Annotated in this window: 53 protein-coding genes and 1 rRNA gene; 27 read left to right on the top strand and 27 right to left on the bottom strand. The window is 62.8% G+C overall.

The features are described 5' to 3' along the window. Positions 1 to 119: 119 nt before the first annotated feature. The 3 genes from C442_RS19025 to C442_RS19035 form a co-directional block, all read right to left on the bottom strand. Positions 120 to 1,343 carry an iron-containing alcohol dehydrogenase family protein gene (locus C442_RS19025; RefSeq protein ID WP_008313295.1) on the bottom strand — a complete coding sequence of 408 codons (1,224 nt, stop codon included), beginning with the start codon at positions 1,341 to 1,343 and terminating at the stop codon, positions 120 to 122. Between the two features lie 167 nt (positions 1,344 to 1,510). Beyond that, on the bottom strand, positions 1,511 to 3,391 hold the full coding sequence (locus C442_RS19030; protein ID WP_008313297.1) for a molybdopterin biosynthesis protein: 1,881 nt from the start codon (positions 3,389 to 3,391) through the stop codon (positions 1,511 to 1,513). Next, positions 3,388 to 4,611 carry a molybdopterin molybdotransferase MoeA gene (locus C442_RS19035; RefSeq protein ID WP_008313299.1) on the bottom strand — a complete coding sequence of 408 codons (1,224 nt, stop codon included), beginning with the start codon at positions 4,609 to 4,611 and terminating at the stop codon, positions 3,388 to 3,390. Before C442_RS19035 ends, C442_RS19030 begins: the two co-directional genes overlap by 4 nt. Before the next feature lie 110 nt (positions 4,612 to 4,721). On the opposite strand from C442_RS19035, the gene C442_RS19040 reads away from it, so the two are divergent. Continuing rightward, entirely contained in the window at positions 4,722 to 5,948 is a 1,227-nt protein-coding gene (locus C442_RS19040) for a tripartite tricarboxylate transporter permease (protein ID WP_008313300.1), read from the top strand. Here the strand turns inward: C442_RS19040 and corA are convergent. The 5 genes from corA to C442_RS19060 all read right to left on the bottom strand — a co-directional run bounded on the left by corA (position 5,943) and on the right by C442_RS19060 (position 9,893). After that, positions 5,943 to 6,920 (bottom strand): magnesium/cobalt transporter CorA, encoded by a 978-nt coding sequence (corA, locus tag C442_RS19045; RefSeq protein ID WP_008313302.1) that lies wholly within the window; start codon positions 6,918 to 6,920, stop codon positions 5,943 to 5,945. The genes C442_RS19040 and corA overlap by 6 nt on opposite strands. Continuing rightward, complete coding sequence (locus tag C442_RS22330) at positions 6,917 to 7,087, bottom strand: hypothetical protein (RefSeq protein ID WP_008313304.1); 171 nt, start codon at positions 7,085 to 7,087, stop codon at positions 6,917 to 6,919. Before C442_RS22330 ends, corA begins: the two co-directional genes overlap by 4 nt. A gap of 43 nt (positions 7,088 to 7,130) precedes the next feature. Beyond that, positions 7,131 to 7,772, bottom strand: a complete 642-nt coding sequence (locus C442_RS19050) for a DUF6517 family protein (protein ID WP_008313306.1) — start codon at positions 7,770 to 7,772, stop codon at positions 7,131 to 7,133. 109 nt (positions 7,773 to 7,881) lie between these two features. Continuing rightward, positions 7,882 to 9,360 (bottom strand): cysteine--tRNA ligase, encoded by a 1,479-nt coding sequence (cysS, locus tag C442_RS19055; RefSeq protein WP_008313308.1) that lies wholly within the window; start codon positions 9,358 to 9,360, stop codon positions 7,882 to 7,884. 47 nt (positions 9,361 to 9,407) lie between these two features. Then, on the bottom strand, positions 9,408 to 9,893 hold the full coding sequence (locus C442_RS19060; protein ID WP_008313310.1) for a DUF7523 family protein: 486 nt from the start codon (positions 9,891 to 9,893) through the stop codon (positions 9,408 to 9,410). A 214-nt stretch (positions 9,894 to 10,107) separates the two neighbouring features. Between C442_RS19060 and C442_RS22335 the strand changes: the two genes are divergently transcribed. From C442_RS22335 to C442_RS19070, 3 genes are all read left to right on the top strand, one after another. After that, the gene (locus C442_RS22335) at positions 10,108 to 10,266 is read left to right on the top strand and encodes a hypothetical protein (RefSeq protein ID WP_004956734.1); all 159 of its coding nucleotides are present in this window, start codon (positions 10,108 to 10,110) and stop codon (positions 10,264 to 10,266) included. 114 nt (positions 10,267 to 10,380) lie between these two features. After that, positions 10,381 to 11,262 carry a CbiX/SirB N-terminal domain-containing protein gene (locus C442_RS19065; protein ID WP_008313315.1) on the top strand — a complete coding sequence of 294 codons (882 nt, stop codon included), beginning with the start codon at positions 10,381 to 10,383 and terminating at the stop codon, positions 11,260 to 11,262. 101 nt (positions 11,263 to 11,363) lie between these two features. Further along, on the top strand, positions 11,364 to 12,440 hold the full coding sequence (locus tag C442_RS19070; protein WP_008313318.1) for a DR2241 family protein: 1,077 nt from the start codon (positions 11,364 to 11,366) through the stop codon (positions 12,438 to 12,440). Positions 12,441 to 12,446: 6 nt separating this feature from the next. Here the strand turns inward: C442_RS19070 and C442_RS19075 are convergent, their stop codons facing one another. From C442_RS19075 to C442_RS19085, 3 genes are all read right to left on the bottom strand, one after another. Continuing rightward, positions 12,447 to 13,010 carry a DUF7524 family protein gene (locus C442_RS19075; protein WP_225306764.1) on the bottom strand — a complete coding sequence of 188 codons (564 nt, stop codon included), beginning with the start codon at positions 13,008 to 13,010 and terminating at the stop codon, positions 12,447 to 12,449. A 33-nt stretch (positions 13,011 to 13,043) separates the two neighbouring features. Further along, a complete protein-coding gene (locus C442_RS19080) occupies positions 13,044 to 13,238 on the bottom strand; it encodes a methytransferase partner Trm112 (protein ID WP_004956717.1) in 195 nt (64 codons plus the stop codon). A 114-nt stretch (positions 13,239 to 13,352) separates the two neighbouring features. Further along, complete coding sequence (locus tag C442_RS19085) at positions 13,353 to 14,729, bottom strand: adenylosuccinate synthase (protein WP_008313325.1); 1,377 nt, start codon at positions 14,727 to 14,729, stop codon at positions 13,353 to 13,355. A 178-nt stretch (positions 14,730 to 14,907) separates the two neighbouring features. Between C442_RS19085 and C442_RS19090 the strand changes: the two genes are divergently transcribed. After that, positions 14,908 to 15,213 carry a hypothetical protein gene (locus C442_RS19090; RefSeq protein WP_004516266.1) on the top strand — a complete coding sequence of 102 codons (306 nt, stop codon included), beginning with the start codon at positions 14,908 to 14,910 and terminating at the stop codon, positions 15,211 to 15,213. A gap of 9 nt (positions 15,214 to 15,222) precedes the next feature. Here the strand turns inward: C442_RS19090 and C442_RS19095 are convergent, their stop codons facing one another. Then, positions 15,223 to 17,790 carry a DUF7527 domain-containing protein gene (locus tag C442_RS19095; protein ID WP_008313328.1) on the bottom strand — a complete coding sequence of 856 codons (2,568 nt, stop codon included), beginning with the start codon at positions 17,788 to 17,790 and terminating at the stop codon, positions 15,223 to 15,225. Between the two features lie 89 nt (positions 17,791 to 17,879). Between C442_RS19095 and C442_RS19100 the strand changes: the two genes are divergently transcribed. The 5 genes from C442_RS19100 to C442_RS19120 all read left to right on the top strand — a co-directional run bounded on the left by C442_RS19100 (position 17,880) and on the right by C442_RS19120 (position 22,603). Further along, the gene (locus tag C442_RS19100) at positions 17,880 to 18,275 is read left to right on the top strand and encodes a DUF7541 family protein (protein ID WP_008313330.1); all 396 of its coding nucleotides are present in this window, start codon (positions 17,880 to 17,882) and stop codon (positions 18,273 to 18,275) included. Between the two features lie 63 nt (positions 18,276 to 18,338). Then, positions 18,339 to 18,590, top strand: a complete 252-nt coding sequence (locus C442_RS19105; protein ID WP_008313331.1) for a DUF6684 family protein — start codon at positions 18,339 to 18,341, stop codon at positions 18,588 to 18,590. A 169-nt stretch (positions 18,591 to 18,759) separates the two neighbouring features. Continuing rightward, on the top strand, positions 18,760 to 20,544 hold the full coding sequence (ctaD, locus tag C442_RS19110) for a cytochrome c oxidase subunit I (RefSeq protein ID WP_008313332.1): 1,785 nt from the start codon (positions 18,760 to 18,762) through the stop codon (positions 20,542 to 20,544). Positions 20,545 to 20,759: 215 nt separating this feature from the next. Then, positions 20,760 to 21,029 carry a DUF7520 family protein gene (locus C442_RS19115; RefSeq protein ID WP_008313333.1) on the top strand — a complete coding sequence of 90 codons (270 nt, stop codon included), beginning with the start codon at positions 20,760 to 20,762 and terminating at the stop codon, positions 21,027 to 21,029. 197 nt (positions 21,030 to 21,226) lie between these two features. Further along, the gene (locus C442_RS19120; protein ID WP_008313334.1) at positions 21,227 to 22,603 is read left to right on the top strand and encodes an HTTM domain-containing protein; all 1,377 of its coding nucleotides are present in this window, start codon (positions 21,227 to 21,229) and stop codon (positions 22,601 to 22,603) included. Positions 22,604 to 22,677: 74 nt separating this feature from the next. Here C442_RS19120 and C442_RS19125 read toward each other — a convergent pair whose 3' ends face one another. From C442_RS19125 to C442_RS19150, 6 genes are all read right to left on the bottom strand, one after another. Continuing rightward, positions 22,678 to 24,381 carry a methylmalonyl-CoA mutase family protein gene (locus tag C442_RS19125; RefSeq protein WP_008313335.1) on the bottom strand — a complete coding sequence of 568 codons (1,704 nt, stop codon included), beginning with the start codon at positions 24,379 to 24,381 and terminating at the stop codon, positions 22,678 to 22,680. 74 nt (positions 24,382 to 24,455) lie between these two features. Then, the gene (locus tag C442_RS19130) at positions 24,456 to 25,247 is read right to left on the bottom strand and encodes a CBS domain-containing protein (RefSeq protein ID WP_008313337.1); all 792 of its coding nucleotides are present in this window, start codon (positions 25,245 to 25,247) and stop codon (positions 24,456 to 24,458) included. A gap of 38 nt (positions 25,248 to 25,285) precedes the next feature. Next, positions 25,286 to 27,001, bottom strand: coding sequence for a DHH family phosphoesterase (locus C442_RS19135; RefSeq protein ID WP_008313339.1), 1,716 nt, complete (start codon positions 26,999 to 27,001; stop codon positions 25,286 to 25,288). 35 nt (positions 27,002 to 27,036) lie between these two features. Next, positions 27,037 to 27,465, bottom strand: a complete 429-nt coding sequence (lrpA1, locus tag C442_RS19140) for an HTH-type transcriptional regulator LrpA1 (protein WP_004591923.1) — start codon at positions 27,463 to 27,465, stop codon at positions 27,037 to 27,039. Positions 27,466 to 27,550: 85 nt separating this feature from the next. After that, on the bottom strand, positions 27,551 to 28,489 hold the full coding sequence (locus C442_RS19145; protein WP_008313341.1) for a thiamine pyrophosphate-dependent enzyme: 939 nt from the start codon (positions 28,487 to 28,489) through the stop codon (positions 27,551 to 27,553). Positions 28,490 to 28,492: 3 nt separating this feature from the next. After that, positions 28,493 to 30,391 carry a 2-oxoacid:acceptor oxidoreductase subunit alpha gene (locus tag C442_RS19150; RefSeq protein ID WP_008313343.1) on the bottom strand — a complete coding sequence of 633 codons (1,899 nt, stop codon included), beginning with the start codon at positions 30,389 to 30,391 and terminating at the stop codon, positions 28,493 to 28,495. A gap of 267 nt (positions 30,392 to 30,658) precedes the next feature. Between C442_RS19150 and C442_RS19155 the strand changes: the two genes are divergently transcribed. Both C442_RS19155 and C442_RS19160 read left to right on the top strand, forming a co-directional pair. Then, positions 30,659 to 31,378, top strand: coding sequence for a DICT sensory domain-containing protein (locus C442_RS19155; protein ID WP_008313345.1), 720 nt, complete (start codon positions 30,659 to 30,661; stop codon positions 31,376 to 31,378). A gap of 66 nt (positions 31,379 to 31,444) precedes the next feature. Beyond that, positions 31,445 to 31,627 (top strand): hypothetical protein, encoded by a 183-nt coding sequence (locus C442_RS19160; RefSeq protein ID WP_008313347.1) that lies wholly within the window; start codon positions 31,445 to 31,447, stop codon positions 31,625 to 31,627. An 18-nt stretch (positions 31,628 to 31,645) separates the two neighbouring features. Here C442_RS19160 and C442_RS19165 read toward each other — a convergent pair whose 3' ends face one another. Continuing rightward, entirely contained in the window at positions 31,646 to 32,443 is a 798-nt protein-coding gene (locus C442_RS19165) for an N-acyl homoserine lactonase family protein (protein WP_008313350.1), read from the bottom strand. Positions 32,444 to 33,060: 617 nt separating this feature from the next. Between C442_RS19165 and C442_RS19170 the strand changes: the two genes are divergently transcribed. Beyond that, complete coding sequence (locus C442_RS19170; RefSeq protein ID WP_008313351.1) at positions 33,061 to 34,389, top strand: Cdc6/Cdc18 family protein; 1,329 nt, start codon at positions 33,061 to 33,063, stop codon at positions 34,387 to 34,389. A 742-nt stretch (positions 34,390 to 35,131) separates the two neighbouring features. On the opposite strand, the gene C442_RS19175 is transcribed toward C442_RS19170, so the two are convergent. Continuing rightward, the gene (locus C442_RS19175; protein WP_008313353.1) at positions 35,132 to 36,286 is read right to left on the bottom strand and encodes an acyl-CoA dehydrogenase family protein; all 1,155 of its coding nucleotides are present in this window, start codon (positions 36,284 to 36,286) and stop codon (positions 35,132 to 35,134) included. A gap of 126 nt (positions 36,287 to 36,412) precedes the next feature. Between C442_RS19175 and C442_RS19180 the strand changes: the two genes are divergently transcribed. Next, entirely contained in the window at positions 36,413 to 37,186 is a 774-nt protein-coding gene (locus C442_RS19180) for a DUF6517 family protein (protein WP_008313355.1), read from the top strand. 31 nt (positions 37,187 to 37,217) lie between these two features. Here the strand turns inward: C442_RS19180 and C442_RS19185 are convergent, their stop codons facing one another. The 4 genes from C442_RS19185 to C442_RS19200 form a co-directional block, all read right to left on the bottom strand. Continuing rightward, entirely contained in the window at positions 37,218 to 38,870 is a 1,653-nt protein-coding gene (locus tag C442_RS19185) for a long-chain fatty acid--CoA ligase (RefSeq protein WP_008313357.1), read from the bottom strand. A gap of 102 nt (positions 38,871 to 38,972) precedes the next feature. After that, complete coding sequence (locus tag C442_RS19190; protein WP_023843310.1) at positions 38,973 to 39,575, bottom strand: chemotaxis protein CheC; 603 nt, start codon at positions 39,573 to 39,575, stop codon at positions 38,973 to 38,975. 101 nt (positions 39,576 to 39,676) lie between these two features. Beyond that, positions 39,677 to 40,345, bottom strand: coding sequence for an O-methyltransferase (locus C442_RS19195; protein ID WP_008313361.1), 669 nt, complete (start codon positions 40,343 to 40,345; stop codon positions 39,677 to 39,679). 50 nt (positions 40,346 to 40,395) lie between these two features. Then, positions 40,396 to 41,433: a DUF7504 family protein gene (locus C442_RS19200; protein WP_008313362.1), complete on the bottom strand. Its 1,038-nt coding sequence runs from the start codon at positions 41,431 to 41,433 to the stop codon at positions 40,396 to 40,398. A gap of 198 nt (positions 41,434 to 41,631) precedes the next feature. Between C442_RS19200 and C442_RS22340 the strand changes: the two genes are divergently transcribed. Continuing rightward, positions 41,632 to 41,790: a hypothetical protein gene (locus tag C442_RS22340; protein WP_014040640.1), complete on the top strand. Its 159-nt coding sequence runs from the start codon at positions 41,632 to 41,634 to the stop codon at positions 41,788 to 41,790. Between the two features lie 245 nt (positions 41,791 to 42,035). Here C442_RS22340 and C442_RS19205 read toward each other — a convergent pair whose 3' ends face one another. Beyond that, positions 42,036 to 42,626, bottom strand: coding sequence for a thioredoxin family protein (locus tag C442_RS19205; RefSeq protein WP_008313369.1), 591 nt, complete (start codon positions 42,624 to 42,626; stop codon positions 42,036 to 42,038). Between the two features lie 75 nt (positions 42,627 to 42,701). Further along, complete coding sequence (locus C442_RS19210; RefSeq protein WP_008313371.1) at positions 42,702 to 43,034, bottom strand: hypothetical protein; 333 nt, start codon at positions 43,032 to 43,034, stop codon at positions 42,702 to 42,704. A 117-nt stretch (positions 43,035 to 43,151) separates the two neighbouring features. On the opposite strand from C442_RS19210, the gene C442_RS19215 reads away from it, so the two are divergent. The 9 genes from C442_RS19215 to C442_RS19255 all read left to right on the top strand — a co-directional run bounded on the left by C442_RS19215 (position 43,152) and on the right by C442_RS19255 (position 52,702). Then, entirely contained in the window at positions 43,152 to 43,646 is a 495-nt protein-coding gene (locus C442_RS19215; RefSeq protein ID WP_008313373.1) for an Lrp/AsnC family transcriptional regulator, read from the top strand. Next, complete coding sequence (locus C442_RS19220; protein ID WP_008313375.1) at positions 43,643 to 44,788, top strand: pyridoxal phosphate-dependent aminotransferase; 1,146 nt, start codon at positions 43,643 to 43,645, stop codon at positions 44,786 to 44,788. Before C442_RS19215 ends, C442_RS19220 begins: the two co-directional genes overlap by 4 nt. 137 nt (positions 44,789 to 44,925) lie before the next feature. Next, positions 44,926 to 47,418: a type II/IV secretion system ATPase subunit gene (locus C442_RS19225; protein ID WP_008313377.1), complete on the top strand. Its 2,493-nt coding sequence runs from the start codon at positions 44,926 to 44,928 to the stop codon at positions 47,416 to 47,418. Further along, positions 47,415 to 49,451, top strand: a complete 2,037-nt coding sequence (locus C442_RS19230) for a type II secretion system F family protein (RefSeq protein ID WP_008313379.1) — start codon at positions 47,415 to 47,417, stop codon at positions 49,449 to 49,451. The genes C442_RS19225 and C442_RS19230 overlap by 4 nt, the downstream gene beginning before the upstream one ends. 57 nt (positions 49,452 to 49,508) lie before the next feature. After that, positions 49,509 to 50,030, top strand: coding sequence for a DUF7287 family protein (locus C442_RS19235; RefSeq protein WP_008313381.1), 522 nt, complete (start codon positions 49,509 to 49,511; stop codon positions 50,028 to 50,030). Positions 50,031 to 50,032: 2 nt separating this feature from the next. Continuing rightward, positions 50,033 to 50,605 carry a DUF7288 family protein gene (locus tag C442_RS19240; protein WP_008313384.1) on the top strand — a complete coding sequence of 191 codons (573 nt, stop codon included), beginning with the start codon at positions 50,033 to 50,035 and terminating at the stop codon, positions 50,603 to 50,605. Beyond that, complete coding sequence (locus C442_RS19245) at positions 50,599 to 51,489, top strand: hypothetical protein (RefSeq protein ID WP_008313386.1); 891 nt, start codon at positions 50,599 to 50,601, stop codon at positions 51,487 to 51,489. The genes C442_RS19240 and C442_RS19245 overlap by 7 nt, the downstream gene beginning before the upstream one ends. After that, complete coding sequence (locus C442_RS19250) at positions 51,486 to 51,950, top strand: DUF7266 family protein (protein WP_008313388.1); 465 nt, start codon at positions 51,486 to 51,488, stop codon at positions 51,948 to 51,950. The genes C442_RS19245 and C442_RS19250 overlap by 4 nt, the downstream gene beginning before the upstream one ends. After that, complete coding sequence (locus C442_RS19255) at positions 51,947 to 52,702, top strand: DUF7289 family protein (protein ID WP_049943110.1); 756 nt, start codon at positions 51,947 to 51,949, stop codon at positions 52,700 to 52,702. The genes C442_RS19250 and C442_RS19255 overlap by 4 nt, the downstream gene beginning before the upstream one ends. Before the next feature lie 64 nt (positions 52,703 to 52,766). Here the strand turns inward: C442_RS19255 and C442_RS22345 are convergent, their stop codons facing one another. Beyond that, a complete protein-coding gene (locus tag C442_RS22345) occupies positions 52,767 to 52,943 on the bottom strand; it encodes a hypothetical protein (protein WP_008313392.1) in 177 nt (58 codons plus the stop codon). Positions 52,944 to 53,220: 277 nt separating this feature from the next. Between C442_RS22345 and C442_RS19260 the strand changes: the two genes are divergently transcribed. From C442_RS19260 to C442_RS19270, 3 genes are all read left to right on the top strand, one after another. Then, positions 53,221 to 53,457: a UPF0058 family protein gene (locus C442_RS19260; protein WP_008313394.1), complete on the top strand. Its 237-nt coding sequence runs from the start codon at positions 53,221 to 53,223 to the stop codon at positions 53,455 to 53,457. 152 nt (positions 53,458 to 53,609) lie between these two features. Next, a complete protein-coding gene (locus C442_RS19265; RefSeq protein ID WP_044951882.1) occupies positions 53,610 to 53,906 on the top strand; it encodes a translation initiation factor eIF-1A in 297 nt (98 codons plus the stop codon). A 633-nt stretch (positions 53,907 to 54,539) separates the two neighbouring features. Next, positions 54,540 to 54,803, top strand: a 16S ribosomal RNA gene (locus C442_RS19270); the annotation flags it as partial.

A 54,803-nucleotide genomic window follows, 5' to 3' on the forward strand; every position in this document is an offset into this window, starting at 1 on the left:
TCGCAAAAATCTACGCTAAAAACGACCGTCTCGCTCCCGCTGGTCGCGAGAAGTGAAACCGCGCGCCGATGGCGCGCGGTATGCTATTTTGCCTGTTTTGCCCGTCTCCGAGCAAGGCACTACCAGGCCGACTCTAACACGCTGACGATGTCTTTTCGTGTGGGTTCCAGTTCTGACGGGACGTTCGCCATGAAGGCGTCTTCGAGGACGGCGTCGGCAACTTCGGGGAACGCCTCACGGTCGGGGCCGTCGACATCCCGGAGTCGCGTCGGCAGTCCCAGCGTCGTCACCACCTCACTGACTCGGTCGACGACGGCAGCGGCGGGGTCGGCAGCACTGCCGACGCCGAGCGCATCGGCCAAGAGTGACTGCCGGCCGTCAGTCTGCTCGAACAGATACGAGAGGGCGTGCGGGGCGATGACTCCGTGGGCCGCGCCCTGCTGGACCTCGTAGGTCCGAGTCAGTCCATGGCCAAAAGCGTGGAGGAGCGACAGCGTCGTCCCGTCAGCCCTTGAGATGCCGTACTGGACGAGCATGATACCTTGCGTGAGCGCCTGATACACCCACGGGTCGTCGTCGCCGCCGCCAACCGCGAGCAGGCCCTCGGTGAGAAGCTCAAGGCCGCGCGCCGCTGTCGCGTCGGTGATTGGCGTCGCGTTGGCGGCGTACAGCGTCTCGATGCCCTTGTTGAAGCCGTTCATCGCCGAGGCCGCGAGTATCGACCAAGGTGTCGTCGCGACCATTTGGGGGTCGTAGCAGATAGCCGCCGGCATCAGCTTCGGGTCGCTGACGCCACCGCTTGCTGGCTCGTCGACGGGACAGGTGTCGGGGTCTGCTGTGACGCCGGCCACAATAGAGAGGTCAGCGCCGGCCAGCGTGGTCGGAACGGCGATGATGGGCAGCAGGTCTCCGTCGGGAATGGCAACCGTTCCGGTGTCGACGAACTCGCGGCCAACAGCGGCCGGGTCGCGGTCAGTCGCCGCGAGGATACTGATGATTTTCGCCACGTCGAGGCTGCTCCCGCCGCCGACGGCCACGAGACAGTCGGCATCGACCTCGCGGAAGCGTTCAAGCCCGTCGTAAGCGGTACCGAGCCGCTTGGCGGGTGTCGTTTCCGCGAAGACGCCGGCCAGCCGGTCACTGAGCCCCTCTCGAACGGAGTCCATCACAGCCGGCGTCTCACCGACGGTAGCGCCACAGACGACCAGCGCGCGGTCGTCGCCCTGTGCGTCTAGCTCCGTGTCCAGCGACCGAGCGGCGTCGGGGCCGTACCGTAGCGTCGCGGGGTCGTACTCGAACCGGAACGGGGCGTCGAGGTCGGCGGCAAGCGGTGTGTCGGGCATCGCTGTGACTCACTCGGCCTTGCTCGTCTTTAGCCCTTCAGGTCGTCAACGCCGTCGGTCACCACAGATCGAGCGTTCGGGTCGTCTGCAAGCGTGGTCACGTCGTCTGCCCGTGGTAAAACCGTACGTATTCTCGGCAGGATTCCCCGTGCTCAGACCGGCTCCACCTACTCCGGCTCCATGCCGGCCATCCCGTCGGTCAGTGCGCCGAGGTCGGCAAGCACCTCGGCGAGCGAACCGACACTGTCTTTCTCCCGTCGGTCCGGGTTCGCGAGCACCCGAACCGGTTGCGTTCCCAGCGAGACGAATCCGAGGTCGAGTTTCGCCGCCGTCGCACGGAGGCCGAGGCCCGCGTCCGCGTCGCCTGCAAGTACCTTCCGAGCAGGGCTTTCGTGTGCCTTCGTCGTGAGTTCGTAGCCGTCGATAGCATCGATGAGTTCGGCGCGGCCGACACCCCGTTCCTCGCCAAGTGCGTCGAGCGCGTCGTCAAAGCTCCGCCGCAGTCCAGAAGCGCTGTCGCGGTTGACAAAGCGGTAGTCGCCGTCGACGAGGTCGCCCAAGTCGGCCACACCGGCCTCAGGACTGACGACCAGTCCCCACTCACGCTGCCATCCCCCGATGTCCGTCGCGTCGTGGTCGTCCGCGGCCGGGCCCGCGACCACAGCGATATCGGGCACGCCGTTGTCGAAGCGGCGGACCCCCTCGGTGGAGCCGAGCGGGAGGTAGCGCGGGCGGGACACGGTGTCGAGCAACCGCGAGAGCAGCGGGTCGTCCTCGCCCATTCCAAGCAACGTCGGCGGTCTGACTGCCGGGGAGAACAGCGTCACATCGACCGCCTCGCCTTCGGCCAGATAATCCGTTCCGGGCGGCACATCCACGAACCCGTCGGCGTCGACGAGGCTCGTTGTCGCGCCGCTGCCCTTGTCGACGGGGTAGACCAGCAGGGAGCCCGATTCGTCTTCGACCAGTCCGGCCGGCATGAGACGCCTGCGCCCCTCGCCGTAGCGTTCCTGAACCGCCATCGTTCCGGACACCGTCGCTGTCTGTGGCGGGTCCCGTCCGGCAGCGTCCCGGACCGCCGGCGCGACGAACGTCTGGAAGATGGTCAGCGCCGACACCGGGTACCCGGGCAAGCCGACGTACGCCGAGTCGCCGATAGTGCCGACGAGCATCGGCTTGCCGGGTTTGACGGCGACGCCGTGAAGCCTGAGTTCGCCGCGCTCCTCGATGACGCGGTAGATGACGTCGACCGCGCTCGCGCTGGTCGACCCCGACGAGAGGACGAGGTCGCACTCGTCGGCCGCCTCGTGGAGCAGCCGCTCCATCTCTTCGTAGTCGTCGCCGGCGTGGGGGTACATCACCGGGTCGCCGCCGGCCTCCGCGACCGCGCCGGCCAGCGTGTAGCTGTTTACGTCGTATATCTGGCCGGCGGCGCTGTCGAGTGGGTTCCCGGGCCGGACGAGTTCGTCGCCGGTCGAGAGAATGCCGACCTGGGGCCGGCCACGCACCGGAACCTCGTCGACGCCCAGTGCCGACAGGAGGCCGATTTCCCTGGGCGTGATGCGCGTGCCGGGACCGAGCGCGCGCGCCCCGGCCGCGATGTCCGCGCCGGCGAGCATCACGTTGTCACCGGGCGCGACGGACGTGCGTATCTCGACGCCGTCGTCTGTCTCGGTCGTCCGCTCGACCATCACGACGGCGTCGGCACCTGGCGGCATCACCGCGCCAGTGGAGATTTCGGCGACAGCGCCCGGTTCGACGGTCACGTCGGGCTCCTCGCCCGCGTGAACTTCGCCGGCGACCGACAGCGTCACCGGGTCGGCTTCGTCAGCGCCGAAGGTGTCCCTGGCGTGTACGGCGTAGCCGTCCATGCTCGCGCGGTCGAACCCCGGTACGTCGATGTCGGCGTCGACTCGCTCGGCGAGAACACGGTCCCGGGCCTCAGCCAGCGGGACCGTCTCCGGGGCGGGGTCGATATCGAGGCTAGCCACGACTTCGTGGGCCTCCTCGGGCGACGCCAGGTCGCGGAACTCGCGGCGGTCGCTCACTGTGACCACTCCCAGTCCTCGACGGTCACGGTGTCGCCGGCGTCGTATCCCTCGACGGACTCCGGCACGACGACCCAGCCGTCGGCGAGCGCAACGCTTGAGAGGACGCCCGACCCGCTGGCCCGCGTCGGCGTCGCGGTCGTTTGCTCGTCCGCGCCTTCATCGTGCAGTTCCACCCGCGCGTAGGTTCGGGTCCCCGGCTCGCTGGCGATCTTCCGCGTGAGTTCGGCCTCGGTCGTCGGCGGGTCAGCCGTCGGGAGGTGGCCAGCCCGACGGAGCGCCGGCCGGAGGAACTGGACGGCGTTGACGATGCAGGCGACCGGATAGCCCGGAAGCATGAGAATCGGCGTCTCCTCGACCACGCCCAGCGCGACCGGGTGGCCCGGCTTCAGCGCGACGCCGTGGATCAGCACCTCGCCGATTCCACTGACGACCTCCGGGAGCAGGTCCCGCTCACCGACGGAAGACCCGCCGGTCGTCACCACGATGTCGTGGTCGAGGTCGTCGCTGATGGCCGCCCGGAGCGCGTCCACGTCGTCGGTGACGATATCGCGGTAAGTCGCTGTGCCGCCCCAGCGTTCGACGTACTGGGTGACGGTCTGGCCGTTCGTCTCGATGACCTGTCCTGGCTCCGGATCGTCCTGCACCAGTTCTTCCCCGGTCGGAATCACGCTGACGGTTGGCTGCTCGTACACCTCGACAGCGTCGTTCCCGACGGATTTCAGCAGTCCGAGGTCCGACGGGCGGAGCCTGTGGCCGTCCTCGTACAGCGTCTGCCCTTCCGCCACGTCCTCGCCGATGGGGGCGACGTTCTCCCCGCCCGCGACCGCATCGAACACCGTGACGCTGTCGCCGGCCACCTCGGTCTCCTCGACCATCACGACGGCGTCTGCGCCATCGGGGAGTTCGCTCCCCGTGTGTACGCGGGCCGCTGTCTCTGTGGTCACCGTCTCACCGACCCGGAGCGATGCGGGCGACCGCTGGCTCGCGCCAAAGGTGTCCTCCGCCCGCACGGCGAAACCGTCCATCGCTGCGCGCCGGTAGTGGGGCACCGCTCGCTCGGCAGTGATTTCGCCCGCGACGACGCGCTCGTCGGCGTCGCGCAGCGGAACGCGCTCCGTCCGCTCGTGTGGGGACACTGCGTCCAACAGCGTCTCCCTGGCCGTCGTCACTGGCGTTCGGTCCTTGAACCCAGCCGACTTTCGGGACTCGTTGCTCATGCCGGTACGAATGGCCGGCACACCAAAAAGCTCGCCAGGTTCAGGGGGATTCGGCCGGAAAGGCCGAGCGTCGCGGAGATTCAAGTACGGGAACGGGGCCACGCCCCGGTATGCTACCGGGGACGCCCGCCGTCGACCCGACGACGACGCTCGCGCTACTCGCCGCGGTCGGCGCGGGTGTCGGGCTGGGAACGCTCAGCGGGCTCGTTCCGGGGTTGCACGCCAACACGTTCGCGCTCCTGCTCGCCGCGGCGGCGAGCAGCCTGCCCGGGCCGCGGCTCTACGTCGGCGTCGCGATGCTTGCGGCCGGGGTGACACACACCTTTCTCGACGTGATTCCGGCGCTGGCGCTGGGCGTCCCGGACCCGGCGATGGCGGCCAGTGCGCTACCGAGCCACCAGCTGGTCATCGAGGGCCGCGGTCGGGAGGCGCTTCGCCTGTCTGCGCTCGGGAGCGGGCTGGCCGTGGTGTTTGCCGTCCCGCTCGCGGTTCCGCTCACCCTCGGAATGGAGCGTGCGTATCCGCTGGTCCGGCCCTGGCTCCCGGTGCTCCTTGCAGGGGTCGCCGCCCTGCTCGTGGTCACCGAACGCGGCCGCCGTCGGCAGGTCGGCGCGGCGTGTTCCCTGGCCGCCAGTGGACTGCTCGGAATCGGGCTGCTCGATGCGCCGGTAACCGGAGCGTTGCCTGTGTCGGACGTGCTGGTCCCACTGTTTTCGGGACTGTTCGGCGCGCCGGTGCTCCTGGCCGCTATCGAGGGGGACGGCGTCCCGCCACAGGCCGACACGACGGTGACGACGCCGCGACGAACGGTCGGCGTTCTCGCCGGTATCGGCACACTCTGTGGGGGCGTAGTCGGCTACATTCCGGGCGTCTCCAGCGCTATCGCAGCGACGCTGGCGCTGGGCCTGATCTCCGACCAGGGACCGCGAGCGTTCATCGTCACGACGAGCGGCGTCAACACGGCGACAGCGGTATTTGCGCTGTTCGCGCTCATTTCGCTCGGGACGCCCCGAACCGGCGTTCTCGTCGCGCTCGACCGGGCCGAAGTCCCGTTGGTGCTCCCGGCACTGCTCGCCGCGGTCGCCATCGCTGCCGTCGCCGGCGCGATACTCGTCCCGACCGTCGGCGACCGCTACCTCCGGATTGTCGGCCGACTGGACCCGGCGTACCTTTCGCTGTCGGTGATTGCGGTCCTGATCTGTCTCTCCGCGCTCTTCGCGGGGCTGGTCGGCGTAGGTGCGTTCGGGGCCGCGACCGCAGTCGGCCACTTGCCCCCGAAGTTCGGGGCTCGGCGGGCGACTCTGATGGGGGTGTTGCTCGTCCCGCTGGCGTTATAGGTAGCCCCGCTGGCGGAAATGGGCGAGCAAGACGGCGACGACGATCACCATCCCGATCATCACCGCGGGGTAGCCGAACGCCCAGCCCAGTTCCGGCATGTTGTACGGGCTGTCGGCGAAGTTCATCCCGTAGATGCCGACCACGAAGGTCAGCGGAATGAAGATGGTCGCGACGACGGTGAGCATCTTCATTACCTCGTTGGTCGACTGGGACACCGTGTTCAGGTAGATATCTCGCGCCCCCGCCACCAGGTCGCGGTACGTCTCGGTCAGGTCGACAATCTGGACCAGGTGGTCGTACACGTCCCGGAAGTACTTCTCCGTCTGTGGCTGGATCTGGTTGGGGTCGCCACGGGCGAGCACGCCGATCGCTTCCCGCGCCGGCCAGACCTGTTTGCGGAAGGACAGCAGGTCGCGCCGAACGTCGTTGATCCGTTCGAGCGTCTCGATATCGGTGGAGATGGTCACTTCCTCCTCGATCTGTTCGATATCGGTCTCGATCTCGTCCAGTAGGTCGAAGTACGCGTCGACGATGACGTCGATGACCCGGTAGGCCGTGAAATCCGGGCCGCGGTGGAGGAGTCGCTCGTCCCCGCGGACGACGGCGTCCATCACGCGCTGGACGGACGGGACGGCTCCCGTCGACAGCGTGACGACCCAGTCGGGGCCGATGAACAGGCCAAGCGGCGTCGTTTTCACCTCCTTGTCGAACGTCGTATCGCCGGGCGTGAGCGACGCGGACTTGACGAGCGCGAACGTGTAGGCGTTGAACTCCTGGACGTTCGCCCGGACGTCGGTCTTGATGTCCTCGATAGCCAGCGAGTGGAGATCGAAGGCGGAACTGACGGCGTCGATTTCTTCGGGTGTCGCGTCGGTGACGTGAACCCACGTCGTCCCGACGGCCGTTCGGGCTGCCGCCAGGTCCTCGTACTCCACTGCCTGTCCGTCGGCGTACACCACTGCGGAAATCACGGTGTGTCCTCCGTCGGCGTGGCGTGGCCGACGGCCGCCACCGTCAGCCCGACCATGACCGCCGTCACCGACGCAGACCGGCCGGGGTAGGCGACGCTCGTCCCGACAGCATAGCCAGCAATGCCGACGAGCGTGAGCACCGCACCGGCGACAAACAGCCGATTCATGCCTCCGTCATCACTGGCCCGAAAGAAAACAGTGTCCCCGCAGTCAGTTGCCCGAGTGCGAGAGGCCGCCGAGCAGCGTATCGACACGCGGCCCTTCGCGGTCGTCGATCCGTTCCGGGTAGACGGCGACAGCGACGACCACGTCGCCCTCGTGTTCGAAGCTCGTGAGATGAATCAGGACATCCACTTCCTGGCCCTCGATGGCCGTCGTTCCGGAGAACACGGCCACCTCACGGGACTCGCCCAGTGCCTCAACCGAGCGGTTGCGTTCGAACTGGACATCGTTTATCTGGTCGTTCCGGCTGGCGACTTCCTCGACGAGGCGTTCGTTGGACCAGCTGGCGGCCGGGTTCAGCGACTTCCCCGCGACGCTGGCGCTGGGCGTCGAGAAGACGATGAATCGGCCGGCGTTGACCTCACCGAGCGGTCCGAGGTCGATGCCACGCTCGTACTGTCGGACGTGGTTCGTGACGCGAATGGTTCGCTCCTGCCCGGCGACGGTGACCGTCCGCTCGATAGTCTGTTCGTCAGCCATCGACTGCTCGTAGCCGGTCTCTTCGAGCGCACTGTCGCCGACTGACGCCGGTGCGGAGTCGAACTCGACTGTCTCCCCGGTTATCAGGCCGACACAGCCCGACGAGGCGACGAGTAACCCGACGAGAAGCGTGAGGATGCCCTTTCGCATTGTTGTTTCTACACTGTGTCCAGTATATAAAGTGCTTGGCCGCCCAAGCTGTTAACTAAGGTACAAAACACCGTCGATAAACGTCCTAGAACCGGTCTATCGTCCCCTTTCAGAGCCGGTAGGTCGGCCCGTCGTCAGTGTCCTGCACCTCGACGCCGAGCGCTTCCAGTTCGTCCCGGAGTTCGTCGGCGCGTTCGTAGTTACCGGCCTCTCGTTCCTGCTCGCGGATATTCAGAACCAGGTCGACGACGTCACCGGCCAGCGACACGTCGCCGCTGTCGTCGTCGCCGAACGCCAGCCCGAGGATGCCGCCGCCGAGTTCCTCGAAGGCTTCGATGGCGCGGCGGAGCCCCTGGTAGTCCCGTTGCTCGTGGGCATCCAGGTGGGAGTTCACAGCGGCCGTCAGGTCGAGCAGCGCGGTCATCGCTTCCCGCGTGTTGAAGTCGTCGTTCATCGCGGCCTCGAACGCCGAGCGGGCGTCTGCGACAGCGTCACGAAGCGTCTCGTCGGTTACTTTCGCGTATGCGTCCACGTCGTCGCAGGCCTCAACTGCCCGCTCGTAGCCACGGGACAGGCGGTCCCAGCGCTCCTCGGCCTCCGCGATGGTCTCGTCGCTGTAGGTCGCCCGCGAGGTGTAGGCCGTCGACAGGAGGAAGGTCCGGAGCACGTCGGGGCCGAACTCCTCGACGGCGTCGGCGACGGTGAAGTAGTTACCCAGCGAGGAGGACATCTTCTCCTCCTCGGTTTCCAGCAGTCGGACGTGGAGCCAGTACTTCGCGAACTGCGTTCCGGTCGCGGCCTCGCTCTGGGCCACCTCGTTCTCGTGGTGGGGAAAGACGAGGTCCTGCCCGCCGACGTGGATGTCGATGGACTCGTCGAGGTGGGTCATCGACATCGCCGAGCACTCGATGTGCCAGCCCGGTCGGCCCTCGCCCCACGGGGAGTCCCAGGTCTGGGCCGTCTGGCAGGCCTCCGCGGCCGGCGCGGCCTCGGGGTGCTGGTGGTCGGCGATGTCGTCGGGGTCGACGCCGCCGGCCTTCCAGAGCGCGAAGTCGGCCGGATGGCGCTTTTCGCCTTCGGTCTCCTCGCCCTGGGACTCGATGTCGTCGACGGACTGGTTCGAGAGTTTCCCGTAGTCCTCGAAGCTTGTCACGTCGAAGTAGACGGAGCCGTTCTGTTCGTAGGCGTGGCCCCCCTCGACGAGTCGCTCGACGAGGTCGATGATCTCCGGGACGTGCTCGGAGACGCGGGGATACACCTCCGCGCGGCCGAGGTTGAGCGACCGCATGTCGTCGATGACCTGCTGGACGTAGTGGCGGGCCACGCTCTCCTCGCTGTCGCCGTCCTCGCCGACGCGGGCGACGATCTTCTCGTTGACGTCGGTGAAGTTCTCGACGTGGTGGACGTCGTAGCCCAGGTGGTCGAGCCAGCGGGCCATCACGTCGACGTGGACCCAGCCGCGCGCGTGCCCGAGGTGGGGTGGGTCGGAGGTCGTCAGCCCACAGTAGTACAGCAGCACGGAGTCGGGGTCGCGCGGCTCGAAGGGCTCTTTCTCACCGGTCAACGTGTTCGTCACGCGAAGCGTCATTACCGGGGGAAACTGGGGCCGCCCGCTTTAAGCCGTCGGAAGGCGACTCACCCCTGTACAGTCGCTTCGACCACCCGGAGCGTGTCCGGTCCCGCGCGGCGGCTCACCACCACGACGAGCGCGTCGTCGGTGACGCCGGCGGCCTCGGTCGAGATATCGGTCGCTCGCAGGCGTCCGAGCACCTCGGCCAGCGCCGCCGCCGAGAGGTCACCGGTGGCGACGATGCCAGTCAGCGAACCGGCGCCCTCGGCGAAGGCGGCGTCGCCGACTGTGAGGACGGCGGTCGACTCAGCACCGGGGGACTCGACCCGGCCAAGCCCGCTCTGCATCGAGACCCTGGCGTCGCTGTCGTGTGGCGGGTCGGTGGGCAGTTCCTCGGCGAACCGACGGAGCGCAGTCGCGACGGCTTCCTCCTCGCCGTCGATGTCGAGCGTGCGAGCGGCGGCCGTGTAGTTAACCACGCCCGCCCGAAGTGCGTCGTAGAGGAACGGGCGCTCGCGGACGGCGTCCCTGGTCGCGGCTGCGAGTGACATTGGCGTCGGGCACGAACGGCGCAGACAAAAGCGGTTCTATCGATGCGAGCGAGCGCGCTTCGACCGGAGAGAGCCAGCGGTGCCCGTTCTATCCCGTCATGACCACGGTACGGACGCGCTAAACCCGCAGAACTGCGGGTCCGCTCCCAGCAAGTGAGAACAGTCATAGGGGATTGTGCCACAGGAGGCTGTCTCTCTACATGAGGGAAGGACAATGGCTATTGCACAACGCGAACGGCAAGTGTTCGGACAGCCCCTGGAACCGGCGGAACGAGTCATCGGTGGCATTGTTGTCGCTGCTGGCGCGCTGGGACACGCCGCACTGCTGGCAGCAGCCGGACTGCTGTTCTACGTCCTCCTGTTCGGGCTGTGATCGGGCGGAATCGATCGGTAACCACTCACTTTCCGAGTTGAACACCGAACAGCCCGCCGGCTACCCGGACAGGCCAACGAAGGCCCTAAGGACGGCTCGCCCCAACCGGTGAGTATGGACGAAGCACTCGTTATCGCGGCCCACGGCTCCCATCTGAACGCCGAGTCGAGTACGCCCACGTACGACCACGCCGACACGATTCGGGCGACCGGCGCGTTCGGCGAGGTCCGCGAGTCCTTCTGGAAGGAGGAACCGTCGTTCCGGGAGGCGCTGCGGACCGTCGACGCCGAGGAGGTGTATCTGGTCCCGCTGTTCATCTCTGAGGGCTACTTCACCGAGCAGGTCATTCCACGGGAGTTCCGCCTGGAAGACTGGGACCCCGAGCTGTGGGACTCCGACGGGACGAGCGCGACCAACGCGACGCTGGCCGCCGAGGACACGGACCAGACAGTCCACTACTGCGGCCCGGTCGGGACGCACGACTCGATGAGCGACGTCATCGTCCAGCGGGCCGAGTCCGTCACCGGTGACCCCGACGTCGGCGACGGGTTCGGACTCGCAGTCGTCGGCCACGGCACGGAGCGCAACGAGAACTCCGCGAAGGCCATCCAGTACCACGCCGACCGCATCCGCGAGCGGGACCGCTTTGATGAGGTGCAATCGCTGTTCATGGACGAGGACCCCGAGGTCGACGACGTCGCGGACTACTTCGAGAGCGACGACATCGTCGTCGTGCCGCTGTTCATCGCCGACGGCTTCCACACCCAGGAGGACATCCCCGAAGACATGGGCCTGACCGACGACTACCGGACGGGCTACGACGTACCGACCACTGTCGAGGGCCACGACATCTGGTACGCCGGTGCGGTCGGAACGGAGCCGCTGATGGCCGACGTGGTGCTTGAGCGAGCGGCTGACGCGGGAGCCGACGTGAGCAGCGCCATCGAGCAGGTGCGCGAGGAGACCGGCGGCGCGAAGCCCGCGACCGGCGACTGACCGCTCAGCGCCTGCCGCTGTCGTACCGGAACACAGACCGACTGACACTGCTGGCTGGCCGGAACCAGCCGACTTTTGCCGACTGAGTTCCGTTTTCCCGTATGGACGGCGAGTACGTGGACGCGCTGGTGGCAACTGCCCCCGATGGCATCGCCTTCGACGACCTCCATGTGGCCCACGAGAGCGACGGGTACACGTTCCAGACGCCGGACGTGGACCACAGTGGTATCGACGAAGAGACGCTCCGGACGGTGGCGGCGGAGTCACCGTACGTCCGAAACTGGTATTTCTGGCACGCCACAGCGCCCCAGAAGGCGGACCGCTGGGCGTTCCTCCGCTGGCTCGAAGGGGCAGAGCAACGGGACGTGGCCGAGCGCTACGACGCGCTCGCCGACGGGGTGTCCGCGACCTGGGGCGAACTCCATCTGACCGTCACGCTCTCCGACGGGGAACGGGCCTACAGTGTTCGCCACCGCGCCGACGCCGACGTCGGGACGAGCGCACTCGACACGCATGACGACCCGCTCGATGCACGCGAGATAGCGAAACACGACGACGACGGCGGCTACCGTCCGCTCAAGACCGCGCCGTCGCTCCAGACGGGCTGGGCGTTCCCGGCCCTCTCGGCGGGCGAGTTCGTCACGACTGTCGACGCGTTCTACCCGGCGACCATTGCGAACTGGCACCGCGAGCGGGAGGGCGAACTCGACGTGAACCACTGGCGGGACACCGTCGACCGCCAGACGGGAATCTACGGCGTCGTCAAGACCTGGGATCGCGGCGACGGCTACGAACACGTCAACTGGGTAGCCGAGGCCTGCTGTGACGACTCCCAGTGTCTCAAGCGCCGGGAGTGGCAGTACGACGAGGAGACGGACCTCGGCGTCGACGGCGGGTCGGGTGAGTTCCCCTGCCGCGAACCCTGTTCGCTCGTCATCGCCGGCGCACGCCAGTGGACGAAACTCGAAGGCGAGACGAGCCAGACCTACGAGTTCGAACTCACGCCCAGCGAAAAAGAGCAGGTCGAGGCCATCATCGATGCCGTCGCCGACGGCGAGGCCGAGGACATCCGCGAGGCGGACATCTACGAGGGAGCCAACCGGTACCGGGCGCGGTTCCTGCGCGCGAAGCTGTTCGACGACGAGGGGAACCTCGGCGGCGTCGAGACGGAACAGTAACGGGGTTCAGGACGAGCGAACGGCGACGGACAGAAGTCCCAGCACGATTGTGACTGCGAGGACTGCGACAGCGGTCAACAGCAGGCTCTCGGTGAGAACCAGCGTGATGAGGCCCGCAATCAGGACCGTGAAACCGCCAGCCGCCAGTATCGGTCCCGCGGACAGGTCTTCGAGCCCGGGTTCCGATTCCGTCGCCGATTTCGGCTGTGGCTTCGACAGCTCGTCGTCGACGATGACCGGTTCGTTCTCGGTCCCGCCTTCCGGGATGTAGATGTCGATGTACCGGGTCTCGGCGCCGTACCCCGTCACGACCTTTAGCTTGCCGCGGACCGGGCCGTCACCGTCGACAGTTATCCTGACCAGTCGGTCGGTTTCGGCCCGTACGTGGTGGTTCGTGGCGTCGAGCGATGCGACGGAGGAGAGCGAGTCGTCGAGGTGAAGATGGACGTGCAGGGCCTCGCCGTGATTGACTAATCGTACGTCGAAACTCCCTGTCGCGTCGAACTCGTTTGGAACCTCCAGGCTGTGGATGTCCGTCCGATTGAGGTGCACGGGCAGGGAGTCAGGCACGGACGTGACTCCGCGGGGCGAGGAAAAAAAGGTTCAGGCCGGTGCCTCGTCGCGCATATCCGGCGGGAGCAGGTTCGGAATGCCGTCCTCGATGGGGAACGTCTCGCTACACTCGGTACAGGTGAGTTCGCCCGACAGAATCTCGCCGTCGTCGCGCTCCGTCACTTCGAGGTCGAGGTCGTGCTTGTCCAGAGGGCAGCAAATAATTTCCATCAGGTCCTCTTTCATACAGTCGACCAAGACCGGCGGTCGCAAAAGTCTGCCGCTCTCCCAGTGAGTGTCGCCACGTCACTGGGTAATCGCGTCTGCCCCCTCAAACGTCGAAGTAGGGAGAACAGCCCGCTAGAACGGGTGCTCGCGAACGATAGTTTCGCCGCGGCCGGGGCCGACGCCGATGGCGTAGGCCGGCGTGTCGAGTTCGGACTCGATGTATTCGACGTAGGCTTTCGCGTTCTCCGGCAGCGCGTCGTACCCCTCGTCGGCGGCGTTCGCCCAGTCGACCTCGGGCCAGCCGTCGAAGGACTTGAAGTTGGCTTCACAGCGCTTCCACTGCTCGGTCGTCGCGGGCATCGACGCCAGTTCCTCGCCGTCGAGCGTGTACGTGTGACCGACTTTCACTTCGTCGAGGCCGGCGAGCACGTCGAGGTGGTTGATGGCGATGCCGGTAAAGCCGGACACGCGCGTGGAGTGGCGCAGCATCGGCAGGTCGAGCCAGCCGACACGTCGCGGGCGGCCGGTGACGGTCCCGTACTCGCCGCCTTCCTCGCGGATGTAGTTCGCCAGTTCCTCGTTCTCGCCTTCGCCCTGCTCGTCGTAGCCGGGCGTGTCGCCGACGACGCCGCCGAGTTCGGTCGGCAGCGGGCCGCTCCCGACGCGGGTGAGGTACGCCTTCACGATACCGATGACTTCGCCGTCGCCGACGACGCCGGGGCTGAGTCCGGTCCCGGTCGCCGCGCCGCCGGCCGTCGGGTTCGAGGAGGTGACGTAGGGGTAGTTCCCGTGGTCGATGTCGATGATGGTCCCCTGTGCGCCCTCCAGCATGACGTTCTGGCCCTCGTCGATGGTCGCGCTGAGGAAGGCTCCGGCGTTGACGGTCATGTCCTCGGCCTCGAAGCGGCGGCCGAACTCGCGGAACTCCTCGAAGATGGCGTCCACGTCCAAGGCATCCGGATCGTCAAGCTCGTCGACGTCGAGGCCGTACACGTCCTCGACGACGGCCCGCTTCTGCGGGACGACGTATTCGAGGCGCTCTCGGAGCACGTCCGGGTCGAGCAGGTCGCCGACGCGAACGCCGCGCCGGCCGGCCTTGTCCTCGTAGGTCGGGCCGATACCCCGGCCCGTCGTTCCGACTTCTTGGTCTGTTTCACTCTTTACCTTCTCTTCGATGCCGTCGAGCACCCGGTGGAATGGGAGAATGACATGTGCTCGTTCGGCGATGCGAACGTCCGGGTCGAGGCCGCGTTCCTGGAGCGTGTCTATCTCGTCGAACAGCGTTCGCGGATTGACGACGCACCCGTTGCCGAGGACGCCGACCTTGCCGCGGATGGCTCCGCTCGGAACCAGCGAGAGCTTGTACTCCTCGCCCTCGTGGACGACGGTGTGGCCGGCGTTGTCGCCGCCCTGATAGCGCGCGACGACGTCCACGTCGTCGCCGTACAGGTCGACGATGCCGCCCTTCCCTTCGTCGCCGAGCTGTGAGCCGACGATGGTTACGGTCATCGCACGCACCTTCCATCCACCGTGATAAACAGATTACGGTCCGGAAATCACGCTCGTGAGCAGTACCCATGTGAACCGTTACGACGGTTTTAAGATACCCCTGTTCGAACGTATCAACGTTGTAGCGATTGGCCGAGGGAGAACCTTTAAATACCGCAAACACAAGTTAACAATTGCCATGATAGACAGGCTTGAAAAGGAAGTTGACATGCTGGAGCGCCACTTGCAGGTGCTTCGCATGGTTATCGAGAACGAGCCTATCGGTATCGTGAAGATGTCCAACGAAACCGGCTACCCGCACCACAAGGTGCGGTACTCCCTGCGCGTTCTCGAAGAGGAGAACCTCATCGAGCCCTCCAGCCAGGGTGCGATCACGACCGAACAGACCGGTGAGTTCGTCGACGACTTAGACGAGAAGGTCGACGAAATCATCGACAAGCTCGAAGGTATGAAGATCGAAGACGCGGCCGAAATCGAAGGCTAAGCTTCTTTCTCAGAGTTCCGGGACCGCCAGGTGGAACTCCTGGTTTCTCGCTTCTAACAGACAGAGGTGAAAGCCCTCCTTGCGCGAGAGGTTCACGAAGCTCTTCCGCTTATCGCGGTTAAACAGCCCACTGGAAGTGGCTTCTTCGGCGGTTTCGAGCGCCCCCGGCTCGAAGAAGCTGCTCGTGACGAGAAACGCCGACGCAAGCGATCCGGAGGCGTTGCCGACCCGCTCGGCGTTCCGGATGAGGTCCGACATCTGGCCCTCGGAGGCCGGTTCGCGCGAGTCGTTGATGTTGGCGACGACCAGCGGGTTCCCCATCCGGTCGCGGACGACGACGTCGAACCGCTCCTGCGAGCGGTTCTCCTGGCCGTCCTCCGTGTAGGTCACCGTGACGTTGCCGTTCAGTTCGGCGCGGTCGATAGCCGGAAGGCCCTCGTAGAGGTCCTTCATCGCTCCCGCGTGGCCGGTGTCCCGAATCTCGTAGAGGAGGTTCCGGATGAGCCAGTTGACGAAGCGGTACTGGATGCTGTCCTCGAGGAACTCCTCGAAGGGCGTCCCGTTGACCGTGGCGCCCTCGGCCTCGAACTGCGTGTGGTACTCCAGCCTGAGGTTCGCCTCGACTTCATCACGGCTCGCCTCGCCGTCCCTGGCCTCCTCCAGCGTCGCCTTGCCTTTCGAGTCGTACCTGACGAAGAGGTTCGTCCCGTTTATCGCCTCGCCGACGCTGAGCCGGGTGCCACACGCAGCGGTGTCGTCCTGCTCGTCGAGTTGCTCCTCCAGCCGGTCGATCTCGGCCCGTGCGTCGGCTAGCTCCGACTCCAGGCGGTCGCGCTCGTCCCGGAGTTCCTGGTTCGTGGCTTCCAGATCTGTGAGTTCGGATTCGAGTTCCGACACCGTCTCGGCCCGCTGTTCCAGTTCGGACTCCAGTTCCGCGACGCGCTCCTGCTCGCGCGGTGTCGGCTCTTCGTCGGCAGGCGACTGTCGCTGGTCCTCTGTCGAAGGCTGGGTCTTGGGCGTCTCGGCCGGCTGTGGGTCTTTCGCAGGTGTGCGACGGCTCTCCTGTGCCGGTGCTGGTCCCTGCACACTGGATTCGGTCGACGGTGCCGAGTCGTCCTGTGCTGGCTGGTCACGTCGCGGCGTCGAGGCCTGTTGCCCACCTGTCGGTGGCGTCTGGGTGGGGGACACGCTGGTTGTCATGCTTTCACGAGCACCACCGGACTTGTTCGGGTCCAGCGACGGGACCGAGCGCGTCTCCAGGTCCGTCGTTGACCCGCCAGAACCGGCGTCCGGCGTCGGCGTTGCCGCTCCAGTCCCGGACTGTGCCTGGGACGGCCGTGACTCGGTGCTCTGGTTCGGTTTCGAGTCGGTCGGTTCGGCGCGACGGTCCGTCGAAGCCGTCTGGTCGCTCTGTGACTGGGAACTCCGAGCACTCGCCTGCTGGGCTTCCTGCGTTTGTGACGGGTCCGTCGCCGGGCGTTTCGGTTCGGTCTCCCCGGCAGTCTCACCCACTCTGGTCTCCCGTTCGGCGGCGTCGTTGTCCGGTTCCGTCTGGGTCGCGGCGTCGTTGTTCGGTTTTGTCTGGGTCGCGGTGTCAGTATCTGTCGCCGCCCGGTCGGTCGCTCCGCTGTCTGGCTGGCTGTCCGTATTCGGCTTCTCGGCCACGCTCGATTGCTCGTCCGACTCGGAACTGCGGCGGGACCGGCCCGGAGTCGCACCGGCGGCTTTCGACCCCGGCGGGCCGCTGCTTGCAGGGCCGCGGTCCGGTGTCGACTCTGCTGCGGTCTGGGCCTGTTCAGCCTCGTCGGTTCCATCGGCTTCGGTATCTCCGACGGGGTCCGGGGATGGGTCCGCCAGTTCATCGCTGGCGTCGCCCTGTGGTGTCGGTTCGTCTGGTGCTGCCGTCTCTGTCGGCGTGCTATCTACCGCACCCTCGTCAGTGGGTACGTCGGCGACAGCCGTCTCGTCGCCAGCGTCGAGCGGATCGACGCCGGCGGCCGCCGGGTCCGCTGACTGCTCGTCCGCCTCGTCGTCCGGCGGTTCCGGAATCTCGATCGGCTCGATGTCGACCGGCATGACCTCGTAGATGCCGACCTCGTCGTTGGCCGTTTCGAAGGCCTCGTCGTCGGTGATGAGGTTGTCAGAGTTCCCGACCCACGCGACGCTCATCGAGCGGCCCTGGTGGTAGACGGTGTAGTAGTCGCCCGAGAGGACGTTCTCCGAGAGTTCGATAAAGCCCGTAAAGTTGCCGCTCGACAGGGTTTGATCGACGTCTGCAAGCGCGGTGTCTTCGGTGTAGTACTGCGCTTTCACCTCGTCGGCCCGCTCCTGCATCACTGCAAGCAGGGGTAAGGCCTCGTGGGGTGACCGCTTGGCTGTTCCCGACGCGTCCTCGAAGTCCTCGATAGTGCCGTCGAGGACGCCGACGACGGTCCCGTTCAACATGAACAGGCGCGTCGGACCCGTGATGACCGCGCCGGAGAACTCCTGCCCGGCGAGGTCTTGCAGGCCCGCGAACCCGCCGTCGAACGGAACCGACTCCCAGCCGTCGACCCGTTCGACCGTGCGTGTACTCATTACTCCCACCAAGCCGGATGGCAGACAAATAGTTTGTGCCCACGGGCGCGGTCCGATGGACATATGCCGATTCGAGTGTAAGTACGTGTATGGCAGAGGAGCCGGGACTAAGCGACCAGTATCCGACTGCGAGCCCGTGGCCGCTGTTCGTCGCACTGGGATTAGCACTGTCAGAGATCGGCGTGTTCGTCGGACTCTTTCCGGTAGCCGTCTTCGGACTGATACTGTTCGGCGGCAGTATCGCCGGTATCCTCACGGAGTCCGGGTACGTGGAACGGCCGTGGCCGACCCTGCTGGGCGTGGGAGTGGTTCTTATCGTCCTCGCCGCCGCGTTTGCGGTCTGGCAGGTCCCGGTCGCCGATATCGCGCTCTCGAACGTCGGGACCGGGCCACTCCTCACTCGGCTGGTGGCCGTCGCCGCGGCGGGCACCGTGATGATCGCGATGGGTGGCGTCGCCTCGATAATGGAACAGACCGCGGCCTGAGACGGGTACCCGCCCGGTTCGGAAACCAACACTCTATTTACCGACCTGTGCTAACGGACAGGCATGGCACTGTTCGGGTTCGAAAAAGACACCCTGCTCGACCTCACTGTGAACGTTATCCCGCTCGGGATCCTCCTCTTCTTCATCGTCGCGTTCGCCGCGTTCCCGGCATTCGGAACGGATCCCGTCTTCTCCGGAATGCAGTTCGCACTGATCATCTCGATGTTCCTGTTGCTCGCTGTCCTGACCTACTACGCGGGGAAGGCCGTCGAGAACGCCGAGAAGGAGAGCGGCGAACTCGGCCACGAAGACTGAGCGGACGGGTTCAGACAAACCGTTTCGAAGACCGACCGCGGTCGCTACCGGATGACAGTGCGAGGTGATCCCTCCTTTCTGCGGTTTCACCGCCGGATGGAAGCCGTGTTTTATGATCGTTGCTGCAGGAATCGACCCTTTGATAATGTCCCAGTCCTGAAGGACGACTATGGTAGCAGGAGATATTGTGCTGACGGGGCTGATGGCCGTCCTCCTCGTCGGCGTCGCCGCGCTTCTCACCCGTGTCGAGAACTGGCGTTCGTATACGCCGCTCGCGGGTGGCGGGGCCGTCACGGGTGACGAGGCAGCGGTCATCAACCGTGAGAAACCCGCAGGTATCATTCGCTGGCTAACAACCGTCGACCACAAGGACATCGGTCTGTTGTACGGGGTGTACGCGGTCATCGCATTCGCCGTGGGCGGCATCATGGCGATGCTCATCCGCCTCCAGCTCGTCACGCCCGCCGGGGCCATCCTCGGCAACAACGCCTACAACTCCATCCTGACGAGTCACGGCATCACGATGCTGTTCCTGTTCGGGACGCCCATCATCGCGGCGTTCGCGAACTACTTCATCCCCCTGCTCATCGGGGCTGACGACATGGCGTTCCCGCGTATCAACGCCATCGCGTTCTGGCTGCTTCCGCCGGCGGCCCTGCTTATCTGGGCCGGATTCTTCCTCGCGCCGGTGACCGAGAACATGATCGAGCCGGCTCGTACGGCCTGGACGATGTACACGCCGCTGTCGGTCGAGCAGGCGAACCCCGGCGTCGACCTGATGCTGCTGGGACTGCACCTCTCGGGCGTTGCGGCGACGATGGGCGCGATCAACTTCATCGCGACCATCTTCACGGAGCGCAACGAGGAGGTCAACTGGGCGAACCTCGACATCTTCTCGTGGACGATCCTCACCCAGTCCGCGCTCATCCTGTTCGCGTTCCCGCTGCTGGGGAGCGCCATCGTCATGCTCCTCCTGGACCGGAACCTCTCGACGACGTTCTTCGCCGTCGAGGGTGGCGGCCCGCTGCTGTGGCAGCACCTGTTCTGGTTCTTCGGCCACCCCGAGGTGTACATCCTCGTCCTGCCGCCGATGGGACTGGTCAGCCTCATCCTGCCGAAGTTCTCGGGCCGGAAGCTGTTCGGCTTCAAGTTCGTCGTCTACTCGACGCTTGCCATCGGGGTCCTCTCCTTTGGCGTCTGGGCCCACCACATGTTCTCGACGGGCATGGACCCGCGGCTCCGGGCGTCGTTCATGGCTGTCTCGTTGGCTATCGCGATACCGAGCGCAGTCAAGACGTTCAACTGGATCACGACGATGTGGAACGGCCGCCTGCGCCTGACGACGCCGATGCTGTTCTGTATCGGCTTCGTCTCGAACTTCATCATCGGCGGTGTTACGGGCGTGTTCCTCGCTTCCATCCCCGTCGACCTGATTCTGCACGACACCTACTACGTCGTCGGGCACTTCCACTACATCGTGATGGGTGCCATCGGCTTCGCGGCCTTCGCCGGCATCTACTACTGGTTCCCGATATTCACCGGGCGGATGTACCAGCGCACGCTCGGGAAGGCGCACTTCTGGTTCTCGATGGTCGGGACCAACATCACGTTCTTCGCGATGCTCGCGCTCGGCTACCTGGGGATGCCGCGCCGGTACGCCACCTACGAATTCGACGGCGCTATCGCACCGCTGACGCAGGTCAGCACCTTCCACCAAGCGGCGACGGTGGGTGCGGTCATCCTGTTCATCGGCCAGCTGTTCTTCGTCTGGAACATCGTCCAGTCCTGGCTCGAAGGCCCGAAAGTCGAGGACGGCGACCCGTGGAACCTCGAACGCGACGGCATGCTGGACCGCGAGTTCCAGTGGTTCGACGAGCAGCTCGAAGCCGAAGCGCCGGAGAAGGACCCCTCGCTGCTCGCTGACGGCGGCGAAGAAGAACAAGACGACTCGTAAGCGGCCGAATTCTGTTTTCGTCTACTTCTGTCGTTCGCGGCTACGTCCGAACGGACAGTGCCTGTTAGCTCGCGCCGGAGACGAGTACCATGGCCGTCACGAACATCATGAGCGCGATTCCGGTCAGGACGAGAAACAACAGTTCCTTCTGTGACATAGGATAGCTACGGCGTGGAAGTGAAAAAGGCTAATCGTCTCCGAGCCGTTGTTCCCACATGAGCGAGTCAGCCGAGGCCAGGTCCGGACAGCAAATCGTCCTTCGCCTGTACGTTGCTATTGTTGTTCTTGCCGGCGTGATGGGGTTCGTGCTCGGCAGCATCCGACCGGAAGACCTCGAACCGGAACTGTTCGGTGTGATCGCGCTGCCACCGACGCCGTTTGGCGTCGCCATCTACGGGTTCGTCACTATCGGCATCGTCCTCGGCGTGTTGCTTGGCCTCGTCGTGTACGTCTCCGAGCGAATCGACGACGCGGCCAGTTCCTGAGTGTCCGTTGCTGCAGTATATCTTGCCGTGTGAACCAGTTCCTCGTACCGCTGTGGACCCCTCAGCTATCTGATGCCCGATTCCGTTAGTTTATTTTAATCCGACAGAAAATCGGCTGCTAGTCGCCTGCGTGACAGCAAGCCGGTGTCTCACCGCCCTCCCTACAAATGCGCCCCGAATTTCCCCTCCGTCAGTGGTTGGTCCACCGAATCGCTATCGACCGACGTGCGCTCGCAGCGTTCAGAGCGGGGCTCGGGCTGTGTCTCATCGTCGATATTGTCCTACGGTGGTCGGACATCGTCGCCTTTTACACCGATAGCGGCGCGCTCCCGCGCTCGACACTGGCTGAACTGTATCCGGTTCTGGGAGACGTGTCGCCGCTCGCTTTCTCGGGGACCGTCTGGCTCCCGCTGGTGGCCCTCGGACTGACGGCGCTCGCAGGACTGGCGCTGGTAGTGGGCTACCGGCCCCGCCTGAGCGCGGGCGTCGCGTTCGTCCTGCTCGTATCGATACAGCTCCGGAACCCTGTCGTCCTCAACGCCGGCGATACGCTGTTTCGCCGGCTGCTGTTCTGGAGCCTCCTCCTCCCGCTTGGCTGTGGCTGGGAAAATGGGTCGCCGGAGTCTGCGCCGACACGGGTCGCCATCGCCGGCACTGCGGGCATCCTCCTGCAAGTACTGGCCGTGTATGTGACGAACGGCCTCATGAAGTTTCGCGGTACGTACTGGCACCGGGGGACCGCGGTGCGGTACGTGTTCCAGCTCGACCACCTCACTGTCCGTGTTGGTGACGTGGTTGCGGGCTGGGACCCGGTGCTGGTCCTGGGGAACTGGCTCTGGCTCGCCTTGCTCGTCGGGTCCCCGTTGTTGCTCATCTGGACCGGACGGTACCGGACGGGACTGGTCGCGGCGTTCGTCACCGCACACGTCTGTATGGCGTTCTCGTTTCTCCTGGGTGTGTTTCCGCTCGTCTCGATTCTCGGGCTGGTCTTGTTTCTCCCGACGCCGTTCTGGGACGCGCTCGCGGACCGCTGGCCCGCCGCCATCGAAGCGTTGCGCCCGCGGGGGCCGGATTCAGCGACAGGTCCTTCGCAACTCTGGTTCCCCACGACGACGTCTTCGCTGGCGTCGCTCGGGATCGTCGCCATTGTCGTTCTCAACGCTATCGCGGTCGGTTTCGTCGCCGCACCGACAGGTACGCCGGACAGAATCGAGGACCGGAGCTGGAACATGTTCGCGCCAGACCCGCCACAGGAAACGTGGTGGTACGCGGCCCCGGCAACTCTGGAGTCCGGGAACCGGGTCGACGCGCTTACCGGGGAGCCGGTCACTCTCTCTCGGCCGCCGGAGGTGTCAGACCGGTTTCCGAACCAGCGCTGGAAGAAGTTCCTCGGGACAGCCCGTCACGAACCCAGTCTTCGACGGTCGCTCGCAACGTATCTGTGTTCCCGGTGGAATCAACGCCACGACGACGCGATGGAACGCGTGGAGTTGATTGTCCTGACCGAGTCGACCAACCTGAACGGGTCCGAATCCGTCAGCCAGGAACGGCTCGGGTCGTATCAGTGTGCCTGATCGGGTGATGATGGAGATTGGTTACACCTCGAAAGCAGTCCTTCAAGCGACGATTGAGCGTACGCTCTGTCCAGTCAGGCGACGCTGGCCGTTTCCTGATAGCTCCCGTACTCTGCCTCGAAGACGGCCATGATCTCGCCCATCGTCGCGTAGGCTTTCACCGCGTCGATGATGACGGGCATGACGTTCCCGCCGTCCGTGATCACCTGCTGCAGTTCGTCGAGCGCCGCTTCCACGGCCGCGTCGTCGCGCTCTGCCTTGGCCGTCGCAAGCTTGTCCCGCTGGCGTTCCTGCACGTCCTCGTCAACGGTGAGAATTTCGGGCTCGGTGTCTTCCTCGACGGTGTACTTGTTGACGCCGACCATGACCTCTTCCTCGCTCTCGACGCGCTGCTGGTACTCGTAGGCGGCGTCCTGAATCTCGCGCTGGAAGTAGCCGTCCTGAATCCCCTGAATAACGCCGTCGCGGACCGACCCGTCACCGAGTTCGTCCCTGATGTGGTTGATGTAGGCCATCGCCTTCTCCTCGACCTCGTCGGTCAGCGACTCGATGGCGAAACTGCCGCCCATCGGGTCGACGATGTCGGCGGCGCCCGACTCCTCCGCGATGATCTGCTGTGTGCGGAGGGCGACCCGCACCGCCTGCTCGGACGGGAGCGCCAGCGCCTCGTCGAAGCTGTTGGTGTGCAGGCTCTGGGTCCCGCCCAGCACACCTGCGAGGGCCTGAATCGTCACGCGGACGATGTTGTTCAGCGGTTGCTGGGCCGTCAGTGACTGGCCGGCGGTCTGGGTGTGGAACTTCAGTTGCTTGCTGGCGTCGGCCTCCGCGTCGTACCAGTCGTCCATCACCCGGGCGTAGATGCGCCGGGCCGCGCGGAACTTCGCGATCTCCTCGAACATGGAGTTGTGCGAATTGAAGAAAAAGGAGAGCTGTGGGGCGAACTCGTCGACCTCAAGCCCCCGGTTCAGACAGTCTTCGACGTAGGCGAAGCCGTCCGCGAGGGTGAACGCGAGTTCCTGTACGGCTGTCGAGCCGGCCTCCCGGATGTGATACCCCGACACCGATATGGGCTTGAACTTCGGGGTCTCCTGACTGGCGAACTCGATAGTGTCGGTGACGAGCTTCAGCGACGGCTCCGGTGGGATGACCCACTCCTTCTGTGCGATGAACTCCTTGAACATGTCGTTCTGGAGGGTCCCCCGGATCTCCTCGCGCGGGACGCCCTGCTGGTCGGCCAGCGCGATGTACATCGCGTAGATGACGGGGGCGCTGGGGTTGATCGTGAAGGAGGTCGAGACCTCACCGAGGTCGATGCCGTCGAACAACCGCTCCATGTCCGCCAGCGTGTCGACGGCGACACCCTCCTTGCCCACCTCGCCGTCGGCCATCACGTCGTCGGAGTCGATTCCCATCAGCGTCGGCATGTCAAAAGCCGTCGAGAGCCCGGTCTGGCCCTCGTCGATGAGATAGTGGAACCGCTCGTTGGTCTCGTCGGCGGTGCCAAAGCCCGCGAACTGCCGCATGGTCCACTGCCGGCCGCGGTACATCGTCGGATAGACGCCGCGTGTGAACGGCTCCTCACCGGGGAAGCCGATGTCTTCCTCGTAATCGACGTCGTCCACGTCGAGAGGTGTGTACAGCCGGTCTACGTCGAGGTTTGAGACCGTCGCGAACTGCTCCTTGCGTTCGCCGTAGGCGTCCAGTACGGGGTCCAGTGTCTCGGCTTCCCACTCGCCTTTCTGCTCGCGGATGCGCTGGAGGTCCGACTCGTCGAACATACTCCGGTGTATGTCATGATTTAGTAAGAAGGTTCGGGCAAGCTTGATGTTACCGTCAGACACACCGGCGGGGACTAATCCTGGAGTCGTTCCGTCGTCTGGACGAGCGGGTGGTGCGCGTAGTCGACGACCTCGATATCGTCGATCGACTCCAGGTCGGAGTCTGCGGCCGTCTCGGCCATCCCCAGTTCGACCGTCTCGTCGAGAACGATGACGTAGGCGTCCATTTCGTCGATATCGAGCCGCGCGGCGGCTTTCACGCGGTGGTGGCCGTCAGCCAGCAGGAGGTCCCCGCCGTTGTCGATGACGACGAGCGGTTCCGCCAGCCCGCGTTCCAGTTCGTACACCCGGCCTTCGAGTTCGTCGGCGTACACCGTCGTCTGTGTCGGCGTCAGGTCGTCGAGCTCCACCTCCCGTCGGCCTTCGTGTGTCGTGATGCCGTGGATGTTCTCCAGCGTCCGGCCGAGCTTGTCCACTTTGCCCGGTGTCGCCCGTTCGATCTGTGAGCGGATCACGTCGGCGTTCGAGATGATGCCGACGAGGTGGCCGGCGTCGTCGACGACCGGGAGTTTCTGGATGCCCGACCGGAGGATGACGCGCGCCGCGTCCTGAACGGCCATGTCCGGGTGCGCCACGAGGATGTCGTCGGTCATCACGCGGAACATCGGCTCGTGGTCCTCGGCGAGCAGCAGGTCGCGCGCGCTGACGAACCCTTCGACGCGGCGGCCGTCCGTTACCGGAAACCCGCTGAAGTGGTCGTTGTCGGCGATACGTCGGGCGACCTCCCCGACAGTGTCGTCGAGTTCGACGGTGGCAACCTCGCGTGTCATGTAGTCTCCGACCGTCGGTCGACTCGATTCCTCCATCGGCGCGACGTTCTCGACCGACGGCAAAAAAGGCTCGCCTACGACGGCTCGCTGTCGTCGGGTTCGACGAGCGTCTCCGGGGTGTCGTCCGCCTGTTCTGACTCGTCGTCCGGCGGCTCAGCCGCGTCGTCCGCCTGTTCTGGCTCGTCGCCTCCGTCTTCGTCGCCGTCTTCCAGAAACAGCACATCGCTGTTCCAGTCCGTTGCGGTGTCGTCGCTCGACCCTGCAGGCGTGTCTCCAGCCGTCGTGATGGTGTCTCCGCTGTCCCGTCTGAGCGCCGTCGACTCCGTGAACGCGGCCACGTCGTAGTCAGAGCGTGCGTAGACGCGGCCGAGCAACCGGTGAGACCGCGACTGGATAGCGTCGAGAAACCGGTCCGAGACGATAGAGCGGACGATCTCTTCCAGCGACTCCTCGCGGTCGTCGACGGTGATCATCCCCAGGTCGATCTGTGCGCCCGCCATATCGGCGTGACCGCCCGCGGACCCGATCTGTCCGAAGGCGTCCCGCAGCGCCTCGCCGAGGTCGATATCCGCGCCGCGTGCCCGAGCGGACGCGTAAATCGTCCCGTCGACGACGCCGTACACCATCGTCGCCTGAACGCCTTCGAGATCGAGCAGCCTGTCAGCCGCCTGCGCGAGCGCGTCCCGATCACTGATCTCGCCGACGCCGGTCAGGAGCACCGAGCCCTCCTGTTCGCGGTTCGCGATCGCGCGGCCGATGACCGACAGCGTCTCCGGGCTCACGCTCGGGTCTTCGATGCGCTGGAGCGTCGCCATATCGGCGTTCGTCACGAGATGCGCGGCGGCCTCGAAGTCCGCGGCAGCGACCTCCCGGCGGAAGTCCTTCGTGTCGACCTGAATACCGAACAGCAGGCCCGTCGCGATTGTGGTCGGAATGTCGATGTTGAACCGCTGGAGATAGTCGACCAGTAACGTACTCGTCGCCCCGACGCCGCTCCGGAGGTCGACGAAGCGGGCTTCGATTGGGACGCGCGGCGGATGGTGGTCGATGACGATGTCGATGGGAGTCTCGGGCGGGAGCTGGTCGTTGACGCCGGCTCTGGAGTGGTCGACCAGCGCGAACGCGTCGAACGCGTCCAGTTCGTCCGGCGAATCGGCATCGAGGTTCCGGAGATCGAATTCGAGGAGATTGACGAACGCCCGGTTCTCCTGATGGGAAATCTCCCCGTAGTAACAGATCGTCACCTCGCAGTCGGCCCGTTCAGCGAGCGCGCCGAGGGCGACAGCACTGGCAATCGCGTCCGGGTCGGGGTTGTCGTGCGTGACGACGGCGAGGTGATCGTCGATGTCCCGCAGTACCTGATGGAGCTGTCTGGCCCGCGTTCCCTCGTCGCCGACCGACTGGGTGACGTAGTCGGTAACGACAGACTCCGGCGTAACCAGCCGGTCCGCCACGCTATCGAGTCGGTCGCGCTGGTCCGCCGTCGCGCCGCGGCCGGCGTAGGCGAGCAGAAACACGTCGGGAAAGCAGTCACGGGCGGCCGTCGCCGCGTCGGCGTTCCGTTCCGGGTCTTCACTGGCGACGATGACGCTCTCAGGGTGAACGTCGAGGTCGGCGAGAACAGATGGGTCAGTCTGGTCGGCTTCGAGTACGTTGATACCGTCCGCTCGGAGCGTTTCAGCACGGTGCTCGTCCTGGGTCACGACTGTCAGGTCGCCGCGGTCGTCGCTAATCGCGTCGAGAAGGTCCGCGGCCGTCGGCCCGAGTCCGAGCACCAGCCGAGAAAGCATACCGTGCAGTCAGCGCTGGAGCGTCTAAAAACCCGTTACTTCAGCCGTTCCTGGAGAAACGACGGATGCGCGGCGGTAACACCGTCGAGCGCGAGAATCTTGTCTTCGATGACGTCCGCCAGCGAGTCCCCGTCCATCGCTCGGACCTCCGCCATCAGCATGTGGTCGCCGCTGGACGTGTACAGTTCCTCCATCTCCGGGATCTCCTTGAGGTTCCGCGTGGCTTCGACGTAGCAATCGCTCGCGATGTCGATGCCGACCAGGGCAATCGACTGGCCTGCCAGCTTCTTCGGGTCGACATCGGCGGAGTAGCCGACGATGACGCCCTCCTCTTCGAGTTTCTGGATGTATTTCCGGACTGTCGGCTTCGATACGTCGGCTCGTTCCGCGATTTCTGCGTACGAGGCCTGTGCGTCCTCTTCAAGGACCGACAGGATTCGACGCTCCGTGGACTCGGCACTCATGGAGTAATCTTTTCGGTGCATGAAAAAATATCTTCCGAACCAGAAACCCACGTTCGAGGTGGTGTCTGCAGTCCAGTAGCGGGCCTTATTTGTGATGTTCGAGGAGGTTGTCGTAGGTCCGCTCCCACTCCGCGTCCTCGTCGAAGTACCGCTCTGCGAGCGGTTCGTCGGGCATCTCGCCGATCTGGCGCTTCTCCTCGCCGTAGGAGGGGCGCGCGTCCTCGACGTACATCCGACCGGTCAGGACTTCACCTTCGTACAGTCGCTCCTCGGTCTTTCGCATCATCTCGGCGGCTTCCGCGCGGTCCGAGACGTCGAAGTCGAACTCGTCGGACTGCTGGACGTCCGTGTACGGGACGTAGTGTTTCGCGTCCTTGTTCCAGGTCGGACACTGGGTCAGGAAGTCGATGTGCGCGAAGCCGTCGTGCTCGATGGCTTCGGCGATGATCTCCTTCGCCTGGTTCGGGTTGACAGCCGCGGTGCGGGCGATGTAGGTCGCACCGGCGTTGAGCTGCTGGGACAGGGGTCGGATCGGCGACTTCGCCGAGCCGTGGGGCTGTGTCTTGGACTTGTGGCCCTTCGGCGACGTCGGCGACGTCTGGCCCTTGGTCAGCCCGAAGATCTCGTTGTTGAACACGATGTACGTGATGTCGTGGTTCTCACGGGCCGTGTGGATGGTGTGGTTCCCGCCGATGCCGTAGCCGTCGCCGTCCCCGCCGGCCGCGATGACTTCGAGGTTGGGGTTGGCGAGCTTCGCGGCCCGGGCGACGGGCAGCGAGCGACCGTGGATGGTGTGGAAGCCGTAGCTGTTGAAGTAGCTGTTGAGCTTGCCGGAACAGCCGATACCGGTGAACAGCGCGACTTCGTCGGGGTTCTTGCCGACTTCCGGCATGGCCTGCTTGAGCGCCTTGAGGACGCCGAAGTCGCCACAGCCCGGACACCAGGTCGCCTGCGGTTCGATGCCGGGTGTGAACTCGTCGCGCTCGATCTCGCGTTCTTCGTTGATTGCTGAGAATGCACTCATTGGTTAGTCACCTGCCGCGGGGACGTACTTCATGTTGCTCGCGGCGAGTTCCTCGCCGTCGATGCTGGACTCGAACCCGTCGACGATCTCGGCGGGCTCGAAGGGGTTGCCGTTGTACTTCAGGAGGCTCGACATCTTGTCGCCGTACTTGCCGAGTTCCTTCTGTGTCAGGCCGCGGAACTGGGCCGTGGCGTTCATCTCGACGACGAGCGCCTCGTCGACTGATTCGAGCCACTCGGAGACCTCGTCTTCCGGGTACGGGGCCATGTCGGAGACGCCCAGTGCCTTCACGGAGTGACCGTTCTCGTTGAGCCGGTCGACGGCCTCGAAGACGGTCCCCTGCTGGCTGCCCCACACGAGGATGCCGTAGTCGGCCTCGTCGGGTCCGTGGTAGGTCTGGTGGGACGTGTTCTCGTCCAGATCAGCACGGATGTCGTCGAGCTTGTTGAGCCGACGGTTCATCTGGGCGATGCGGTTCTCGGGGTCCTCGCTGATGTGGCCCGATGGGTTGTGCTCGTTGCCCGTCGCGAGGAAACGGCCGTCCTTCTGGCCCGGCACAGTGCGCGGGCTGACGTTCGAGCCGTCTTCGGGTTCGTGGAGGAACCGCTGGAACTTCCCGGAGGAGTGGTGTGCGGCGTCCTGAATCTCCTCTTCGGTGAGGACCGAGCCGGGATCGGCGTTCGGTTCCTCGTCGAAGTGGCTGGCCGGGAGGTTCCGGAGTTCGCCCTGGATCTTCTGGTCGTAGATGACGATAGCCGGGATCTGGTACTCGTAGGCGATGCGGAACGCCGAGCGGGTCTGGGTGTAACACTCGCGGATGTTCGCCGGCGCGAACACGACGCGGGCGGAGTCGCCCTGTGACGTGTACAGGACGTGTTCGAGGTCCGCCTGCTCGGGCTTGGTCGGCATCCCCGTCGAGGGGCCGGCCCGCATCGCTTCGACGAGCACGATAGGCGTCTCGGTCATCTCTGCCAGTCCGAGCGGTTCGGACATCAGCGCGAAGCCACCGCCGGATGACCCGGACATGGCTTTCACGCCGGCGTGAGACGCACCGAGGGCCAGCGCGGCGGCCGCGATCTCGTCTTCGACCTGTTCGGAGATCCCACCGAACGAGGGCAGGTGCTGTGACATGATCGTGAACACGTCGGTCCACGGAGTCATGGGGTAGCCCGAGATGAAGCGACAGCCCTCGTCGATTGCGCCGTAGGAGATGGCGTTCGAGCCCGAGAGGATGACCTGCTCCTCGTCGTGGGATCCCTCTGGGACTTCGATGTCGTGATCGACATCGAGTTCGCTTGCGGCTTCGTAGGCGTCGTGCAGGACGTTGAGGTTCGCCTCCTGCATGTCGCCGCTCATGTTCTGTTTGATGAGCTTCTCGAACTCGTCGGTGCTGATGTCGAGAATGGCCGCGGTCGCGCCGATACCGGCCGTGTTCCGCATGATCTCGCGGCCGTGCTCCTTGGCGATGCCGCGGAGGTCCATCGGGACGACGTGCCAGTTGTTCTCCTCGGCGGCCTCTTCGAGACCGATCTCGTCGACGTCTTCCTCGTCGAGCAGCCCCTCGTCGTAGAGGAGGACGCCGCCCTCACGGAGGTCGTCGAAGTTCTCGTACAGCGGTTTCAGCTCCTCTTTGCCGTAGTAGGCCTCTTCCTGCGGGTTCCGGGCGAAGGAGTCACCCAGGGCCAGCAGGAAGTTGTAGCCGTCCCCGCGGGACTGTACTGGCTCGTCTTTCGCACGTACTTCCACGTACGTGTGGCCGCCGCGGATACGCGACGGGTAATGGCGGTGTGTGAACACGTTCAGCCCCGACCACATCAAGGCCTTCGCGAAGTTCTGGCTTGTCGAGTCGATTCCGTCACCGGAACCACCGGCGATTCGCCAGATTAGTTCGTTGTCTGTCATGGTGAAATCCTCGGCCCCAGCTCTGGTGCCGTATCATCCCGTTGGGGGGCCATGACTAAAGATTTTCCACTACATCACCACTCATTAATCGTTATCTTTCGTCTCAGGCACCTCAGGTTGCCGTTTTCGAAATGGGGTTCGTCGCTATTGGGAGATGTTCACAGGGGCAATATATCCGCCCGAGCCACACTTGTCAGCCACTAATAGTAAGCCGCGTAACTCCCTCCCGCAACGACTAACACAGTGAATACCGTTGTACAGTCGAGGATGTCGTTAACGGAACTCATCGCTGGCGTCGAGGACCATCAGAAGACGCTGACTATCTTCAACGCCGGGCCGACAGCGGCCGAAGACCTGCGCGAGCGCTTCGCGGACCGCAACGTCCACGTTCAGACCGAGCAGACTGAGAGCGGACGCCCGGGCGAGTTTATCACTCTCAGCGAGGACGAAGAGGTCATCGCGGCCGCCAGCCTCAATTCGTTCACCGACTCGCTTGACGAAGGCCGTCAGTACATCACGCGGGACAACAGCCCGTACGCGTCGATTCTCGACCACCTCGACGAGACGATGTTCACCTCGTGGTCCATCCAACGGATGACCGCCGCGTCCCGCGAGATTGAAGACCGCGCGTGGCGTGTGGGACAGGGAACGCTGCACGCCGGCTTCCAGACACTGTCTACGCTTCAGGGCGAACTCGACCTCTACGAACGGCTGGGTGAGACCGACGTGGACGTTCACGCCTACGCCGTCCCTGACGTCGAACCACCCGAGTACAGCACGTTTTCGCTGCATCTGGAACGGTCGGACGAGATCGCCGACTCGTGGTTCGTCGTGTTCGACGGCGGCAGTGACCCGACCCAGAAGTGCGCCTTGCTGGCCGAGGAGCGCGAGCCACGCGAGTTCTACGGCTTCTGGACCTACGACGAGTCGACGGTCGACTGGATCATCGACTATCTGGAGGAGACCTACGGCTATCTCGAACAGTGAGCCGCGTTCGAACCGGCCAGCGCGACCATTACTACGGCTTGCCGTCGGTTGGCATTCGCTCTTGAGATGACGAACGTGGCCGAGTCCAGAGAGTTCCGCATCGAGGAGACCGGAGAGCGCGTCAACGGTCTCGAACTGGAGTTGCACCTGTTTTTCGGCGTGTGGGCGGTCATCGAGCGCCACGAAGACCGATGGGTCGTGGCGACTGACGACGGGGAGCGCCGAACGCTTGTCGCTGTGTCGGACTAACCTGACGTGGACCTCGAATCAATCCGCAGTCCCAGACACATCCTCGAACACCGCGAGGTCGTGGCCGAGCAGCACTTCAGCCCCCGTCGCCCGCTGTCGGTCGCGGCACCGCTCTAGGCTCTCCTTCCACGCGCCGTTGTTCCACAGGAGGCTCGTCGCCATCGACTGGCCCGCGTAGTTCGCCTCGACGTACGCTTCGTCGCCGACGACGAGGAGCGGCCGTGCCGGGCGGTCGATGAACGCGCCCATGAGTCCGGGCGTGTGGCCGGGAAGGTGCAACAGTTCGACCCCATCGGTGAGATGATAGCTGTCGCCGTGGACGATCTCCCAGTTCAGGTCCCGGTCGAAGTCGCTGGCGAGGTAGGCGATAGAGCCGTCGTCCGTATTGGCGCTGTAGTACGCGTACGGGAGTTCCTCCCGGTGGACGTAGATCGGGACGTCTGTTCCCGCGAAGTTGTGCAAGCCGCCAGCGTGGTCCAGATGCAGATGGCTCATCACGACGGCATCGATGTCGTCGATGCTGTAGCCCGCATCTTCGAGATCCGCCGGCAGGGCGTGCTCCTCGGCGTCAACGTGTGCGAACGCCTCGTACAGCGGCGTCGGCCAGTATCCGTCGCCGGCCTCCGGATGCGAGCCGGTGTCCCAGAGGATAGTCATCTCGGGCGTCTCTACGATGAGGTTCCACACGACGTACGTTTCGTACTCGTGTTCCGGGTCGCGGTCCGAGGCCGTCGCGACGCTGTGGCCGTCGACGACGAAGTTTCGATCAGCCTGTACGCGGCCCCGGTCGACGAACGTCACTGTGAGGTCGTCCATACGGTGTCTACGGGCTGTCAGAAAGTAAAGAGCAGTGTCGTGCGCGTGGGGAGCAGGCTAGTTCGCTATATCATCCATCGTTCGCTGTGGCAGGGATTGCAGGCTATATCGATGCCGAGAGACCTTTATAACGAAATGTCGGTGGAAAAGCGGGACCCACACACACCACCCTGCAAGTGTTCTCGGTGTTTGCAGGGGTGGGGGTGGGGAGGGGGAGGGTCCCACTGCATACTTAAAGAAGCGGTAGGCTGTTCGATTCTACTGAGAGTAAATGATCAGAAGACTATCCGTATATGCAGATTTGGGTGCCCTGAAGCACTTGTAGCTTGAATTCTATAAGGTAGGACGTTCGATGGTGAATATGATTTATTGCCTTTACCATAAAATATATAATAGTAGTACTAGTTCTAGATTCGGTCCAGAACGAGACAGTCGAGAATCGCAGGACTCAAGTGTTCTAGATGAAGGGTCGGTGCAGCAGACTGCTCGTGGCTGTTTTCTAGAGGGATCGAAGAAACACTTGCAGGGTGGTGTGTGACTGTTCGGCGTGAAAACACTTGAAACACTTGTACGGTGGTCACTGGTTTTATATAGAATCATTCAAAAGGTGGCGTACGATGGTCGACGTGAACGAGAACCCGTTCGATGGGACTGACGCGATCTTCGAACGAAAGCAACCGCTGAAAAAAGACACGTTCACGCCGGATACGATCTTTCACCGCGACGAGGAGATCGAGTTCTACATCAACGCGCTTCAGGACGTCATCGTCGGCCACGACCCCAACAACGTCTTCGTCTACGGCCCAACGGGGGTCGGAAAGACTGCCGTTACGAAGTGGGTACGGGACAAACTCGAAGAGAAGGCCGAGGCCGAGGACATCCCGCTCACCGTTGTCGGTCCGATAAACTGCCGGAACTACCGGTCGGCGTACGCGCTGGTCAACACGCTCGTCAACGAGTTCCGAGATCCGGAGAACCAGCTCCCCGAGAGCGGCTACAGCACTGACAGCGTCTTCGAGTTCCTCTACGAGGAGATCGAGGCCGTGGGTGGGAACGTCCTCATTATTCTGGACGAGATCGACAACATTCCGGCGGACGCGCGGAACGACTTCCTGTATGAACTGCCGCGGGCCGAAGCGAACGAGAACACGCCGATCACCGATGCAAAGGTCGGACTCATCGGGATTTCGAACGACCTCAAGTTCGTCGACGTGCTGGAACCCAAAGTGAAATCGACGCTCGGGGAGCGAGAGATCAAGTTCGGCCCGTACGACGCGACCGAACTCCGGGACATTCTGGGCTACTACGCCGACATCGCGTTCCGGGAGGACGTGCTCGGCGAAGACGTCGTTCCGCTGGCGGCGGCCTTCTCGGCACAGGAACGGGGCGACGTTCGGCAGGGACTCCGAATCCTCGAAAAGGCCGGGGAGTACGCGCGGATGGAGGGCGCGGATGGTGTCACAGAAGCGCATACGCGACGGGCGACAGACACTATCGAAACCGACGAACTGCTGGATTACTTCGAGCACGACCTGAGTTCACAGCAGGCGTTGACGTATCTCGCGACGACGCTTGCGCTCATCGAACCGAAACACGAGGCGTCGACGAAGCGGATCTACAACCTCTACTCCTCGATTGCGGAGTCGAGCGGCCGCCGCGTGAAATCCGAGCGCAAGATCTACGAGTTCCTCGACCAGCTTTCCATGCAAGGGCTGGTCCGTTCGGCCGAACGCAACCTCGGTCGCAAGGGCGGGCGCAAGTACATCTACGAGGTCACCGACGACGCGACCGATATCATCAACGCCGCGCTCCAGTCATCCTACAGCGATGCCGTGCCGAGCAACGTCAACGGGATACTCGAACACTATCTGGAAGACGAGGCGACCGAGTTCGAGGCACCGGACACGACCGACGACGAGCAACAGAACCTCTGGCAGTTCACGTAGCCAGCGTATTTGCTCCCCTCCCCCCACCGGCTCACACGGCAGAACACTTGCACGGTGGTGTGTGTGTGTGTGTTCAGTGGCAGTTCCTCTATTGTGCCGTCCAGAACAGTTGCAGGGTGGTGTGTGTGCCAACATAGACCTGAACCCGGAGTGCTACCGAGCGATTGTGTGGCAGTTACCCTCCGCTGCAGTGTGTAGAACACTTGCAGACCGGTGTGTCCGTCCGTTTCCACCACAGCCTCCCGGTATTCCGTTTCGAAAACACTTGCAGGGTGGTGTCAACACCAATTCACCGGGAAAACCGCTCAAAACGGGCTTTTCTGAACACTTGCAGGGTGGTGTTCCCGTGGGCTCTCGTCTGTCGCTCCCAGTGCGGGAAACACTTGCACGGTGGTGTTAGAGTGGTGCATCGGAACTCCGAACAACGTCTCAAAAACACTTGCAGGGTGGTGTTTTCGGGAATCTCAGACGCTCGCGCACCCCCGTACGACGCATACCCCGTGCGAACACTTGCAGGGTGGTGTGTGAACACCTGTCCACTGTTCTGGTCCGGTTGTAGTCGTACTGGAAACACTTGCAGGGTGGTGATAGAACACTTGTAGGGGGTGATAGAACACTTGTAGGGTGGTGTCGGATCGTTTGTATAGGGCTGTCAGAACACTCGTAGGGTGGTGTTCCAGCGAAAAATACGTCGTTTGCGACGCAATCAACCAATCGACAGTGATCGACTGAGCCCTCTCGGTTACATCGGGGCCTGCTTGTAGATGAGGTTCCGCTGGATGTCGTTGGCCCCTTCGTAGATGACCGGAATCCGGACGTCGCGGTACACGCGGGAGATGCGGTTCTCCGTCAGCACCGACCGGCCCCCGTGTAGTTGCATTCCTTTCTCCGCACAGTCCATCGCGGCTTCGGTCGCATTGGTCTTTGCCAGTGCGGCCCAGTAGCCGGCGTTTTCCTGGTTGGCGACGCGTTCGGCCGCGTGCCAGGTGAGCGTTCGGGCGGACTGGAGACCGAGTTGCATGTCGGCCAGTTTGTGCTGGACCGCTTGGAACTCGTCGACGGTCTTGCCGAAGGCCTCGCGGTCGTGGACGAACTCCCAGGCTTCCTCGATGGCCGCCGCGGCGAGGCCGATGCCGTGGCCGCCGACGACGACGCGGCCGTGATTGAAGAACTCGGCGAGCATGTAGAAGCCGGCCCCTTCGACGCCGATCAGGTTCTCCTCCGGAATCCGGCAGTCGTCGAGCACGATGTGAGCCTGCTTGGAGGCCCGGAAGCCCATCTTCTCGGGGATGTGTTCGGCGTGGTAGCCGTCGGCGTCCGTCGGGACGATAAACATCGAGTAGTTCCCGTAGCGGTCGTTCGGATCGTCACCGGTCTTGGCGTACAGCGTCACCCAGTCGGCCTCGACACCGTTGCCGATCCAGTACTTTTCGCCGTTGAGTACCCACTCGTCGCCGTCCTTCTCGGCGGCTGTCGTCATCCCGGCGAGGTCGCTCCCCGTCTCTGGCTCGGAGACGGCGAGGCCGGTAAGCTGGTCGCCGGTGGCGACGGGCTCGAGGAACTCCTCTTTCTGCCAGTCCGCGCCGTGGTCCTCGACGATCTCTGCCCCGAAGCTGGCGAGCTGGATCGTCAGCGCGATCCCTGCGTCGGCCTTGTACAGCTCCTCCGCCATCGCAAGCATCTGCTGGAGGTCGTAGCCGCTCCCGCCCCACTCCTCGCCGATATCCTGTGCGACGAGGCCGGCCTCCCTGGCTGCTTCGAGCACATCCCAGGGATACTCCCCGGACGCGTAGTACTCACCGGCGACTGGTTCGATGTGCTCCGCGGCGAACTCCCGAGCCTCCTCCTTGACCTCGCGTGCGTGCTCCGGAACGAGTTTCTCGGATAGCAGATCCATGGGGACTATCATGGTTTGTGTACTGATATACTCCGTGGAACTCTGCCAAACACCGCCATAGTTGTTTCCCGGAAACTCCTGATAATCGGCCAGCACGCTTTTCCATGGCTGTGGCCTTCCTCGGGCATGAACCGTCGAGACTACCTGCTTGCCGGAGCCACCCTCGGAACCGCCGGGCTTGCGGGATGTTCGTTTCTGGCCGCGGCCGAGGCACCGCCACCGGACGTTCCGAAACAGCGCCTCGAAGACGGCGGCTGGACGCGAACGGACCAGTCCTCGGAAACAGTGTTCGACCGGAGCTACGGCCCGGTCTCGGTCGAGGCTGTCTCCAGTACGGTCCAGTACGTCGACGAACAGCTACAGGAACGCGTCGCCAGTCGTACCCTCGATCAGGTCCAGACTGCGCTCTCCGTGTTTTTCGCCACCCGCGTCGACTTCAGCCCCGATCTGGACAATCTCCCGGCTGGCGTAGGTCGCAAGGAACTGCTGGCGGAAGTCAGAACGAACGCCCGCGACAGCTTCGAACAGCAGATGGAGGCCCAGGGACTGACCGACATCGAGAAAACCGGCGAGGGAACCATCGATATCGACACCGGCGAGACGGCCGAGACGGTCGAACTGTCCGCCGTGTACCCCTTCGAGGGGATTTCGTTCGACGTGACCGAGAACGAGGCTGTCGAGATACCGGCCAGCGACATCGACATCTCGGCGATGTTCGCCGTCTGGCACCACGGCGATTTCGTCGTCATCTCCGGGGGCGCGTACCCGGCACAGAACTTCGAGCAGGTCGTCGAAAACGCCCTGAGTGACGGCATTACGGTCACCGTCGATGTCGACCTCGGACTCCAGCCCGACACCTATCGGACCGAAGTCCGGAATCTCGTCACTGGCGTCCAGTAACCGTTAGCTCGCCGGAGACGAGCTTGCTCCCCTATTCCGGTGCGGCGTCGTCGGGGACGCGGCCCTCGACGAGTGATTCGTCGGCGTACTCGTCGCGGAGCGACTTCTTGTCGAACTTCCCGGTTGCCGTCTTCGGGACCTCGTCGATGGTGACGAAGTTGTCCGGCACCCACCACTTGGGGTAGGAATCGAGGATGTGCTCCCGGAGCTCATCACCGAGCGTCTCCTCGTCGGCGTCGGCCGTCGGAACGATCATCGCGAGTGGGCGCTCCTGCCAGCGCTCGTGCGGGACACCGATGACCGCCGCTTCGTTCACGTCGTCGTGGGCTATCAGTTCGTTTTCCAGTTCGAGCGAGGAGATCCACTCGCCACCGCTCTTGATGACGTCTTTCGCCCGGTCGACGATCTTGATGTAGCCGTCCTCGTCGACGGACACCACGTCGCCGGTCTTCAGATAGCCGTCCTCGAACTCCTGTTCGTTCGCTTCCGGCCGCTTGAAGTACTCCGTCGTCACCCACGGCCCGCGGATGTGGAGTTCGCCGAAGTCCTCCCCGTTGTGCGGGACCTCGTTGCCGTTGTCGTCGATGACACGGAACTCCAGCCCGGGCGCGATGAGTCCCTGCTTCGCCCGCTTGTCCAGTTGCGTCTGGTAGTCGGCGTCCTCCAGGTCGCTCCGCAGAGACGCCACCGCACCCACCGGGGCCGTCTCGGTCATCCCCCAGGCGTGGACGAGTTCCACGTCGCGGTCGTCGAAGAATCGGATCATCGCTTCGGGCGCGGCGCTGCCGCCGACGATGAGCCGTTCGAGCGACGAGAGGTCGACGTCGTTTTCCTTGATGTACTCCATCAGTCCCAGCCAGACGGTCGGGACGCCGGCGGTGACGGTGACGTCCTCCTCTTCGATGAGCTTCGCGAGGTCTGCCGGTTCCGGCTGTGGACCGGGGTAGACGTGCTTGGCCCCGCCCGCAGTTGCGGAAAACGGGAGTCCCCACGCGTTGACGTGGAACATCGGGACGACGGGCATCATGACGTCGTCGTCGTCGAGTGGAATCCCCTGTGGTGACTGAATCGCCATCGTGTGGCTCCACAGCATCTGCTGGGTGTACTCGACGCCTTTCGGCCGTCCGGTCGTGCCGGAGGTGTAACAGAGGCCTGCGGGCCGTTCTCCCTCCAGTTCGGGCCAGTCGTACTCCGTCGGCTGGTCGGCGATGAACGACTCGTAGGCGACGGCATCGAGGTCCGTCTCGGGGACGGACTCGCTCATCACGATGAACTGCTCGACCGTTTCGAAGGACTCGGGGTCATCGGCGGCGGCACCTTCGAGCTTCGGCAGGAGCGATTCGTCGACGAAAATGAGCTCGTCCTGTGCGTCGCTGACGATGTACTGGATGTGTTCGTCGGGCAGGAGCGGGTTGATAGTGTGTAGCTGCGCACCGGTTCCCGGTACCCCGAAGTACGTCTCGAAGTGCCGGCTGTGGTTCCAGCAGAACGTCCCGAGCCGTTCGCCGTCGCCGTAGCCGGCTTCCTCGATCGCGTTCGCTAGCTGCGCCGTCCGTTCGGCGTATTCGGCGTAGTCGTGACGGACGATACCTTCGTGGGTACGAGAGACGACTTCCGTGTCCGGATACAGTGTTTCTGCACGCCACAGGAACGGTCGTAGAGTTTGCGGGCTGCCTCCTGGCATATCATGATGCAGGGGCTCACGATACAAGAAACACTGCTAAATCTTTCATGAGGGAAAAGGAGTTCATCCGCAGTGCTCGCCGCCCCGTTCGCACACGTCTGCTTACACTTCGATTTCCTGCATCAGGTCGACCAGTTCTTCCAGTTCCGGAAACGTGTACACTTTCACGTTGATGTTAGACTCCAGCGCGTGGACGCGGGAATCGAACATCAGCGCCATCTCGTTGTCCCGGTCGCCGACGAGCTGGTCAACCATCCCACTCCCGGGGCCGAACGTGAAGTTCGGCGTAGAGATGTCGATGGTCGTATCGAGGACGTTTGCCCAGCCGTCGATGAAGCCGCTGGTCATGATGTTGCCGATCTCCTGAATCGCCGATCGCTCCATGTCGGTGAAGCCGTCCGCGTTGGGGTCCGTTTCCCCCATATCGCCGATCATCCCGGTGGCGAGGTCCTTCGCACTGGCGGCGTTGAACAGGAATAGGATGTGCCCGTGGGGCTTTTCGACCATCTCGATACTGATACCGATCTGCTTCTCGTCGCCGACGTGTGTTTTGATATCCGGGATATCGATGAAGTTGATCTTCGTGATCTCCATCTCCGTCTCCATCCCTGTCATCTGGCTGAGGTGGTTCGCAACGGTGTTACCGCCCTCTTTAGCCATCTGATTGAACAACCCGAGCTTCCGAATATCTATCATCAGACTCATTCGTTAGGACCAGCGTTGCCGCTGAGTTGTGTGTCCTCATACATAAGCTATGCACCCGCATTTTCGTCGGCGAGAATCGGAGCGTGTCGATACCGGGATCCTCACTCCACGCGGACGCTCACAGCGACGCCCTCGCCGAGCGGCAGCAATCCGGTCTCGAACGCCGGGTTGTCGCCGACGCGTTCGAGATAGGTGGCGATGCCGCGACTCGTTTCGTTGGCGTCGATGTCGTCGCCGTCCAGCAACGCCTGTACCTCCTCGAACTCCAGCGGCCCGGCCTCGATCATATTGTCGGCGACCACGGCTCCACCGACCGGCACTTTCCGGCGGACAGCTTCGAAGGCTTCCGCGTAGCGGTGTTTCTCGTTGTCGATGAGCACCACGTCGAACGGGCCGTCGTAACCTTCGACGGTTTCGATTGCGTCCCCGTGTTCGAAAGCGGCCCGGTCGGCGAACCCGCCGCGGTCGAGGAACTCGCGGGCCTCCTCCAGTTCGTCGGCGTCAATCTCCGTCAGGACGATCTGCCCGTCGTCGGACACCGCGGGGGCCATCCAGTACGCGGAGTACCCGAAGCCGGAGCCGAACTCGAAGATACGGTCGGCGTCGACCATCCGGGCAACGAGGCGAAGCCAGCCACCGACTGCGGGGCCGACCGTCGGGAACCCTTCCCGGTCGGCTTTGGCGTCCATCTCCTCGATAACTGCATCGCTGCCTGGCGCCAGTGTCCGGGCGAACTGCTCTGTGACCTCGGGAAGCGGGGTTTCGTCCATACCGGGCTATGCCGGTAGCGGTGACATAAATGAGTGGGTCCGCACCGGAGCTAGCCGAGTTCGAGGCGCTCGACGTACTGGATGACCGATTCCAGCGCCGGATTGGGGTAGTACTCGACAGTGTTGGCCGCTGTCTCGTACGAGAGAATTCCGAGGTCGTCCAGCCGCGGCAGGTGATTGTGTGCCAGCGACACGCCCACTTCGTCGCGTGATTTGGGGGTCGCTCTGGCTGGGATGGCCTTCTCGCGTTCGTAGACGCGGTCGACGAGGTCGTCGAGCGGGACCTCGGTTTCGGACCGGTCTTTCAGGTGATACAGGAGACTGCGTCGCCGCGGGGCGGAGATCAGTTCCAGAACTTGGTCAAACGAGTACGGTATCGGGATCGTTTCGGGTTCTTCCGGGTCGCCTTTCTTGACGCCGCCGGGTGGGGTGACGGTGTCCCGAAACGTCGGCGTCTCCTCCGTGTCTTTCGACGCTGTGACGGTCCAGCCGTGGTCCGGGAGGTACTCGTACACGACGTCATACAGCGGCCGAAACATCTCGATTGTCTCCTCCGCATGGGCCTCCGGGTCCATGTGGTGGTGGCCGGAGACGTCCATCTCGGCACATTGTCGGTTCAACGCAGTCACCAGCGCGATGACGCGGTCGCGTTCCCAGGATTCAAGCAGGCCAGTAAGCGAATGCAGGCACAGAAGCAGCGGTGCATCTGCCTGTTCCAGTCGACCGAGATGGCGAGAGACGGCCGCCCCGATGTCTATCGGCTCCACTGTCGAGGGAAGGGTATCAAGCGTCAATGAGGGAAATGCGCCAGACGCCGCTGCCTGCGAGTTAGCCGGTAACTCGCTGCCGGCGTCGACGATAATCGCCTCTTCGGGCATCTCGTCGTCGAGGTGCTGCTGCCACAGCGAGAGGCGGGAATCGGGGGACTCAGACACTGTGACACAGATGGCCTTCGAGACACTGACTCCTTGTTCAGTCAGGAATCCGGCACACCCCTCTCGTTCGGCGTCGCTCGAACCGCGTGCCAGTACCAATACGGACGCGGCCTCGCTCAGAGGCTGGTCCACTGTCCCACTCCCGGAGTTCATTGCGTACTGTATCGTACCAGGAACCATAAACCCATCAACAAATAAGCGTTCCCTTAATATATGGTAACATTCAATCGGGAACCGCTCGAAAATGAGACACTGTCCGGATCGACGCCCTTTGTGTGACCAGTTCTCAGGGCGTGTCCCGGACCGTCTCGATTCCGAGGATTTTTGCAGCACTACGGCGTATTACTTACTATGCCAATCATGTCGAGTAGCGACTTTTCTATCCACATCGAGGAGTGTGATGAGTTTGACGACGGGATGCCGATAAGTTCGCTTCCGGACGAGGTCACGTCCATCGACGACCTCGACTGTGAGTGCTGGAGCGGGTTCGAGTCGCTGGACGAAATCTAACGACGGGCTCTACGGTCTGGGTTGCCAGAAGGCAGCCTCGGTCGACCGATCTTCGAGCATCTCGCCGACGACCGTCTCCGCGCCGTGGATGAGCTTTTTGATGATGTATGCTGACGGCTGTCTCACCACTGCATAAAAGTAGCCGTAGCTAGGAATGTCTTGATTAACACACGTCTTCTGGGTCACCGATTCACTCCGGGCGACGTACTCGTCTCGAAGGCACTGCTCACGCTGTGCCGCCCCGATCAGGCGTCCCAGTACGCCGGTTCGTTGCCGGGCTTCCACTTTATCGAACAGCCTCTGGACGGTTTTTCAGCGGCTGTAATCTGGTCGCCATCGAGCAACGTTTCGACGTGTGCGGCCATCTCCCGCTCGCTGGGTTCGTCGTCCGGGTTCGGCGCGTCGTCGAGGCGGCCGTGATACGCCAGTTTGAACGTCCCGCCGTCGTTGTGAAACAGGAACGGATCGGGGGTACAGCGGGCGCCGTACGCGGCCGCGACCTCCTGGGTCTTGTCGAACAGATACGCGTCGTACTGTATCTCGCCGCGCTCGACGAGTTCCTGCATCCGCTCGAAGGAGTCGTCGGGGTACTCCTCGGGGTCGTTGGCATTGATCCCGACGACAGCGAGGTCGTCGTACTCCGTCGCGAGCCGGTTTAGCTCGTCAATCTTCGCTTTCGCGTACGGACAATGGTTGCAGGTAAATACGACCAGTAGCGCGTCCCTGTCCGCGAAATCCGACAGTGAGTACGTCGCCCCGTCCGCTCCCGAGAGTTCGAACGGCGGTGCTTCGTCCCCACGCCCGAGCACGTCGGACTCCGAATCGAGTGAAACCATCGCTCCCTACTACGACTGTCGCCGCTAAAAGTCCACGGACGCGCTACACGGACTTCCGAGACGACCGCTTTTTGCTCAACTGTCCGCTTCTTCCGACGTCGCTGCCGCAGTATCGAAGGCTTTCGCTGCCTCGAACGCGGCGCTCCCGTCGTCAACGGAGAACAGCGTCTCTTTCCCCTCCGCTTCGTGTTTTTCCAGTAATCCGACCGTCACCAGTTCTTCGAGCGTCCCGTCGAGGTACAGCGTCTTCAGCGGCACACCGGCTGCTTCGCTCAAGGCCGTTTTCGTATACGTTTCGTCCGCATCGAGGCGGAGTATCGTGTCAATAACCGTCGCCGCCTTGTCGTGGTTCGCGATGTGTGCCCATCCCGTGTCAGAACCAGCCCGCTGGCCACCCTCTTCGAACATTAGTCGACACCTAACCGTCAGAGATATTAAAACTGTCTGGTGTATTTCCGACCGAATGGTGTGATGCTCTCTCACTATTGAGCAAGGCTTTTGTCCGCGTCACTCTCCTGGCACTGTATGAGCAGTCGCCGCGAGATACTCGACCTGCTACGGGAGAACGCTCGCTACACGACCGAGGACATCGCTCGGTTGACTGATTACTCCGAGAGCGAGGTAGCCGAGGCTATCGAGGAGTTCGAGGAGGCAGGTGTTATCCGCGGCTACGGGGCAGTCGTCGACTGGAACGCCGTCGAGACCGACGAGGAGCGCGTTCGCGCCACCGTCGAACTCAACGTCACGCTGGACCGTGAGACCAGCTACGACGACATCTCCGACCGGATCGCGAAGTTTCCGGAAGTGACTTCGCTTCGCCTCGTCAGCGGTGACTACGACTTCGATCTGGAGGTCGAGGGCGATTCGATGCGCGAAGTGTCGCATTTCATCAGCGACAAAATCGCGCCGATTCCCGAGATCACGCAGACGGTAACCCACTACATCATGGAGTCGTACAAGGAGCAGGGGATGGAGTTCGACGACCACGACGACGACGACCGCCTGTCCGTCTCACCATGACATTCGAAGCAGCGGACAGGGTCGACAGCGTGCCGCCCTCGGGTATCAGGCGGTTCTTCGAACTGGCCGAGGAGATGGACGACATCATCTCGCTCGGGGTCGGGGAACCGGACTTCTCGGCCCCATGGGCCGCCCGCGAAGCCGCTATCGCGTCGCTCGAACGCGGCCAGACATCATACACAGCCAACCGCGGGAAGCGGGAACTCCGGGACCGCATCGCGGACTACGAGGCGTCGACACACAATCTGCAGTACGACCCGGACGAGGAAATCCTCGTCACGGCGGGCGCGAGCGAGGGGCTCGACCTCGCCTTTCGGGCGCTGCTAAACCCCGGTGACTCGATCGCTATCGCCCAGCCCTGCTACGTCTCGTACATCCCTGGCGCGACGTTCGCCGGTATCGACGTTATCGACGTTCCGACACGCGCGGAAGACGAGTTCAAACTCACCCGAGAGGTGCTGGAATCGTCCGGTGCGGCCGAGGCCGACGCCCTCGTGTACTGCTACCCGAACAATCCGACCGGAGCGACGATGACGGCCGAGGAGATGGCGTCTGTCGCGGCCTTTTGCCGCGAAAACGATCTGCTCGTGTTCGCCGACGAGATCTACGCCGACCTCACGTACGAACACGACCACACGTCTATCGCTACCCTCCCTGGGATGCGTGAACGGACCGTCGTGTTCAACGGCTTCTCGAAGGCGTTCGCCATGACGGGGTTCAGACTCGGGTACGCGATGGCCCCGCCGGAGGCCATCGAGGCGATGAACCGTATCCATCAGTACTCGATGCTTTCGGCCCCGACGACGGCCCAGCACGCCGCTATCGAGGCGCTGGACAACTGCCGCGACGAGGTCACAGACATGGCCGCCCAGTACGACCGCCGACGGAAGTACGTCCTCACACGCTTCGAAGAGATGGGACTGGACTGCTTCCCGGCGGCTGGAGCCTTCTACGCGTTCCCGGAATGTCCATGGGACGATGCCGGCGAGTTCGCCGAGAGTCTGCTGCAAGAAAAGCGGGTCGCAGTCGTACCCGGAACTGCCTTTGGTGAGGGCGGGTCGGGCCACCTGCGAGTGTCGTACGCGACCGGTCTCGACGATCTCAAAGAAGCGATGGCCCGGATCGAATCGTTCCTTAATTGACAATTAATCTCGGCGAAACATTCAGTATGGTCCACTTACTACCGTAAGGAGACCGTGATACGAACAACCGGAACTTCTTTTTCATCGACATTTGGTGGGGATAAAGTTTTTTCCTGCCTAACTGGAGATGAATAACAATGGCTATCGATGATACTGGGGGAGGTGAGTCAGATCAGGTCAACGGTGGGGGGAACCTGACTGACGAGCCTGTACGGGTCGGCGAATACACATGGGACGATCTCCGGCGGGAGGTACACGATGGGGGGCGGTTCGACCGGAGCGTGTACCTCGGCTTCGAGCCGAGAGAACTCAGTCAGCGTCTCGAAGACGCGGCAAGTGCCGGTAAAACACTGCAAGCGCCGTTCGAGGAGTATCTCGACCCAACCACGACACCAGTCGCGAAAGACATCTACACATGGGAGCATTTCAAACAGGAGTACTATTACGAGGACGGCAGTCTCCCCCGTGACAGTGACGGCGAAGTCATCCCTTTCGACGAAAGTGAGTATCTGAACTTCGACCCCGAACACACGGAAAACAAGCTGTCCGCCGCCGAAGACATCGCCAGTGAACTGCACGAGTACGTCGACGAAAACACCGTCGACGTGAATCCGGAACTGGACGAAGACGAGTTCTTCTCGACACGAGACGGCCACACAACCGTCGTCAACCGCTACGACCTCGAAAAAGCCGTTCCCCAGTCGAAGAAATCTCACTTCAACGAACTGGAACGATACTGGGTCAACAAGCCCTACGCCTGCGTCATCATCTTCCACTCACGGAAAGAGAACGAGAAGAAGTACTACGTCATCGAGCCGTATCTCACCGATATCGAGATCGACCTCCGAGAGTTCCTCTCGGGCAAGCTCAAGACCGCGATCAAGTATTCCGAGGACGACGTGATCGTTCAGGGGACCGACGCCGACCGAGCACAGGTCATCCAGCGGGAGGCCGAACAACTCCTCTCGCGGTACGACCTCTACAACGGCACAGTCTCCAGTAGCGGTGAAGAAAGCGTTCTCGGGCAGGTCAAGGAACTGTTCGGACTGGACGAGGAAACACAAAGTGAAACCACGGGCCAACTTTCCGGCATTTCGACACGTCCTGAGCCGGCTATCCTCGAAGACGACGACCCGAAGCTGAACGAGTATCAGGTCGAGAAGCTGCTGTACATGCTCAAGCGGGACTTCGTCGGCTACGCGCGCATCGACGGCGTCAAACACGACATCAACGTCGAGGACATCTCCTGTGACGGATACAACTCCCGGGTGTTCGTCTATCACACCGACTACGAGCAGATTATTTCGAACGTCGAACACGGCGAGGGGGAACTCGACGACTTCGTCGTGAAACTCGCCCAGCGTTCCGGGAAGGGTATCTCGAAGCGCCAGCCCCAGGTCGACGCGACGCTGCCGGACGGGTCGCGTGCCCAGTTGACCCTGGGCCGGGAGGTGTCTGACCACGGGACGAACTACACCATCCGGCAGTTCAAGGACGTGCCCTTTACCCCGATCGACCTCATCAACTGGAACACCTTCTCGCTGGACGAGATGGCGTTCCTCTGGCTCTGTATCGAGAACAACAAGAGCCTGATCTTCGCCGGCGGTACTGCCTCGGGGAAGACGACGAGCCTGAACGCCGTCTCGCTGTTCATCCCGTCGAACTCCAAGATCGTCTCTATCGAGGACACGCGCGAGGTCGAATTGCCACAGCGGAACTGGGTGGCAAGCGTTACGCGCCCCTCCTTCGGTGAGGACGACAAGGGCGACGTCGACGAGTTCGACCTGCTGGAGGCCGCACTCCGTCAGCGCCCGGACTACATCGTCATGGGTGAGATCCGTGGTGAGGAAGGTCGGACGCTGTTCCAGGTCATGTCGACCGGCCACACCACCTACACCACGTTCCACGCCGACTCCGTCGGCGAGGTCATCAAGCGGTTCACGACCGAACCTATCAACGTCTCGAAAACGCTGTTTACAGCGCTCGACCTCGTGTCGATTCAGACCCAGACGCGGGTCGACGGCAACAAGGTCCGCCGGAACAAGTCCCTGACCGAAATCAACGAGTACTCCGCCGAGAACGACGAGATCAACGTCCGGGACGTCTACGAGTGGCGCGCCGAGACGGACGAGTACATCCAGATGGGGAACTCCAACACCCTCGAGGAGATCAAGTTCGACCGCGGGTGGACCCAGGATAAACTCGACGAGGAACTGTTCAAGCGCAAGGTCGTCCTCGCGTACCTCATCGAGAAGGGGCTGAACACCTACACGCAGGTCGCGGCGACCATCCAGGCGTTCATCAACGACCCCGACACCATTCTCACGCTCATCGCCAACGACCAGCTCGAACTGTCGCTCGAGGACCTCCGGGAGATGGAATCTGTCAAGATCGATATCGATCCGGAGAAAGAGGAGATGGTGCCCCGGCCGGACGCGCCGCCGGAGATGGTCGAGGAGACAAAGCAGGTGCTCGACAACGCACAGCCGCTGTTCAACACCTACAAGAGCCGTGAAACGCCGGACATCGTCTCGGCGCTGATGGACGATTCCGAGGAAAGCGCTGACGAAGACAGCATCGACTTCGGCCAGTTCGTTCCGAAGGCCGGAGCGGAGGCAGATAGCGAATGAGCCTCGACACACCGAGTCAGCAACAGGTGGGCAGCGGCGGTGCCCTCGGTGACACGTTCTACCCGGCGTACCAGATGGTGTTCGACGACGAGGGCGACTTCGTCAACAGCGTCGAGAACAAACTCGCGGAGGCCCGGATGGCCGACAACGTCGAGATGTTCCTCGCACGCGCGCTCGCGGTCGGTGTCATTGCGGGCCTCGCACTGTGGCTCGTCGGCACGTTCCTCGGCTATCTGCTGGTCCAGTTGCTGTTTGCCGGTGGGGAAGCGCCGACGCTCATCGGGATTCCGGTGTCTGAGAGCGTCTCAGAGATTCTGGCCGTGCTGAAACTCCCCTTCCTCGTCATCGTCACCGGCTTCGTCTTCGGTGCCATCGGGTTCGGTATCGGGTTCGGGTCGCTTGTCTCGATTCCGTATTTCCGTGCGAGCGCGCGCGAGCGCGAAATCAACGTCTTGTTGTCCGACTCGATCTCGTTCATGTACGCGCTGTCCGTGGGCGGGCTCAATCAACTCGAAATCCTGCAGTCGATGGGGCGGGCCGAAGACACGTACGGTGAGGTCGCACAGGAGTTCCAGTCTATCGTACTGGAGACGGAGTATTTCGACACGGACTACCGGACTGCAGTCCGGAACCAGGCGCTCCAGACACCGTCGGACGAACTGTCGCAGTTCCTGACGGACATGCTCTCTATTATCAACTCCGGCGGGGACATGACTTCCTTCCTCGAAGACCAGAAGGAAAAGCACATGCGAACCGCCCGACAGGAACAGGAGAAAATGCTGGAGACGCTGGAGCTGTTCGGCGAGATGTACATGACGCTCTCGCTGTTCCCACTCCTGCTCATCATCATTCTGGTCATCATGTCGATGATGGGCAACGCCCAGAAGTCGCTCATCTACGGCACCGTGTATGGGCTGATTCCCCTGACGGGTCTGGGCTTTCTAGTCCTCGTCTCGACTGTCACGCAGGACTCTATCGGGGACGGCTATCTGCGTTCGAGCCCCGGCGAGAAGGAACTCGTCGTCGATGAAGGTGTCGGCGTGTTCAACCTCGGGCTCATCGAGAGCTACACGGGCACCTACAGCGTCTTCGACCGGATCAAGAGCCGGGAAGGGACTTACGAACTTCTCGGCATTCTCAAACGGCCTGACCTGTTCTTCCGTGACCATCCGCTGTTGGTGCTGTGGCTGACGGTGCCGCTGTCCATCCTCGCCATCGTCGCGGCTATCGTCATCGGCTGGGCTCCGTTATCGCTGGATGGGATGATCGCCGTCCCGGTCCGCTCGACGTTCTTCTGGGTGTACGTCCCGATGTACATCAACTTCATCCCGCTGATGATCTTCTACGAGTGGAATCAGCGCTCGCGGAAGGCGATAATCGGGAAACTCTCGGAGAACCTCCGGAAACTCGCGTCGGCCAACGACACCGGGATGACGCTGCTGGAGTCAGTCAAAGTGGTCTCCGAGACGTCCTCCGGAAAGCTCTCAGAGGAGTTCGAGACCATTCACGCGAAGGTCAACTACGGGACGAGCCTGAAGGACGCGCTCCGGGAATTTAACAACAAGTACAACGTCCCACGACTGGCCCGGACGGTCAAGCTTATCGCGGAGGCACAGGAGGCCTCCAGCCAGATTCAGGACGTGCTCTCGACGGCCGCTCAGGCCTCGGAGAACCAGGACGACATTGAACGGGAGCGCAAGTCCCGAACGCGGATGCAGACGGTCATCATCCTGATGACCTACCTGACGCTTTTGGGCGTGATGGCGCTGCTAAAGACACAGTTCCTCGATGTGATGTCGGGGCTGGCGACGCAGGCCTCCGGGTCAAGCAGTTCGAGCGCGCCCGGCGGTGGGTTCGGTGGCAGTGTCGACACGGAACTGCTGTCGATGCTGTTCTTCCACGCGGTGACGCTGCAGGCGCTGTTGTCGTCGTTTATCGCCGGCTACATTCGGGAAGTGAAGCTCGTCGCCGGCGTAAAGTTCGCAGTCGTCCTGTCGACGATTGCACTGGTGGTGTGGATCGCCGTGGGATAGCGCCCCACTCGCGGTTCGACAGCGAACGTATCAGACAGAAAATAGGGTGTGTGGGACATGGATACAAGAGCACAAACACCGCAGGACTTCGCCGTAGGGGTGAGCGTCCTGCTCGTGACGATAATCGGGGTATTGGCCTTCGTACAGGGCAGCGCGGTCGGCGTGTACGAATCCCCAGACGTACAGCGTAACCAACCAATTGCGGACAGGGCGGGGACGTACCTCGTCGAAAACTACTCCGTCGACGGGACGCGGAACCTCATTCGCTACAACACGAGTGGTGGGATCAATGCGTCCCTCAACGCGGACACAGATCTCAGCGGTCTCAAGGAGAAAGCCGGACTCGACGTCGCGACGGAGCGCCGCGTGAACCCGCGGGTGAACGTAACGGTGGTCAACGCGTCATCGCTCAAAGCAGGGACACGGGACCCGGCAGTCGACGACCATGGCGAGCGACTCGCTTGGGGACCGTCGGCCGACGGTCGGACGAACGTCGCAACGACGTCTCGCGTGGTGAAACTGACCAACGCAACCGGCCAGTGCGATCCGGTCTGCTGGCTCGTCGTGAGGGTGTGGTAACGATGCGTGGCCAAGCCTACACGCTGGAAGGCGTTCTCGCGGCCATCGTCGTTGTGACGGCGACCGTCTACGGCCTGTCGGCAGTCGACACCGGCCCGTTCCAGACGGGTTCCCAGCAGCGGACAGCAGAACTGGAGAGTCGTGCGAGCGACACGCTATCACTGGCGGCAGAAACCGGAGCGCTGCACAACGCGACGGCGTGTTACAGCGTCGGAACGCCGACACTCAACGGCAATCAGACGGGCAGTTCCACCGAGTTCGAGATGATGTTGAACCAGACCTTCGACCGCCAGGGCGACCAATACAATCTATACTTCAGTTACTGGGACTCGGATTCGGACGCGCGCCAGACGACTATCGTCTCGCAGGAAACAGAAGAGAACGTTGCTGACCGGCCAGCCGACGCAGCCGTCGCGACCGAAACGGTGACACTGACCGACGATATGCCCGCCCGAATCGGCGACTGCAGCGGGACCGGACCGTCCCTCTCGACCGTCGACGGGTATTTCGCTCCCGACGCGGAGTCCGACTCTATCGTCTACAACGTCGTGGAGGTGCGTCTGGTCGTATGGTAGCCAACGAACGCGGACAACTGCTGTTGATCGGGGGTATTGCTGTCGCTATCGTCGTGTTCAGTACGATTCTGTTTGCCCACAGTCTCGCGGTCACTGACGGTATTACGACCACCGGAAGCGCGGATACCATCGAGCGCACGGCTGACCGCGAAGCCTCTGTCGAGCGCGATCTCAGACAACTCGCGGCCCAGACGCGGGGCGATGGCCTCGATGGATTCGAGGAGCGATACGAGTACGCGCTTCGGAACTACACGCGAACGCACAACCGGGTCGTCGCAAGCAGCGGCGGAACCTATCTCAACGCGACGCTGAACGAGTCGGCGTCGCTTGGTACCGAAGTCAATCAGACGGGCACGTCCTCCAAGTTCCAACGTCCAGACCCCTCGGGCGGGCCGCAGAACGACTGGCTAGTTGCGAATGATGTCTCTCGCGTTGCGGTGTTCAATCTCACTGCGGACGTCGTCGGCGGCTCGATGAATACCTTCACTGTCGTCATTCGAAACGGCTCTGAGGACATGAAACTGTCAGTTGAGCCGAGTACAATTGATAGTGGAAACAACGTCACGGTCGACGGCAAAACGCAGTGTCACGGCAACGGAGACGTCAACGTCGACCTTGTCGCTGGGTCATGCACTGTCGGAAGTAACAGCAGTTCTTTCGATAGCTATCACAGCCTTGACCCCCCGTACTCAGTTGAAATAAAGAACGGAAATAAGGCCGAAGGGCGGTACCAGTTTGCGGCAGACGGGACGTTCCCGTCCTCGAACTATGCCTCTCCAGTTGCTCGTGTCAACTATCCAGTCGTCCCTGCCATCGACATGACTTACGACACACCGTCTGCGAGCTACAACCGAACAGTACTGGTGGAGGTGAACGACGGATGAGCCTCACCCGTTTCCTGTTTGACAGCCGTGGTGTCTCGCCGGCGGTCACGCAGGCACTCACTATCGGTATCACGTCGCTGCTGGTGACCGGCCTCCTCATCGGCGGGAGCCAGATGGTCGACTCACAGCGTGAGCGAGTGACTGAAGAAGCTCTAGAGAACGTTGGCGATGGTATCGCGCGCGACCTGATCCGCTTGGATGCGTTCGACACTGCCACTCTCAACTCGACAGTATCGTTCCGTGCGATGTATCCCGAGCGCATCGCTGATCAGTCGTACAACGTCGAGGTCTCTCCTGATACTTCACGCACGCGTGTGTACGTGAACGCATCAGGACTGAATCGGTATGCTGTCGTCCGATTCGAGAACGAAACTAATGTCTGCCCATCTGTCGTCTCCAGTGGGCCTCTGGCTGTATCGTACAACCGGACTGCCGGCTGTATGGAGGTGACTCGCGGATGACTTCGCCGCTGTCAAGCCAAAGCGGTCACGACCGTGGTGTGTCCGACCTGCTCGCGTTTACGCTCACGTTCAGTATCATCATTACTGGGATTGCGCTGGTGACGCTTGGTGGGCTTGGGGCGTTCGATGCCATCCAACAGGGGGCGACAACCGATGTCGCAGAAACGTCGATGGTCGGGTTCGCGGAAACCACGGGCGACCACATTCAGGGCGACGCTCCACGACGGACCACGAGTATGAAACTCCAGGGTCACGGACTCTCCATCCGATCGTCGACGCTTAACGTAACTGTCGACGGACAGTCAACGAATATTTCGACCGGAGCGTTCGTTCGGGAGACTGATTCGGGGACTGATATCGTCTACACCAGCGGTGCAGTGTACCGGGTTCAGCAGGAGGGGCTGGTCGTTTCACGGAAACCCCGCTTCCGGTGTAGCCCCGGAAGTGACAGTGTATACATCTCTGCCCTTTCGCTCGACGGACAGACGGATTTCTCGTCGTCGAACCGCGTCACAATCGAGACCGCTATCCAGAACAAGACGCTTATTTCGCCACAGGCTGGCAAGTCACCGTCCGCGACAACCGTCTCGATCAACGTCTCGGAGACTGCATATCCGGATGCATGGCACCGCCTGTTCGAGCAGGAACTGTCGAACTGGTCGGGCCACTCGGAACCACACACCTACCAGTGTACTGGTGTCAGCCGCGCTGTCGTCCACAATACGACGGTCGATATCCGTACTATCACCTAAGGCCTCTGCCTGCAGTGCATAGATCCGTTGCTGTCAGACTCAGTTCTGGACGGCGAGAAAACCGTTATGCAGCAGTCATCAGCGCTGCGATGAATGACCACTCCGTCCCGCTGTTTGCTTCTTCTTGTTTCGCCATAGCCGCAGTCTTGTCTCGTGGGTGCTTCCAGTTCATTACGGCCATAGGTATGTGCTCAGCAGGTATGAAGTGTTCGAATACTAATATATTGTCGTGGTCTTTCATGATTGAGAGCGCTTCGCAGGTCAGTAGCACCTCAATTCTCTTTAGCCGCTAATGAAGGAAGAGTCACATAGTGGCAATTCTCTGTTTTGTTCGATATTAGGGTGGAAAACAGAATATTACGATCCGTAGGCGGAACTCGTGATACAGGCGCTCATACGCCGGTAAACGGCTCTATCTTTGCATCTGAGATTGGGTAGAGTCGTATCCGAACGGTAGCGGCATGTGAGCCGTTGGCAAGGTAGTACTATTACCCTCCACTCCATAAGATTGGACACTAATGAAGAAGCAAGAACTCATTCACCTTCACAGCCTTCTCGCGCAGGTACAACACCACTACGAGCACGAAGCGGACACGAGCGTCGAGCACGATCTGTACGCTGATCTCGGTGTCAAACCGACATCGATCCACAAATCGAAGACTGACCACAAGGAAGCAGTGTTTGCGCTCGCTTCCGGACTGACGGATTCGATGGCCGAGGAAGCCGACGAACCACAGGCGCTGACTGCCGACTGAATCGACGTCCTGTCGTCAGTTCGTTTTCACCGTTCACTATTTCCAGTAGCTATCGGCAAGCTCCTGCCGTGGCACGGCCGCTATGTCGGCCGCATGGTACACGCTATCCCGCCTCTCAAACGACTTATACGGGAGGACACTGTATTTATATTGTGAGCGACGATTCAGGGCGGCGGAATCTCCGCATGCCTACAAACGACGAGATGTTTGCAGTGGTAACAGAGCACCTTGGCGGGAACCACGTCCGCATTCGCTGTGAGGACGGCGAAACCCGACTCGGACGGATACCGGGCCGGATGAAGTTCCGAACCTGGATTAACGAGGACGACATCGTTCTCGCCGAACCGTGGGACTGGCAAGACGAGAAGGCCAACATCGAATGGCGCTACAAGGGGCAAGACGCTGATCAGCTCCGTGCCGAAGGCCACATCGACTCGCTGACCGCCTAATTTTACCACTGTACCGCGTCCTGGTTCACGACGACGGTGAGATAGTTCTCTGCTGTGACCAGCAATTGTCGCTGGTCTGACTGCTTGCTTGTCGAGTGTCCCGACCCTTGCTCCGTCTTAGCTCCCGGCACACTACAGTCGTCTACCGTCGAGTTCCTACTACTCCCAATTGATATATAATGGCTGGCTGGAACTCGGTCACTGAACCGCATGTCAGGATCCGAGAACGAATACACGTTGGATCACCGACACCCGGATGCCGTCTTGCGGTTATGCGTGTCACGGCATCACGTTACGTATGCGTCGTGTGTGTTCTACACAGGGCGGTCGTGAGACGATCCATTTATATGTTCCCCCGTCTTCTGAACTAATGCGAAGGTCGCACCGGGCAGCGAGCCCGGGTCGACACGCTCGGCCGGCCACCTGGGTCGGTGCGGGTTACGAGAGGATCTCGTCTTCCCCTTCTGGGGCCGGCGAGATCCACCCCATGAGGATTCCACCCCTGCGGTCCGCCGTCAAGATGGAATCTGATGTGAGCCCACGGACCCATGCAGTAGTCAACATTGGTGTAGGAACCAATGTGTTTGCTTCCGACGGAGTGCAACCACTTCCGCCGCTGATGTATATCAGCACATTCCGGTTGATCCTGCCGGAGGCCATTGCTATCGGAGTCCGATTTAGCCATGCTAGTTGCACGAGTTTAGACTCGTAGCATATAGCTCAGTAACACGTGGCCAAACTACCCTACAGACCGCGATAACCTCGGGAAACTGAGGCCAATAGCGGATATAACTCTCAGACTGGAGTGTCGAGAGTTAGAAACGTTCCGGCGCTGTAGGATGTGGCTGCGGCCGATTAGGTAGATGGTGGGGTAACGGCCCACCATGCCGATAATCG

It is taken from the genome of Haloarcula amylolytica JCM 13557, assembly GCF_000336615.1.
In the GTDB taxonomy this organism is placed as follows: domain Archaea; phylum Halobacteriota; class Halobacteria; order Halobacteriales; family Haloarculaceae; genus Haloarcula; species Haloarcula amylolytica.

Coding starts and splice junctions, on each gene's coding strand:
- C442_RS19235 (WP_008313381.1), top strand. CDS start 49,509: ATGGATACAAGAGCACAAACACCGCAGGACTTCGCCGTAGGGGTGAGC.
- C442_RS19260 (WP_008313394.1), top strand. CDS start 53,221: ATGAAGAAGCAAGAACTCATTCACCTTCACAGCCTTCTCGCGCAGGTA.
- lrpA1 (WP_004591923.1), bottom strand. CDS start 27,465: ATGAGTGCCGAGTCCACGGAGCGTCGAATCCTGTCGGTCCTTGAAGAG.
- C442_RS19050 (WP_008313306.1), bottom strand. CDS start 7,772: ATGCGAAAGGGCATCCTCACGCTTCTCGTCGGGTTACTCGTCGCCTCG.
- C442_RS22335 (WP_004956734.1), top strand. CDS start 10,108: ATGGCTATTGCACAACGCGAACGGCAAGTGTTCGGACAGCCCCTGGAA.
- C442_RS19210 (WP_008313371.1), bottom strand. CDS start 43,034: ATGTTCGAAGAGGGTGGCCAGCGGGCTGGTTCTGACACGGGATGGGCA.
- C442_RS19040 (WP_008313300.1), top strand. CDS start 4,722: ATGCTACCGGGGACGCCCGCCGTCGACCCGACGACGACGCTCGCGCTA.
- cysS (WP_008313308.1), bottom strand. CDS start 9,360: ATGACGCTTCGCGTGACGAACACGTTGACCGGTGAGAAAGAGCCCTTC.
- C442_RS19025 (WP_008313295.1), bottom strand. CDS start 1,343: ATGCCCGACACACCGCTTGCCGCCGACCTCGACGCCCCGTTCCGGTTC.
- C442_RS19250 (WP_008313388.1), top strand. CDS start 51,486: ATGAGCCTCACCCGTTTCCTGTTTGACAGCCGTGGTGTCTCGCCGGCG.
- C442_RS19130 (WP_008313337.1), bottom strand. CDS start 25,247: ATGGAGGAATCGAGTCGACCGACGGTCGGAGACTACATGACACGCGAG.
- C442_RS19155 (WP_008313345.1), top strand. CDS start 30,659: ATGTCGTTAACGGAACTCATCGCTGGCGTCGAGGACCATCAGAAGACG.
- C442_RS19185 (WP_008313357.1), bottom strand. CDS start 38,870: ATGCCAGGAGGCAGCCCGCAAACTCTACGACCGTTCCTGTGGCGTGCA.
- C442_RS19060 (WP_008313310.1), bottom strand. CDS start 9,893: ATGTCACTCGCAGCCGCGACCAGGGACGCCGTCCGCGAGCGCCCGTTC.
- C442_RS19135 (WP_008313339.1), bottom strand. CDS start 27,001: ATGCTTTCTCGGCTGGTGCTCGGACTCGGGCCGACGGCCGCGGACCTT.
- C442_RS19180 (WP_008313355.1), top strand. CDS start 36,413: ATGAACCGTCGAGACTACCTGCTTGCCGGAGCCACCCTCGGAACCGCC.
- C442_RS19255 (WP_049943110.1), top strand. CDS start 51,947: ATGACTTCGCCGCTGTCAAGCCAAAGCGGTCACGACCGTGGTGTGTCC.
- C442_RS19200 (WP_008313362.1), bottom strand. CDS start 41,433: ATGAACTCCGGGAGTGGGACAGTGGACCAGCCTCTGAGCGAGGCCGCG.
- C442_RS19190 (WP_023843310.1), bottom strand. CDS start 39,575: ATGAGTCTGATGATAGATATTCGGAAGCTCGGGTTGTTCAATCAGATG.
- C442_RS19175 (WP_008313353.1), bottom strand. CDS start 36,286: ATGGATCTGCTATCCGAGAAACTCGTTCCGGAGCACGCACGCGAGGTC.
- C442_RS22340 (WP_014040640.1), top strand. CDS start 41,632: ATGCCAATCATGTCGAGTAGCGACTTTTCTATCCACATCGAGGAGTGT.
- C442_RS19160 (WP_008313347.1), top strand. CDS start 31,445: ATGACGAACGTGGCCGAGTCCAGAGAGTTCCGCATCGAGGAGACCGGA.
- ctaD (WP_008313332.1), top strand. CDS start 18,760: ATGGTAGCAGGAGATATTGTGCTGACGGGGCTGATGGCCGTCCTCCTC.
- C442_RS19170 (WP_008313351.1), top strand. CDS start 33,061: ATGGTCGACGTGAACGAGAACCCGTTCGATGGGACTGACGCGATCTTC.
- C442_RS19115 (WP_008313333.1), top strand. CDS start 20,760: ATGAGCGAGTCAGCCGAGGCCAGGTCCGGACAGCAAATCGTCCTTCGC.
- C442_RS19150 (WP_008313343.1), bottom strand. CDS start 30,391: ATGACAGACAACGAACTAATCTGGCGAATCGCCGGTGGTTCCGGTGAC.
- C442_RS19165 (WP_008313350.1), bottom strand. CDS start 32,443: ATGGACGACCTCACAGTGACGTTCGTCGACCGGGGCCGCGTACAGGCT.
- C442_RS19240 (WP_008313384.1), top strand. CDS start 50,033: ATGCGTGGCCAAGCCTACACGCTGGAAGGCGTTCTCGCGGCCATCGTC.
- C442_RS19230 (WP_008313379.1), top strand. CDS start 47,415: ATGAGCCTCGACACACCGAGTCAGCAACAGGTGGGCAGCGGCGGTGCC.
- C442_RS19215 (WP_008313373.1), top strand. CDS start 43,152: ATGAGCAGTCGCCGCGAGATACTCGACCTGCTACGGGAGAACGCTCGC.
- C442_RS19080 (WP_004956717.1), bottom strand. CDS start 13,238: ATGAAAGAGGACCTGATGGAAATTATTTGCTGCCCTCTGGACAAGCAC.
- C442_RS19035 (WP_008313299.1), bottom strand. CDS start 4,611: ATGAGCAACGAGTCCCGAAAGTCGGCTGGGTTCAAGGACCGAACGCCA.
- C442_RS19085 (WP_008313325.1), bottom strand. CDS start 14,729: ATGACCGTAACCATCGTCGGCTCACAGCTCGGCGACGAAGGGAAGGGC.
- C442_RS22330 (WP_008313304.1), bottom strand. CDS start 7,087: ATGAATCGGCTGTTTGTCGCCGGTGCGGTGCTCACGCTCGTCGGCATT.
- C442_RS19145 (WP_008313341.1), bottom strand. CDS start 28,489: ATGAGTGCATTCTCAGCAATCAACGAAGAACGCGAGATCGAGCGCGAC.
- C442_RS19125 (WP_008313335.1), bottom strand. CDS start 24,381: ATGTTCGACGAGTCGGACCTCCAGCGCATCCGCGAGCAGAAAGGCGAG.
- C442_RS19100 (WP_008313330.1), top strand. CDS start 17,880: ATGGCAGAGGAGCCGGGACTAAGCGACCAGTATCCGACTGCGAGCCCG.
- C442_RS19090 (WP_004516266.1), top strand. CDS start 14,908: ATGATAGACAGGCTTGAAAAGGAAGTTGACATGCTGGAGCGCCACTTG.
- C442_RS19070 (WP_008313318.1), top strand. CDS start 11,364: ATGGACGGCGAGTACGTGGACGCGCTGGTGGCAACTGCCCCCGATGGC.
- C442_RS19095 (WP_008313328.1), bottom strand. CDS start 17,790: ATGAGTACACGCACGGTCGAACGGGTCGACGGCTGGGAGTCGGTTCCG.
- C442_RS22345 (WP_008313392.1), bottom strand. CDS start 52,943: ATGAAAGACCACGACAATATATTAGTATTCGAACACTTCATACCTGCT.
- C442_RS19065 (WP_008313315.1), top strand. CDS start 10,381: ATGGACGAAGCACTCGTTATCGCGGCCCACGGCTCCCATCTGAACGCC.
- C442_RS19105 (WP_008313331.1), top strand. CDS start 18,339: ATGGCACTGTTCGGGTTCGAAAAAGACACCCTGCTCGACCTCACTGTG.
- C442_RS19225 (WP_008313377.1), top strand. CDS start 44,926: ATGGCTATCGATGATACTGGGGGAGGTGAGTCAGATCAGGTCAACGGT.
- C442_RS19220 (WP_008313375.1), top strand. CDS start 43,643: ATGACATTCGAAGCAGCGGACAGGGTCGACAGCGTGCCGCCCTCGGGT.
- C442_RS19205 (WP_008313369.1), bottom strand. CDS start 42,626: ATGGTTTCACTCGATTCGGAGTCCGACGTGCTCGGGCGTGGGGACGAA.
- C442_RS19245 (WP_008313386.1), top strand. CDS start 50,599: ATGGTAGCCAACGAACGCGGACAACTGCTGTTGATCGGGGGTATTGCT.
- C442_RS19195 (WP_008313361.1), bottom strand. CDS start 40,345: ATGGACGAAACCCCGCTTCCCGAGGTCACAGAGCAGTTCGCCCGGACA.